Source organism: Kocuria sp. CPCC 205260 (genome assembly GCF_040981045.1).
Lineage (GTDB): Bacteria > Actinomycetota > Actinomycetes > Actinomycetales > Micrococcaceae > Kocuria > Kocuria palustris.
In genome coordinates, this window is sequence record NZ_JAVKPT010000003.1 from 55888 (window position 1) to 112952 (window position 57065).

Below are 57065 nucleotides of genomic sequence, written 5' to 3' on the forward strand. Positions count from 1 at the left end.
CGCCCTCCAGCAGGCGGCGCACCTCGGCCCGATCCGGCTTGCCGGTGACGAGCATGGGCATCTGCGCCGCGATGAGCCAGCGCTTGGGAACGGCCGCAGCGCCCAGTGCTGAGCGGATCTCGGCGGACAGCCGCTCCCGCAGCGCGGTCTCCTCCCGCTGATGGGCGCTCGAGCGCGGGACGACGAGCGCGGCCACGGCCTGTCCCCACTGCGGATCCGGCACCCCGAGCACGACGGCCTGCTCGATCTCGGGATCGCGCAGCAGCTGCTGGGCCACCACGCCGGCCGAGACCTTGAGCCCGCCGGTGACCACGACGTCGTCGGCGCGACCGGCGATCTCCAGCAGCCGCCCGTCCCAGGTGCCGAGGTCATCGGTGCGGTACCAGCGCCGGCCGTCGATCAGGCGGACATGGCGGGCGGTCTGGGCATCGTCGTCGAGGTAGCCGGTCGTGACCGCGGCCCCGCCGAGCCAGATCCGCCCGGATCCCTCGGGCGCCAGCGGGGCGCGGCCCTGCGCAGGAGCCGGTGACGAGGACCCCTCCGAAGCCTCGATCCGGACCTCGATGCCGTCGAGCGGTCGGCCGTCGTACACGCAGCCGCCGCAGGTTTCCGACATCCCGTAGGTGGTGGCCACGCGGGCCCCGAGGGCGCGGGCGCGCTCGAGCAGCACGGGCGAGGCCGCCGAGCCTCCGAGCAGCACCGAGTCGAAGGATGCCAGCGCCCGGCGCACCGCGCGCCCGCCTGCCGGATCATCTGCGACCTCGACCAGTCGGGAGAGCTGGGTCGGCACGAGCGAGACGTGCCGGACCTCGTCCGTCATCCTCTCGGCGGCGCCCGCGAAGGCCTCGGCGCGGAAGGGTCCGTCGTCCATGATCACCGGCTCGGTCCCTGCAAGTGCCGATCGGGCCAGGACCTGGACACCGGCCACGTAGTGCGCGGGCAGGCACAGCAGCCACTGGCCGTGCCCGCCGGTGCGCACGGCTGTGGCCTCACCGGAGGCGCGCAGCGACTGCGCCTCGAGCACCGTGGCCTTGGGGCGCCCGGTCGAGCCCGAGGTGGAGACGACGACGGCCGGACCGGGCCGCGACAGCGCATCCCGGAGCCGCTCGAGCAGACCGGCCGCACCGCCGAGCCCGGGCAGGGCATGAGGGCCGTCGAGGACAACGGCGTCCGAAGGCAGGTCCGCGGTGCGCGGCGCCGGCATCGCCCGACCGGGCAGCTTCTGCTCCGCAGAGGAGGTGTCCGCCACGGGGATCAGAAGTAGTACGGGTAGGACGACCAGTCGGGATCGCGCTTGCCCAGGAAGGCATCGCGGCCCTCGACGGCCTCGTCGGTCATGTAGGCCAGGCGCGTGGCCTCACCGGCGAAGACCTGCTGTCCGACCATGCCGTCGTCCGGGAGGTTGAAGGCGTACTTGAGCATGCGGATCGCCTGCGGGGACTGCGCGCAGATCATCCGGCACCACTCGATGGCTGTGGCCTCGAGCTCGGAGTGCTCCACGACCTCGTTGACCGCGCCCATGCGGTGCATGTCCTGGGCGGAGTACTCGCGGGCCAGGAAGAAGATCTCGCGGGCGTGCTTCTGACCCACCTGGCGGGCCAGCAGGGCGGAGCCGTAACCGGCGTCGAAGGAGCCGACGGTGGCGTCGGTCTGCTTGAACCTCCCGTGCTCTGCCGAGGCCAGCGTGAGGTCGCAGACCACGTGCAGGGAGTGCCCGCCGCCTGCTGCCCAGCCGGAGACCGCGGCGATCACGGGCTTGGGCATGGTGCGGATCAGACGCTGGACCTCCAGGATGTGCAGGCGCCCCGCGCGGGCCGGATCCACCGACTCGGCGGTCTCGCCCTCGGCGTAGCGGTAGCCGTCGCGGCCGCGGATGCGCTGATCGCCGCCCGAGCAGAAGGCCCAGCCGCCGTCCTTGGCCGACGGGCCGTTGCCGGTGAGGATCACGGCGCCCACGTCCGAGCTCATGCGGGCGTGATCGAGCACGCGGTAGAGCTCGTCCACCGTCCCCGGGCGGAAGGCATTGCGGACCTCGGGGCGGTCGAAGGCCACCCGGACCCAGGGCAGGTCGCGCTCGAGGGCGCCGTCGGGTCCGCGCTGGACGCCGCGGTGGTAGGTGATGTCCGTCAGGTCCTCGAACCCCTCGACCGTGCGCCACTGCACGGGATCGAAGATCTCGGAGACCTGGCGGGAGAGCTGGGATGCGCTGGAGTCGTTCACAGCGGCCAGTCTACGAGCGCTCGCCGACGCCGGAACGGGCCCGCTGGGGCCGTCGACGCCCGCGGAGCTGCTGCCGCATGGCAGATGGGAGACTGGCCGGATGATGGATCTGGATCTCGAGCGCCTCGGCGCGGACCTGCCCTTCGCGCAGGCCGTCCCGCGGCTGCGGGCGGCGCTGGCCGGCCACGGAGTCGCCGTCGTGGAGGCGCCTCCGGGCACCGGCAAGACCACGCTCGCCCCGCCGGCGGCGGCCCTCGAGCTCGGGGCGGATGCGCGCAGCAGGGTCGTCGTCGTGCAGCCGCGGCGGGTGGCCGCGCGGGCCGCGGCCCAGCGGCTGGCCCAGCTGAGCGGAACGAGGCTCGGCGAGCTGTCCGGGCTCACCGTGCGCGGGCAGCGCGAGGTCGGCTCGGGGACTGCCATCGAGTTCGTGACCCCGGGCGTGCTGATCGGGCGCCTGCTGGCGGACCCGGAGCTGAGCGGGACCCGAGCGATCGTGCTCGACGAGGTCCACGAGCGCGGCCTGGAGATCGACCTGCTGCTGGGCATGGTCCTGGAGCTGCGCCAGCTGCGCGAGGACCTGGCCCTGATCGTCATGTCCGCCACCCTCGACGCCGGATCCTTCCGCGACCTGATCGGGCAGGCGCTCGGGCTGGACGAGGTACCGCTCGTGGACAGCCGGGCGGTCGAGCACCCCCTCGAGGTCCGCTGGGCTCCGGGGACGGGGCCGCGGCTCGACGAGCACGGCGTGCGGCGGGAGTTCCTGGACCACGTGGCCCGCACGGCGCATCGGGAGCACGAGCGCGGCCTGGCCCAGGACCCTGGCCTCGACGCCCTCGTCTTCCTGCCCGGAGCCGGGGAGGTCTCCCACGTGGCTGCTCGGCTCCGGGAGCTCTCGGAGGCCGAGGTGCTCGAGCTGCATGGGCGCATCCCCGCGCACGAGCAGAACCTCGCGGTGGCCGGGCGCGAGCCGGACGGCCGCCCCCGGATCGTTGTCTCCACGGCCCTGGCCGAGTCCTCGCTGACGGTGCCCGGAGTGCGCCTGGTGATCGATGCCGGTCTCTCGCGCGAGCCGCGCAGGGACGCGGTGCGCCGCATGTCCGGGCTCGTCACGGTCTCGGCCTCTCGGGCCTCGGAACGGCAGCGGGCGGGCCGTGCCGCGCGCACCGGTCCCGGAGCGGTCGTGCGCTGCTACGACGAGTCGGCGTGGGCGGCCATGCCCGAGCGCGCCGTCCCGGAGATCCGCACGGCCGATCTGACCTCCGCAGCACTCGTGCTGTCCTGCTGGGGAGCCCCGGGAGGCAAGGGCATGGCCCTGCTGGATCCGCCTGCGCCCCGGGCCCTCGCCGATGCTCACCGCACGCTGCGCTCGCTGGAGGCCCTCGACGAGGACCTGCGTCCCACTGCCGTCGGCCGCCGCCTGGCGGGGCTGCCGCTGGATCCGCGCTGGGGCCGCGCTCTGCTCGTCGGCGCACAGTCGGTGGAGGAGTCCACGGCCGCCGAGATCGTGGCGGCCGTCGCCGACGACCACCGGGCCCCCGACGGCGACCTCGCCGGTCTGCTGCGCGAGCTGCGCCGCGGGCAGCATCCGGGCTCCCGGCGCTGGCAGGCCGAGGCTCGACGGCTGCGCTCGCTGATCGCGGGAACGGCTGTGGAGCCGTCGGGCGAGTCGCCTGGCCCCGAGCCGCAGCAGCGACGAGCCGATCCCGAGGCGAGCCGAGAGCCCGCCGCTCACGCCCCTGCCGATGCCCAGGAGGTCCTCGGGCTGGTGGTGGGCCTGGCCTTCCCCGAGCGGATCGCCCGGCGGATGGATGAGCGCGGCGAGCAGTGGCTGCTGGCCTCGGGGACCCGCGCCGGCCTGCCTCGCGAGTCCCCGCTGGTCCACGAGCAGTGGCTGGCCGTCGCCGATGTCACGCGCTCGCAGGCCTCGGCCGCCGCGGGCACCGGGGCCCTGATCCGCGCTGCCGCCGGGCTGGAGCGGGCCACGGCCGAGCGCGCCGCGGGTCGACTGCACCGGCGCGAGCTGTCCGTGCGCTTCGTCGACGGGCGGGCCAGGGCTCGCGACGTCGAGTCGCTGGGGGCCATCGAGCTCGCGGCCACCCCGGCGCGCCCGGACCCCGAGCAGGCCGCCGAGGCGATCGGCCGTGCGCTCGAGGAGCAGGGCCCGGCGCTGCTGGAGATGTCCGAGCAGGCGCTGCAGCTGCGCGCTCGGATGGCGGCCTGCCACCGGCACCTGGGCGAGCCCTGGCCGGCCATGGACGACGACTCCCTGGGAGCCCAGGCGCAGGTCTGGCTCGGCCCGGAGCTCGCGGCGCTGGCACGAGGGGCCTCGGTGCGCTCGATCGACACCGTCTCGGCTCTGCGACGGCTGCTGCCCTGGCCGGAGGCCTCGCGCTTCGAGGAGCTGGCCCCGCAGCGGCTGGCCGTGCCGTCGGGCGCCTCGCACCGGATCCTGTGGCCGCAGCAGTGGGAGTCCGAGGAGGTCGCGCTCACCGACCAGGAGGAGCAGGCCGGCAGCGGGCGCGGGCAGGTCCCGCAGCCGATCGTGCGGGTCAAGCTCCAGGAGTGCTTCGGCCTGGCGGAGTCGCCCCGGCTGCTCGACGGTCGTCTGCCGGTGCTCTTCCACCTGCTCTCCCCGGCCGGGCGGGAGCTGGCGATCACGGCCGATCTGGCCTCGTTCTGGGACGGGCCGTACCGCCAGGTCCGCGCCGAGATGCGCGGGCGCTATCCCAAGCACCCGTGGCCGGAGGACCCGTGGGCCGCCCAGGCCACCGCCAGGACCCGTCGGCGCGGCTGAAGCCGGCAGCGGCGCGGGAGGCTCTGCCGGGACCTGGCCCGGAGTCGGACAGGGGGCCCGGGACGATGCTCATCGTCCCGGGCCCCCTGAGGCTTCAGCGCAGCTGGATCGCTCAGCCGTTGTGCGCCCACGGCGCGGGCGGGGTGCCGCCCTCGGCGGCGCCGGTGGCCCGAGCGGAGCCGTCCGCGTCCTGCGCAGAGCTCGCACCGGCCTGGCCCGGCGCCGAGGCCGCACCTGCGGCACGGGGAGCTTCGAGCTCGGAGTGGCCCTCCGGCAGGCCCTCGCGGGAGCGGGCGACGGCGGCGTCGAAGTGGTCGTCGATGCCCGGCTCGTTGCTGTAGGTGGCCAGGGAGACCAGCACGGCCACGATGAGCGCGGCGGCGAAGCCAGGGATGATCTCGTACAGATCCGCCCACGGGGTCGAGGGCCAGATCAGCACGACGGCCGCGCCGACCACCATGGAGGCGGTGGCGCCGTAGCCGGTGAGCTTCTTCCAGTACAGCGACAGCAGCACGATCGGGCCGAAGGCCGCGCCGAAGCCGGCCCAGGCGAAGCCGACCAGGGCCAGGATCGATTCGGACGGGTTCAGGGCCATGAGCGCGGCGACGACCGCCACGACGAACACGGCGGCGCGGGAGACCCACAGCGACGAGCGACCGGTCAGAGGGCGGCGGCGCAGCAGCAGCATGAGGTCCTCCACGAACGCGGAGGCGGTGACCACGAGCTGCGAGGACAGCGTGGACATGATCGCGGCGAGCACGGCGGCCAGCACGAGCCCGGCCACGAACGCCGGGAACAGGCCGATCGCGGAGTCCAGGAACACGGTCTCGGCAGTCTCGGAGTTGGTGAGGCTCACGCGTCCGCGCTCCACCAGCGGGATCGCGAACAGGGCGGTGAGGATCGCGCCGATCGCGCACAGGGCCATCCACACGATGTTCCAGCGGCGCCCGGAGACGGCCTCGTGGTGGCTGCGCAGGGCCATGAAGCGCACCAGGATGTGCGGCTGGCCGAAGTAGCCGAGGAACCAGGCGAACAGCGAGATCGCGCCGATGGCGCCGCCGGCCGCGCTCCAGTCGAAGAGGTTCCAGGCGCCGGGGTGGACCTCGTCCACGCGCTGGACGATGGTCGCCGGGCCGCCGGCGATGATCATGGTCACGACGGGCACCGCCAGCAGGGCCAGGAACATCAGGGTGCCCTGCACGAAGTCGGTGAAGCTGGCGCCCAGGAATCCGCCGATCAGCGTGTAGAGGATCGTGACCGCGGCGATGACCAGCATGCCGATCAGGTAGGTCTCGCTGTTGGACCAGCCGAAGCTCTGCTCGAGGGCACCGCCGAACGAGGCCGCCGCGAAGTTGCCGCCGGCGACCATGCCGGAGGAGATGTAGAACGTGAAGAAGATGAGGATGACCAGTCCCGAGACCACCCGCAGCATCCGGCCGCCGCGCACCAGGCGGTTGCCGAAGTAGGAGGGGAGGGTGATGGCATTGCCGTACTGCTCGGTGAACAGGCGCAGTCGCGGGGCCACGACCTTCCAGTTGACCCAGGCTCCCAACGTCAGGCCGATGGCGATCCAGGACTGTGCCATGCCGCCGAGGTAGAGCGCTCCGGGCAGGCCCATGAGCAGCCAGCCGGACATGTCGGAGGCGCCGGCGGACAGCGCGGCGACCGGGGCGGGCAGATCACGCCCGCCGATCATGTAGTCGTCCTTGTCATTGGTGCGCGTGGACGCCCAGAGGCCGATGCCGACCATCGCCAGGAAGTACAGGGCGATGGCGGCCATCATCCACCAGAAGCCGGATCCTGCTTCGATCATGGGTTCCTCTCCGCCTCGGTGCGGATGGGGCGCGCAGCGGCGTCCATCGATCGTCCGGGCGTGTTCTCCGAATCGGGAAGTGCGGGGGTTGCGGGCAGCGGGGCCGCTCAAGCGGGTCGCGCGAGATCGTGCGGTCCTGCGGGTCGGGCTGCGGAAGGGCAGCAGCCCGGACCGCGGTGGGCGAGTGCGAGGCAGCGCCCAAGCGCGGACAAAACGACTGAAAGGATACGGGAAGGTCGCTCATCGCCCCCCCGATATGACGCAGATATGCCGCTCTGACCTGGGGCGATGAAAAGCTTGACAGGTTGTGTCCAGGTGGTGTCTGGGCGTCGCTCAGCCGGTCTCGGCGGCCCGGCGCGGGGGGTCCAGGATCCAGGGGCCCTGGTCCAGGCGCACCTCGTCGAAGCGCTCGAGCACATCGGAAGCCGTGCGGATGCCGTCGCCGAGCCCCAGGGAGGCTCCGATCCAGCCCATCGCCTCACCCGGCCCCACCCCCAGGCCGCGCAGGTCTGCCAGGCTCACGGCGCCGTCGCGCTTGGCCAGGCGGTCGCCGTCGGGATTGAGCACGAGGGGGACGTGGATCCACTGCGGCTCGGGCAGCCCGAGCAGCTGCGCCAGATGGGCCTGCCTGGGCGCGGAGGACAGCAGGTCGTCGCCGCGCACCACCTGATCGACGCCCTGATGGGCGTCGTCGACGACGACCGCGAGGTTGTACGCGGGGCGGCCGTCGTTGCGCACGAGAACGAAGTCGTCGACGGCAGCGGTGTGCTCGCCCAGCAGGCGGTCGCGGACGGTCGCGGAATCCGTCTGGGCGCGCAGTCGCAGCGCGGCCGGGCGCTCGGCGCGGCGGGCATCGCGCTGGGCGGGCGTCAGATCGCGGCAGGTGCCCGGATAGGCCCCCGGCGCCCCGTGCGGCGCGCCGCCTGAGGCCTCGATCTCCTCGCGGATCTCGCGGCGCGTGCAGAAGCACTCGTAGACCAGATCGCGCTCGCGCAGCCTGTCGACGGCCTGGAGGTGCGCCGGGATCCGCTGCGACTGCACGAGCACGGGCTCCTGCCAGTCCAGGCCTATAGCGGCCAGGTCCTCGAGCTGGCGCTCGGCCGCGCCCTCCTTGACGCGGTCGAGGTCCTCGAAGCGCAGCGCGAACCCGCGGCCGTCGGCGCGGGCGATCGCCCAGGCCAGCACGGCGGTGCGCAGGTTGCCCAGGTGGAGGTCCCCGGAGGGGGAGGGCGCGTAGCGCCCGGATCCGCGGCTCAGCATGGCCACCACCGTAGGCCACGCGCGGTGCGGCACCGTACGCTGGATGGGTGAGCTCCCTCAGCGAAGTCGGCGACGACATCCATGTCATCACCACGGAGAACTGGCGCCTGAACTCGGGCCTGGTCGTGGGGTCCTCGCGCGCGCTCGTGATCGACACCGGCGCCGGGCCGCGGCAGGGACGCGAGATCCTCGAGGCCGTGCGCACGGTGACCCAGCTGCCGCTCGTGGTGCTGAACACCCACGCCCACTACGACCACTACATGGGCAACGCGGTCTTCGAGCGGGCCGGAGTCACCGAGTTCTGGTCGCACCGCGACGCCGCCGCGGCCATCGGCACCCACGGCGACTTCCAGCGCTCCTTCGTGGGAGTCCTGGAGCCGGAGATGGGGGAGGGCAAGGGTCTGGGGACGCGGATCGTGGTGCCGCAGCGGCACCTGCCCGGCACCGGTCTGCGCCCCGCGCTGAGCCGGATCGACCTGGGCGGTCGGCACGTGGTCGTGTTCTCGGTGGGACGGGCGCACACGGACAACGACATCTTCGCGGGCGTGGACGAGGTCCTGTTCGCCGGCGACGTGGTGGAGCAGGGCGCGGATCCGGCCTTCGAGGACGCCTATCCGCGCGAATGGGTGCGGGCCCTGGAGCAGATCGCGGATCTGGAGCGCTACTCGGTGGTCGTGCCGGGCCACGGCTCCCCGGTATCGCGCGGCGCGGTGCGGGACATGGCCGAGAACATGGCCGCGGCGATCGAGCGCCTGGATGCGCCTGCGGCCCCGGTGCAGGACGCCGCCGGTCCGGTGACCGCCGCGCTGTACCAGCTGCCCTACGGGGCGGCGGCCTCCAGGATCCTGCTGGACCGGCTGGCCGTCATCGCCGGCGCGGGCGCATAGCCCGCACCATCTGCTGGGCCGAGAGCAGGGAGGCGCTCAGCACGCCCAGGGCGCCGAAGGCCAGTGCCAGGCCCGGTGCCGGGATCGTCTGCTGAGCCGTCAAGGCCAGGATCGTGAGCCCGGCCCCCAGCACGAACAGGACCAGCAGCGTGAGGCCGCGCTGCGGGACCCAGGGCTCGGCCGGGATCAGCGCGCGCAGCACCAGGGATCCGAGCACGAACCAGCCGGCGACCAGCAGCACGGACACGGCGGCATCGGCGGGCCGGTGCCAGCCGTTGATGACCGTCCCCACCCCGGCCACAGTGACTGCCGCAGCGCCCAGCAGCGCCCACGCCTTGCGCTGGCGCGCGGGAGCGACCATGACGACGACCGCCACGGCTGCCGCTGCTGCGGCGGTGTGCCCGGAGGGCAGGGAGTTCTGGGCCGACTCCTGGATCCCGTAGGCGGTCTTGTCCAGCAGGCTGTGCTTGAGCAGCTGGACGGAGGCCAGGGCCGGCACCGCGGTGAGCACGGCGATCACCAGCGGGATCCAGCGGCGGTTCGAGGCGGCCAGGATCAGTGAGATCACAGCGGAGGCCGCGCAGGTGATGAGGGTGGCCGAGGCGAGCAGGCCGGTCACCGTGGAGGGGAGGCGTTCGTTGACCGCAGAGGCCTGGCGCAGGGCGACCTCATCCACCCACTGCCCGTTCACCGTGCGCAGCGCGGCCCAGGCGATCAGCCCGGCCAGGGCGAAGAGCACGCCTGCGCGCACCAGCTGGCCCACTGCGGAGCCGACCGTGAGATCGCGCCGCGGCTGCGGGCGGTGCTCGCCGCCGTACTGGTAGGCGGCCTGGCCCGGGTAGTCGGGGCGATCGTCGATGCGCTGCGGGGCCCAGACCTGCTGCCGCTGCAGCGGAGCCGTCGGCGCAGGGACCCCGGCGACGAGCCGGGTCTCCTGCGCCGTGTCGGGCCTCATCCGGTGGTGCTCGACCCCGAGATGCTCGCCCTGCGGGTGCCGATCCTGCGCCGCGGAGTGGCGGTCGCCCCGCTGTCCTCGCTGCGGATCGGTCTCAGCCGGAATGTAGGTCACGCTCGTCGTCCCCTGATCGACACTGCCTGATCGCCCAGGCTTGGGAAGGGCCCCAGTGTGGCATCGGAGCCTTCGCGGATCCTGGGACCGAGCCTCGGATTCCCGAGGACTCGGGCGCAGCCCCTGCGCGGCCCGGCCCTAGGCTGGATCCATGTCCCGAACCGAGCCCCTGGCCTTCAGCCCCCTGCCGCAGCCGCTGCCCTCCCTCGAGGAGGTGCTTGAGGACGCCGCGGTCGTGGACCTGCCGATGACCTCGCGCTTCCGCGGTCTGCAGCGCCGCGAATCCATGCTGGTGCGCGGTCCGCAGGGCTGGGCCGAGTTCGCCGCCTTCCACGAGTACGACGATGCCGAGGCTCTGGCCTGGTGGCGCTGCGCCCTCGAGGTCGCCTGGCTCGGGCTGCCGCGGCCGCGGCGCACGACCGTCTCGGTCAATGCCACCGTCCCGGCGGTGCCCGCCGCGGAGGTCCCCCGCGTGCTGGCCCGCTACGGGGAGGGCATCGCCGCGGTGAAGGTCAAGGTGGCCGAGCACGGCCAGTCGCTGGCCGACGACGACGCCCGCGTGGCCGCCGTGCGCGCGGTCCTGCCGGAGGCCGCGCTGCGCGTGGATGCCAACGCCGGGTGGGGCCCCGAGGAGGCGGTCGAGGCGCTGATCCGGCTGGCCCGCCACGGGCTCGAGTACGCCGAGCAGCCCAGCCCCGGGATCGAGGGCCTGGCCCGCGTGCGCAGCGAGCTGCGCGGCCGCGGGGAGCCCCTGCCGATCGCCGCGGACGAGTCCGTGCGCAAGGCCGAGGATCCGCTCGCGGTGGCCCGAGCCGAGGCCGCCGATCTGATCGTCATCAAGGCCGCCCCGCTGGGCGGGGCGCGACGGGCGCTCGCGGTCGTCGAGCAGGCCGGGCTGCCGGCCGTGGTGAGCTCCGCCCTCGAGACGAGCGTGGGCCTCAGCGCGGGTCTCGCCCTGGCCGCAGCGCTGCCCGAGCTGCCGTACGCGTGCGGGCTCGGCACGGCAGCGCTGCTGGCCGAGGACGTGACGGGCAGCCCGCTGCTGCCGAGCGGCGGCGTCCTGCCGGTGGGCCCCGTCGCCGCCGATCCGGAGCTGCTGGCCCGGCACCGGGCCTCGCCGCAGCGCGAGCAGTGGTGGCGAGACCGCGCTCGCCGGGTGCACGGCCTGCTCGAGCGGACCGAAGCGCAGCATCGCGCCTGATCGGAGCCCCCTCGAGGTTCCCTCGACATGCGGATTCATCGGGGATACGGCATGGCTTCCTGTCCTTTTTCTGCCGTCGTCGTCCTGTTCACTGCGCGTTCTCCCGGCGACCAACAGGCCCTCACGCACGACGGGTTAGGTGGTCTGCGACGAAGGAGCCGACGCCCGCCGCTCGTCCGACGGGCCGATGAGAGGGAACCCATGCGCCACCAGCTCCTGCCCATGCTCGGCCACACGAACGGCAAGCGCTCGCCGCTGACGTGCGCCCTGAAGTGCGACTCCGCCTGCGCCAAGCCGGACTGCAACCAGTCCGACAACGCCACCTTCCACGAGGTCGCCTCCACGGCGCTCTCGCGCCGCTCGGCCCTGGGCCTGGGTGCGGCCGCCGCGGTCTCCGTGGGCGTCGTGGCCACCGGGACCCGCGCCGAGGCGACCTTCGCCTACTGGGGCGAGCGCGGCGGCAGGATGGACTTCACGCCGATCGATCCCGTGGATGCCGCGGTCGACGACCTCAACGTCCCGGAGGGCTTCGACTGGTCGCCGATCATCCGCTGGGGCGACCCGCTGTTCGCCGACTCCCCGGCCTTCGACCCGCAGAACCAGACCTACGAGTCGCAGAAGGCGCAGTTCGGCTTCAACAACGACTACCTCGACATCATCCCGGACCGCGGCGGCCGCACCGGCGTGCTCGTGTGCAACCACGAGTACACGAACGAGAACACCATGTTCCCGGCCGATCAGCTCGAGAACGATCTCGAGCGCACGGCCGCCGTCGGGATCGCAGCCCACGGCATGGCGGTCGTGGAGATCGAGCGCTCGGCCCCCGGCCAGCCCTGGACCTATGTGGTGGGCGGTCGGCGCAACCGGCGCATCACCGCCGACACCCCCTTCTCCGTCGACGGCCCCGCCGCCGGCTCGGACATGCTCAAGACCGTGGCCGATCCCACCGGCAGGCTCGTGCTGGGCACCCAGAACAACTGCTCGGGCGGCGTGACCCCGTGGGGCACGGTCCTGTCCGGCGAGGAGAACATCAACAACGTCCTCACCGCCAAGGCCTCCCCGGAGGCCACCCGCTACGGCATCGGCACCAAGCCGACCTCGCGCCGCTGGGATCTCGTGGACCCCCGCTGGGACGGCAACAACGAGGGCTACGAGAACGAGATCAATCGCTTCGGCTGGGTCGTGGAGATCGACCCGCAGGATCCGTCGTCGACCCCGGTCAAGCACACCTCCATGGGCCGCTTCAAGCACGAGGGCGCCAACGTCTACGTGGCCGCGGACGGCACCGTGGTCGCCTACTCGGGCGATGACCAGCGCTTCGACTACCTGTACAAGTTCGTCTCGGCCAAGAAACACAAGCAGGGCGACCGCCGCCACAACATGACGCTGCTGTCCGAGGGCGATCTCTACGTCGCCAAGTTCACCGGCGACTCCGAGAAGGAGATCGACGGCTCCGGGCGCCTGCCCTCCGACGGCGCGTTCGACGGCAAGGGACAGTGGCTGCCCCTGGTCGTCGGCGGCAAGTCGAAGGTCCAGGGCATGTCCGTCGAGGACGTGCTCGTGCACACCCGCCTGGCGGGCGACAAGGTCGGCGCCACCAAGATGGACCGCCCCGAGGACGTCGAGCCCAACCCGCACACCGGCAAGGTCTATGTGGCCTGCACGAACAACACCGAGCGGGGCACCCCGGGCAAGGCGGCGGCGGACGAGGCCAACCCGCGCAGCAGCAACCGCGACGGGCACATCATCGAGCTCACCGAGGACGCGGCGAACTCCGGCGGCACGACCTTCCACTGGTCGATCCTGCTGGTCTGCGGCGACCCGGCCGCCAACTCGTCGACCTACTTCGCGGGCTTCCCGGCGGATCGGGTCTCGCCGATCTCCTGCCCGGACAACGTCGCCTTCGACGCCGAGGGCCACCTCTGGATCTCGACCGACGGGGCTCCCGGCACGATCGGCTACAACGACGGGCTGTTCCGGGTGGGCCTCGAGGGGCGCGAGCGCGGTCTGGTCGAGCAGTTCCTCTCCGTCCCGCAGGACGCCGAGACCTGCGGCCCGGTCATCCACGACAAGGAGCAGATGGCCTACGTGGCCGTCCAGCACCCGGGCGAGGACGGCACCTTCGAGGATCCGCGCTCGTACTTCCCGGACTACGTGCTCAAGACCCGCCAGGGCGACGGCAAGTTCTCTCTGCCCCGCCCCTCGGTCGTGCAGGTCTACTCGACCGGCAAGGGCCGCGGGCAGTTCGGCCGCGGCAAGGAGCTCGCCCGTGAGCGCAAGTCGGCGCGCGGTCTGGAGATGGAGGGCTACAAGGGCCGTTCGACCAAGGCCATCCGCGACAAGGCGCGTCGCGCTCGACGGTCCTACACGGACTGAGGCCCCTCCGACGGCAGCCGGCGGTCAGTAGGGTGAGCGGATGACCTCCGACGCCCTGCTGACCGCCGCCGCCGTCCTGGACGGGCTCACCGACTCCGGGCTGCGCGAGCTGTTCGTGTGCCCCGGCTCCCGCTCGGCCCCGTTCGCCTACGAGGCCGCCCGTCGCGACGGACGCGACCTGTCGGTGCACGTGCGCCTCGACGAGCGCTCGGCGGCCTTCCACGCCCTGGGCGCGGCTCGGGCCACGGGGCGTCCCGCGGCCGTCGTGACGACATCGGGCACCGCCGCCGGGAACCTGCTGCCGGCGGTCATGGAGGCCCATCATGCAGGGGTCCCGCTCGTGGCGATCACCGCCGACCGACCGCCGGAGCTGCGCGGCACCGGGGCGAACCAGACCACCGTGCAGCCCGGGATCTTCGCGGGCTTCGTGCGCGTCGAGCTCGATGTGGTGCTCGAGGACTCGGCGCACGATCCGCAGGCGCTGCGCGGGCTGGTGCTGGAGACCCTGGCCCCCGCGCTCGCCGCGCTCCGATCGGAAGGGCACGAGGCTCCGGCGGGGCCCGTGCACCTGAACGTCGCGCTGCGCGATCCGCTGCAGCCGCAGCCGCCGACCGAGGACGCTGCGGACGATGAAGGTCCCGGCACGACCGCGGCGACCCCGGGGCAACCGCGTGCGGACGACGCCGCCGATGCCCCCGCCGGCGCTGCGGATCAGGCAGAAGAGCCCGCCGATCGGCTGCGCCTGTCCGTGGAGATCCCGCCGCTGGATCCTGCCGAGATCAGGCTCCCGGAGGAGCCGGACGGCCTGCGGCGCAGCGTGCTGGTCGCCGGCGATGGTGCAGGAGCGGGCGCCGCTCAGCTGGCCGAGGCGCTCGGGACTCCGCTGCTGGCCGAGCCGTCCTCTCAGGCCCGTCGCGGCTCCACGGCCATCGGCCCCTACCGTGCCCTGCTGGACACCGCACTCGGCGAGGGCATCGAGCGCGTCCTGCTGGTCGGGCGCCCCACGCTCTCGCGCCCGGTGGCCGCGCTGCTGCAGCGTCGCGGGGTGGAGGTCGCGGCATGGCGGCCCCGGCCGGTCCCGTGGTTCGACGACGGCCGCAGGTCTGAGCGCGAGCTCACGACGGCGGCTGAGGCGGCCGCATTCCTCGGGCGGGCTCCGCGGGAGTGGACCGAGGCCTGGAGCAGAGCCGGGGCCGAGGGCCAGCGTCGTGCGCTCGAGGTCCTGCAGCGGGCGGCTTCCGTCAGCGACGGGGTCCCCGGTCCGCTGACCGCACGGGCCGTCTGGGAAGCATGCCGCGCCGACGGCCGACTGCTGGTGATGGGCTCGTCGAATCCGATCCGGGATCTGGACCTGCTGGGCCAGCCTGATCCCCGCGCCGACGAGGGTGTGGAGGTCCTGGCGAACCGGGGACTGGCCGGGATCGACGGACTGGTCGCCACGGCTGCCGGGGCTGCGCTGTCCTCCGGGCGTCCGGTCCGGGTCCTGCTCGGCGATCTCACCCTGCTGCACGATGCCGGTTCGCTGCTGAGCCTGCGCGGCGAACGGGCCCCGCAGCTGCAGATCGTCGTGCTCGACGACGGCGGCGGGGGCATCTTCGCCACGCTCGAGCACGGCGCGCTGGGGGAGCACCGGGCCTACGGGCAGATCGTCGAGCGCTTCTTCGGCACGCCGCCCAGCGCACGGGTGGCCGAGGTCTGCGCCGGCTACGGGATCCCCGTGCATCAGGCGGGCACCGTCCAGGAGCTGGAGGAGCAGCTGCACGACCCGGCTCCGGGGGTGAGCGCGGTCGTGGTGCGTGCCCAGCGCGTCGGTCTTCGGCAGATGAGCCAGGAGCTCACCCGCGCCGTGCGCGGATGAGCTCCTGGGAGGACTGCTGAAGCGCCTGCCGGCCGCGCGGCTGCTCAGGCTCCGGTGCGGGGTCCCTGGGCGGGGACGAAGGCGCCGTCCTCGACGAGCGGGGACTCGGCGGCCGCCTCGCGAGCGGCCCGGACCTCCTCCGGCTTCGCGTCGCCGTCGATCAGCAGGCGGCGCTCGATCAGGTAGGTGTTGTGCTTGCGGGGCACCAGCACCGTGACGATGGCGCCGAGCAGCGCGACCACCGCGAACACGTAGAACTGCTGCGAGGCGCACATGGCCGCGCCTGCGGCACGGGCGTTCGAGGTGCAGTAGTTGGCCTGGAAGCCGTAGACCAGCACCTGGGTGCCCAGGTTGCCCACGCCGGCCACCGCGATGAAGAGGACCAGCAGCGGCAGCGGGAAGTGGAAGGTCACGAGCACCAGCGTGATCGCGGCCAGGGCGAAGGTCGTGGCGATGACGTTCTGCGGCTTGCCCAGGCGTTCGGAGGCGGTCGCGGCGCGGGAGACCATGAGCTCCTCCTGCAGCGGCACGCCGGTGCGGTTGGCGACCTCGATCGCGCGCTGGTCGTGCCCGCGGGTCAGCAGCCAGCGCGGGGACTCCGGCAGCTTCAGGGCAGCCAGGGGGAAGAGGAAGAGGATCGGCGTGGCGGCGATGAGGAGCAGGCCGCGCCAGCCGATGGCCTCGCCCAGGAAGATGCCGCACAGCGAGGCGAACATGCCGCCGGCCGGGACGCCCGAGCAGACGATGGCGTTGAAGACGCCTCGGCGGTCCTTGGGGGCGAACTCGGCCATGATCGGACCGGCCGTGGCGATGACCAGGCCCAGGCCCAGGCCGGTGAGGAAGCGCAGCAGGCCGAAGGTGAAGACGGTCCCGGTCAGGGCGGTGATGGCCATGCCGCTGGAGAACCAGGCGATGCCGCTCATGAGCATGCGCTTGCGGCCGAGGATGTCTCCGATGAATCCGGAGGCGAACGATCCGAGCAGCACGCCGATCAGAGCGAGCGATCCGACGGTTCCGACGATGGACGGATCCAGCGGGCCGATCTGCGAGGGGTCGTTCATTAGGGTCGGCATCACGGTGCCGAACACCACGAGGTCATAGCCGTCGAAGATCAGCGCGGTCGAGGCGATGGCGGCCACCCAGATGGCCGTCTTCATCACGAGCGAGCGGTTCTCCTTCGCGAGGGTCTGGGTCGTGGACAGGGGTCCCCGATCTCTCCGTCGTGTCTGGGCGCGGCGGCAGATTCGCCGAGCGGGCTCGAGGAGGCGGACCTCTTCGAGTGCCACGATGCTCGCAGGAGTGTGATCCAGTTCATATGACGGGAATCCCTGGGATATCACCAGGTCCTCCTAAGGGTGTCTGGGGTATCAATAAGCCCTGATCATGCCGGATCGATGGAATGATCCGGCACATGGGCCTCACTCGGCTCCCAGGGCCCCCAGCACGGGACGCAGCTTGGCGCGCGTCTCGGCGAGTTCCTCCGCGGGGTCGGAGGCGCCCACGATGCCGCAGCCGGCATAGACGCCGGCGGTCGCTGCGTCCTCCAGGATCCCGCCGCGCAGGGCGATGCCGAAGTCGCCGTTGTGCCGGGCATCGACCCAGCCGACGGGGCCTGCGTAGAGGCCTCGATCCATCCCCTCGAGCCGGGCGATGGAACCGGCCGCGGCAGCGGTCGGCGTGCCGCACACGGCGGCAGTGGGGTGCACGGCCTCCACCAGCTCGAGGGCGGAGGCCACGGTGCCGTCGGGGCCGCGGCGCAGATCGCAGGTCACGTCCGAGGCCAGGTGCCACACGTTGGGCAGCTCGAGCAGGTACGGCTCGGTCGAGGAGCGCACCGCGTCCGTGTAGGCGGCGATCCCCTCCAGGAACGAGGCGATCGCGAACTCGTGCTCCGAGCGCTGCTTGGCGTCCTCCATGAGCCGCTCGTGTGCCCAGGCCCGCTCGGCGGCGCTCGCGGGACCCGACGACGTCCGCGCGACGGTGCCGGCCAGCACCCGGGCGTGCACGGCGCCGTCGAGCACGCGCACCAGTCGCTCGGGCGTGGCTCCGAAGGCCCGACCGCCGTCCGGGCTCGGCCGGCCGAGGATGTCCACGGTGTAGGTCCAGCAGCGGTCGTAGTCGGCGGCCAGGCGGCTCAGCGCCCTCGGCATGTCCAGCTGCGAGCCCTCGGCCGCGCGCACCGGGACGCGCCGTGCCAGCACGATCTTCTCGAGGCTCCCGGAGCGGATCTCCTCGATCCCGGAGGCCACCCCGTCCAGCCACGCTGCCTGGGCAGAAGGATCCTCGAGGGCGCGCGGCGCCGCGGTCTCGGGGGCGGGCCCGTCCGGGAGCTGGATCAGGCGGCGGACGGCCTCAGCGATGTCGTCGGGCCCCAGGGGATCGGGGGAGGAGGAGACCAGGGTCGCCCAGGCGCCGTCGCCGTCGCGGCCCAGCACCAGCTCGGGGACCACCAGCCCGGAGCGGCGCTGGGAGGAGCGCGCGAAGGCGAATGCGCCGAAGGCCACGGGCCCGGTGGCCGAGCGCTGCAGCGGATCCTCGATCCGCAGCCCGTCCACGACGTCGTCCCACCATGCCCGGGCGCCCGTGAACCGGTCCTCGCCGGTGATCGCGAACGAGGCCGCCCGACCGAAGCCGATCAGCCCCAGGCCGCCGATCGTCCAGCAGGCCTCGGGTCCTGCGGGCAGCATGGCGCGCAGATCTGCGTCTTCGTGCAGGACCGTGGGCAGTGCGTCGCGCAGCTGCTCGAGGGGCATGGTGAGGCTGCGGCGCAGGGCCGACGGGGCGGGTGAGCAGTGGCTGACGGGCATAGCGGCTCAGTGTAGGCCGCGGCCGCGGGGCATGTCGGTTCGGGCTGTCGGGCGGCGGTGTCACAATGGAGCCCGTGAATCGTGCAGACCTGTCCAAGCGCACCGACGCCGTCGCCTCCATGTTCGATCAGGTGGCCCCGCGGTACGACCTCGCCAACGACATCCTCGCCCTGGGCCAGACCAGGGGCTGGCGTCGTGCTGTCACCAGCGCTGTGGGCGCGGTCCCCGGCGAGCGCGTGCTCGACGTCGCCGCCGGCACGGGGACCTCCTCGGAGCCGTTCGTGGATGCCGGCGCGGAGGTCGTCGCCGTGGACCTCTCCGAGGGCATGCTGCGCGTCGGGCGCGATCGCCGCCCGGACATCGACTTCATCCAGGCGGACGCCACGCAACTGCCGTTCGCCGACGAGACCTTCGACGCCGTGACGATCTCGTTCGGCCTGCGCAACATCGCCGAGCACCGCCAGGCTCTGTTCGAGATGCTGCGCGTGACCAAGCCGGGCGGGCGCCTGGTGATCTGCGAGTTCTCCACGCCGGTCTTCAAGCCCTTCCGCACGCTCTACAGCGAGTACCTGGTCCGCGCGATCCCGGGCATCGCGCAGAAGGTGAGCTCCAACCCGGAGGCCTACGAGTACCTGGCCGAGTCCATCCGCGACTGGCCGGACCAGGAGACGCTGTCCGAGCACCTGAGCGAGGTCGGGTGGCAGGAGGTGCGCTATCGCAATCTCACCGGCGGCATCGTGGCCCTGCATCACGCGGTGAAGTCGCTCGAGCACACCTACGGCGCGCCCACCATCGATCTGGCGTGAAGGTCGTGATCGCCGGCGGCGGTCCTGCGGGATCCACCGCCGCCTACTGGCTCGCCGCCCACGGCCATGAGGTCGTGGTCCTGGAGAAGACGGCGCATCCGCGCGAGAAGGTCTGCGGCGACGGCCTCACTCCGCGCGCCGTGCACGAGATGCAGCTCATGGACCTGCCGCACGGCGCGCAGGACGGCTATCGCGCCAATCGCGGGCTGAGGCTGTGCGCCCGCGACCGCGCGATCGAGGTCCCCTGGCCCGAGCTGACCGACTTCCCGTCCTACGGGCTGGTGCGGCCCCGTTCGGGCTTCGACCAGCACCTGGCCCGCCACGCCGAGGCGGCCGGTGCCCGGCTGATCGAGCACCGCTCCGTGACCTCCGTGGTCCGCGACGACGACGGCCGCGTGATCGGCGCCGACGCCTCGGTGCTCGGCGCGGACGGTCGGCGCACCGGCGAGACCGAGCGCCATCTCGGTGATCTGGTCCTGGCCGCCGATGGCGTCTCCTCGCGCACGGCCGTCAGCTCGGGCCTGCATCGCGATCCGGACCGGTTGATGGGCGTGGCCGTGCGCGGCTACTACGAGTCCCCGCGCACGGACATCGAGTGGATGGAGGGCTGGCTCGAGCTGCGCGACGGCACGGACCCCTCGGGCTCCCTGCTGCCCGGCTACGGCTGGGTCTTCGGCGCCGGCGACGGCACCGCCAACGTGGGCCTGGGCATGCTCAGCACCTCCAAGGCCTTCCGCGGCACGGACTACCGACGCGTGCTGCAGGACTGGGCGGCCTCCATGCCCAGCCAGTGGACGTTCGATTCCGAGCATCAGCGCGGCCGCATCCTCTCGGCTGCGCTGCCCATGGCTTTCTCCCGCACGCCGCACTGGGTGCCCGGGATGATGCTGCTCGGCGACTCCGCGGGGCTGGTCTCGGCGTTCAACGGCGAGGGCATCTCGAATGCCATGCAGTCGGCGCGCCTGGCCGCCGAGCAGATCCACGAGGCCGCCGGGGCCAACGGCCCGGCTCAGCGCGACGTGGTCCTGGCGCGCTATCCGCAGCTGCTGCAGGATGAATGGGGAGCCCACTTCACCCAGGGGCGCGCGCTGGCGCAGCTGATCGGGCGGCCGCGGATCATGAAGGCCGCCGTCGCCACCGGCATGTCCTTGCCCGCGCTGATGCGCTTCGTGGTGCAGGTCATGACCGAGCTCAGCGACCGCCCGGCGCACACCTGGGAGGACCGGGCCATCGCGCTGCTGGACGCCCTCACCCCGGCCACCTCCAACCGGAGGCGCTCGTCCGGGATCCCGGACGAGCGCCTCCAGAAGCCGTCCCCGACGAAGTAGAGTGTCCGATCGTGACTGACTCCTCCCAGGCCCCCGCGCGCCCCGACGACTCGCTGTCGGGCATCCTGCCCCCGAGCTTCGCCGCCGTCGCTCAGGACGAGGTGCTGGGACCGCAGCTGCTCGAAGGCCTCTCGGCGATCGAGGACCGACTGGCCGAGTGCGTGCGCAGCACGGATCCGCTGATCCAGGTGACGTCCTCGCACCTGCTGCAGGCAGGCGGCAAGCGGGTGCGCCCGCTGCTGACGCTGCTCAGCGCCCAGGTGGGCGGGGGCATCAACGATGACGTCGTCGACGCCGCTGTGGTCGTCGAGCTGACCCACCTGGCCTCGCTGTACCACGACGACGTCATGGACTCCGCCCCCGTCCGCCGCGGAGTCGAGGCCGCGCACACGGTGTGGGGCAACTCGGTCGCGATCCTGACCGGCGATCTCATCTTCGCCCGCGCCTCGTCCCTGGTGGCCGAGCTGCCCGGGGACTCCTTCAAGGTTCAGGCCAACGCCTTCGCCCGGCTGGTCGAGGGCCAGCTCAAGGAGACCTCCGGCGTCCCGGAGGGCACGGATGCCCTCGAGCACTACCTCGAGGTGCTGGCGGGCAAGACCGGCTCGCTGATCGCCGCGTGCGGGATCTACGGCGCAGGCCTCTCCGGTGCGGACGAGCACGTGCGCGCCGCCATGGAGACCTATGGCGAGCGCATCGGCGTGGCCTTCCAGCTGGCCGACGACATCATCGACATCACCTCGCCCTCGGAGGTCACCGGCAAGACCACCGGGACGGACCTGCGCGAGGGCGTGCTCACCCTGCCGGTGCTCATGCTGCGGCGCATGGCAGAGGACGGCGATGCCTCCGCGGCGCGCGTCCTCGAGCTCGTGGACGCCGATCTGACCAGCGACGACGCCCTGGCCGCCGCCGTCGAGGCGATCTGCGCGCACGAGGCCGTCGAGCGGTCGTGGGCCGTCGCGCAGGAGTGGGTCGACGACGCCCTGCGGGCCCTGGAGCCGCTGCCCACCTCGGCCGCTCGCTCGGCGCTGGAGGCCTTCGGGCGTGACATGGTTCACCGCCGTTCCTGAGAATGCGGTATAAATGCACCGCTGAAATGATCCCGATTCCCGGGGCATGACCTCGATGACCGAGGCGGCGGGACGCACACGCGCCGTCGAGCCCTGATTTCTCGAGGTGGAACGTGTCCTCACCCAACGCTTCCGCGACCACGGAGGTCCGCTCCTCGCACGAGCGCGAAGCCTTCTCCAGCCGCACCGTCTTCATCCTGGCCGCCATGGGCTCCGCCATCGGCCTGGGCAACATCTGGCGCTTCCCGTACATCGCCTACGACAACGGCGGCGGCGCCTTCATGATCCCGTACCTGGTCGCGCTGCTCTCGGCCGGCCTGCCGCTGCTCATGCTGGACTACGCCGTGGGACACCGCTTCCGCGCCTCCGCCCCGCTGGCCTTCCGCCGCCTGCACCCCAAGGCGGAGGTCCTGGGCTGGTGGCAGCTGGCCATCTGCTGCGTCATCGCCGTGTACTACGCCGCGATCCTGGCCTGGGCCGGGTCCTACACGATCTTCTCCTTCACCAAGGCCTGGGGCGATGACCCCGAGGGCTTCCTGATGGGCCAGTACCTCCAGGTCGCCGAGACCGTCGCCCCGAGCTTCGACTTCGTGCCCCAGGTGCTCATCGGCATGATCCTCGTGTGGGGCGTGCTGATCGTCGTGATGTCGCTGGGCGTGCAGAAGGGCATCGGCCGCTTCAACGTGATCTTCCTGCCGCTGCTGATCGTCATGTTCGTCGTCATGGTGGTCATCTCGCTGACCCTGGACGGGGCGGGCATGGGCCTGGACGCCCTGTTCACCCCGGACTGGTCGGCGCTGTCCAACCCGTCGGTGTGGATGGCCGCCTACGGCCAGATCTTCTTCTCGCTGTCCGTGGGCTTCGGGATCATGGTCACCTACGCCTCCTACCTCAAGCCCAAGACCGATCTCACCAGCTCCGCGCTGGTGGTCGGCTTCGCGAACTCGAGCTTCGAGATCCTCGCGGGCATCGGCGTCTTCGCCGCCCTGGGCTTCATGGCCAGCGCGTCCGGAGTCGCCGTCGGCGATGTCGCGACCAACGGCATCGGCCTGGCCTTCATCGCCTTCCCCACGATCATCTCGGAGGCGCCCGCCGGCACCCTGATCGGCGTCCTGTTCTTCGGGGCCCTGACCTTCGCCGGGTTCACCTCGCTGATCTCGATCGTGGAGGTCATCATCGCGGGCTTCCAGGACAAGCTGGGCCTGACCCGCGTGCCGGCCGTCCTGGTGGTCACCGTCCCGCTGGCGATCGTCTCCCTTGCGCTGTTGCCCACGACCACGGGCCTGAGCCTGCTGGACGTCGCCGACGCCTTCGTGAACAACTACGGCATCATGCTCGTGGCCCTGGTGGCGGTCGTGCTGCTCACTTCCGGGCTGACGGCACTACCGGTGCTTCGCGATCACCTCAACTCGGTGTCCACCTTCAAGCTCGGGCGCACCTGGATGCTGCTGGTCGGCGGCCTGGGCGTCGTCGTGCTGGGCTACTCCCTGATCGGCCAGCTGTCCGTGACCCTGTCCGAGGGCTACGGGGGATACCCGAGCTGGTATGTGGGCGTGTTCGGCTGGGGCATGGCGCTGGCGCTGCCGGTGCTGTCCTGGCTGATGACCCGCATCCCCTGGTCCGAGCGCTCGCGCGCCTCCCAGCAGTCCCCGGCCCCGGCCATCCTGGACTCCGTGCTGGATCGGCGCCTGCTCGGGACCTCCGGGCACTCACCGCTGCAGGACGGCCCCCGCAGCCCCTGGGCACAGGGCTCCGAGCCCGGCGCCCGCACCGAGATTCCCGCTGAGAACGAGGAGAACGTCCGATGAGCACCACCGCCGTGGTCATGATGATCGTCGCCATGGTGACGGTCTGGGGCGGCCTGCTCGCCTCGCTGCTGCACCTGCGCAACTCCCCGGAGGAGCAGGACGACTGAGACCGGCAACCGCTCCGTGCGGGCTCCGGTGAACCGCAGAGGCCCCTGCCTCCGCTGCCTGACGGGCAGCCGGAGGCAGGGGCCTCTTGCTCGGGGCGACTCGTCGTCTCTGTCCCGGGGCCGTGCTCCGCGCGGTGGCCGGCTCAGCCGAGGGGGCGAGCCTCGACGGGCTCGGCTGCGCGGTCGCGGCGGCGGCGACGCCCGGCGAGGACCGCGTCGGCGATCATCAACACGACGGCGGCCCAGACGACGAAGAACCCGGCCCAGCGCTCCGGCGGCATGGCCTCGTGCAGGATGACCACCGCCACGATGAACTGCAGGATCGGGGCGATGTACTGCAGCATGCCCACTGTGGACAGCGGGAGGTTGGAGGCCGCGAGCCCGAACAGCAGCAGCGGGCCCACGGTGATCACGCCCGTGCCGATCATGAGGGCCGTGTTGGCCGGGCCGGCGGTGCCGAAGACCAGCGCATCGCGGCTGATCAGCAGCCCCACGATGATCGAGGACGGGATCAGCAGGACGAGCGTCTCGACCGACAGGGTCACCAGGGCGGGCCAGCTGCTGCCGACCATGGACTTCACGAGCCCGTAGAAGCCGAAGGTGAAGGCCAGCCCGAGCGACATCCAGGGGACCTGGCCGTAGAAGACCGACATGACCAGCACAGCGGTCGCCCCCAGGATCAGGGCGCCCCACTGGAGGGTCCGCAGCCGCTCACGCAGCACCAGGACGCCCAGCAGGATCGAGACCAGAGGATTGATGAAGTACCCCAGCGAAGCCTCGAGCGTGTGCCCGGAGGTCGTGGCGATCGTGTAGAGCGTCCAGTTCATCCCCACGAGCACGGCGGCCAGCGCGAGGAGGCCGAGCACTCGCGGCTGGGACAGCGCCGCCGCGAAGCGGCCGAACTGCCGGAAGACCCCGAGCATGATCATGCACAGCACCAGCGCGAACCCGATGCGCATGGAGACGATCTCCCAGGGGCCGGCAGGCGCCAGCGCCACGAAGTACAGCGGGAGCACGCCCCAGAAGGTGTAGGCGGCGATGCCCTGTGCCAGCCCCGCGCGGGGGCTGCGCACATGGCGGACGTCGACGACCTCCGGGGCCGGACCGGAGGTCGGGGCCGGGTCCGGCGTCAGACTCACCGTCCGAAGAAGCGGCTCAGGAAGCCCCTCTTGCGCGGCTGGTCGTCCTCGGCCGGGCGGGTCCGCTCGGCGGCCTGGTCGTCGACGGCTACGTCCTGCGGGTCCTCGACCGGGGCGACGGTGCGCTCGGAGTCCTGGCGGCGCAGGTCCTCGGCATCGATGCGCTCGACGGTCTCGGCCTCCCGAGCCTCCGGGCGGTCCTGCTCGGCAGGGGCCGCCGCAGCCTCCTCGGAAGAGCGCTCGTCGTCGTGGGAGTCCTCGTCCGAGGTCTCCGCCACGTCCGGGGTCTCGGCCACGGGCACCGTGGAGGTCGTGACCTCGCCGGGAGCCACGTCGCGGCGCGGATCCTGGTCGTAGGGGAGGTCGTCCTCGGCGGCAGCACCGCCGTAGGTGACGGTCGGCTCGTCCTCGCGCGGCTGCTCCGGCTCGTCGTGGGAGATCTCGTAGGCGGGCTCGTCGTCCTGGATCTCGGGCTGCTCGGAGGCCGGCACGGGGGCCTCGAGCTCCTCGCGGGAGAGCTGGTCGGGAAGCGGGGTCTGCTCGGCATCGGCGGCGGGAGCCGCCGGCTCCTGCTCGGCGCGCTCCTGGGCTGCGGTGGCCTCCCGGCGAGCCTGCTCGTCGGCCTGGCGGGCGGCGCGATCGCGCTCGGCCTCCGCAGCGGCCAGACGCAGCGCATCGTCGCGATCGGCGCGCAGGGCCTCGCGGCGGGAGACGGCCTCCTCCTCGAGGACGCTGAGCTCCTGCTCCCCGACCAGGGGATCGGCGGACTCGGCGGCGTCGATCTTCCGGTCCTCGAACCACAGCCGCTGGGCGCCGGAGCGGGTCGTGATGACGCAGGTGGTCTCGCCGTCCCAGTCGATGTGGGCGCCGCGCAGGCGGATGTAGGAGTCCACTGCGCGGCAGTGGTCCTCGGCGGTGCCGGTCTGCAGCGCCTCGGCGATCACGCGCATCATCGTCTCGACGTCCAGCGCGGGCAGCTCGAGCTCGGGGCCCTCGAGCAGCAGCCACGCGGTGACCTGGCCGCCCACGCCGGCGGGGTAGTGGGCCCAGATCCCCGTGACGGACTTCGCGGCCAGGGCAAGGCGACGAGCCAGCCCGTCCTCGCGGGGGATCTCATCGGCGATCAGCTCCTCGACATCGCTGCGCGAGCCGGCCTGGCGGGCCTGCACCGAGGCGGCGACGACCTCCGGAGGGAAGTGCCCGAGCTCCTGCCAGGCCCAGATCCACGAGCCGCGGCTGGTGGAGTCGGTGCCCAGCAGGTGGGGCCGCAGCGTGACCGGCGGGTCGGACTGCAGGGTGAACGAGGCTGCCGAGAAGTCGACGTCCCACTCGACGCCCTGGCTCAGTTCGGCCAGGCGGGCCTGGTGCTCGGTCGAGATGAAGACCGAATCGTCGATCAGCTGCTGCAGTGATGTCGTCATGGGCCCCAGGCTAGCAAGGCAGAGCGCGCCCGGGCGGTGGCAGGACCTGGATAGGGTTGAGCCATGACGCAGGATCCCGCCCCCGCCCCCGTTCCCGAGCCCTCCGGCCGTCGCCGTCCGGGCAGCCACGGCGCCGAGCAGCGCACCGACGCCCAGACCGCCGAGCTGCTGCAGCAGCAGCTGCGCACGATCGGGCAGTGGGTGCTCAGCGTCGTGAACGCCCGGCCCGGCTGGCAGCGGATGATCCTCGATCTCAAGCCGCAGGACGGCCGCGTGTGGCTGCGGATCTCGGAGGAGCGCGATGGCCGGGTCCAGCCCGGCACCGTGGGCCCCCTCAATGCGGCGAGCCCCGTGCTGCGCAGCATCGAGCGGCTGCAGTCGCTGAGCTACCGTCCCGGACGCGGCACCTGGTTCGCGACCAGCGTGATCGTGATCGCCGAGGGCTGGCCGGAGCCCGAGCACCGCTTCACGGCCCACCACGTCTACGACGAGCGCCCGGAGGTCCTCGGGGAGGAGGGCCCGTACGGGCTCGAGGACGCCCTCGCGCACCTCGAGCGCTTCCCGCGCACGGAGGACCGGGTCCCGTCGTGGCTGGCCGAGATGGCCGCGCAGGCGGACGTGAGCATCCCCGTGCTGGCCCCGGAGGACGTCGCCTCCGCGGTGGACGGGTCCACCGTCAATCCGCTGCTGCGCGAAGCCGTGCTCGGCTTCGCCGCCGCCCCTTCGGAGGAGGCGATGATCGAGGTCCTCCGCCAGGCCATGCAGGGGACCGTGGTGCTCGATGCCAGCGGCTCCGACCTGGTGCCCGATGCGGAGGGAGCCCAGCCCGGTCCCGAGTCGACGATCCGGCTGCAGAGCCTGCGCGATCAGGACGGCGCGGTGGGCCTGGCAGTGTTCACCTCGGAGGAGGAGGCCCGGGAGGCCTTCCGGCGGTTCTCGGGCCAGGAGGCCGGCGAGCCCACGCTGCTGCGCCAGCCGACGCTCGTGCCGCTGCAGATCCTGATGCAGGACGAGCAGTACGACCACCTGGTGGTCGATCCGGGGAAGGCCTCCTGCCGCATCCCGCGTCGGCAGATCCAGTGGGCCCTGTCCTCGCCGCACAACGACGTCGTCAAGGGCGGTCTGGTCTCCGGCAGCATCCCGCAGATCCTCGGCGGCATGGTCGGGCGGGAGTCCAGGCTGCTCGTGGCCACCGAGCCCCCGCAGGACGGCTCCGTCCCGCCGCCGGTCTTCGCCTCGAACGACGACGGCACCGCGGACACGCTCTACGTCTTCACCTCCGTGGCCGAGGTCGCGGCCCTGGACCGCAGCCTCGAGTCCCGTGCGGCCTCCGGACGCGATGTCCTGCGCATGGCCCTGGACTCGGGGGCGCGGCGCATCCGGCTCAACGCCAGGGCGCCCATGGCCGTGTTCGAGATGGACGAGATCTTCCGCCTGCTGGCCTCGCTCGAGGAGTCCGAGGACCAGCAGCGCCGCGCGGCGGAGGCGGACGACGAGGACTTCGAAGCCGAGTCGGAGGACCCGGGCGCGATACCGGGCAGCCAGCCGTTCTCGCCTGACATCCGCTGAGGGCGCGCCCGGTCGGCGCCTCCGCGCGGAATCCGTCCTGCTGCGCTGGAGCTCGTGGCCGCAGGGCAGCGGGATGGAAGCAGGCCCCCTCGACCGGATGGTCGAGGGGGCCTGTCGCTCGTCGGCCGCGCAGCGGCCGGGGGGCGGATCAGCGGATCACACGTACTTGGCGTCGGCGCCGCGGTTGGCGGCCTCCGCCTCGCGCACGCGCTTGCCCAGCTCGGGGTGCACGTTCTCCCAGTACTGGAAGGCGCGCTCCTTGATCGTCTCGTCCTGGACGTCGCCCACGTGCCCGGCGATGTTGTCCACCAGGATCTGCTGCTCCTCGGCGTCCATGACCTCCGAGTACAGCTTGCCGGGCTGCGAGAAGTCGTCGTCCTCGGCGCGCAGGGTCGCGGCGGCGCGCACCATCTCGCCGTCCGTCTCCCAGCGCATCTCGTCGGCCGGCTTGACGCCCTGGCCGGCGACGGGGCCGCCGACGGTGTTGGGCGCGTAGACCGGCTGGGTCGGGGCCTTGAAGGTGTAGCGCATGGGGCCGTCGTGCGAGTACGAGTTGTTCTCGGCGTAGTGCGGGTAGTTCACCGGCAGATCCGCGAAGTTCGCCCCGATGCGGTGACGGTGCGTGTCCGGGTAGGAGAACACGCGGGTCATGAGCATCTTGTCCGGGGAGATCTCGTGGCCGGGCACGGTGTTGCCCGGGGAGAAGGCCGCCTGCTCGATCTGGGCGAAGTAGTTCAGCGGGTTCTGGTTCAGCACGAACCGGCCGATCTTCTTCCGCGGGTAGTCCTTGTGCGAGATCGTCTTGGTGACGTCGAACGGGTTGACCTTGTAGGTCTTGCCGTCCTCGTAGGGCATGATCTGCACCTCGACCGACCAGGCCGGGAAGTCGCCCTTCTCGATGGAGTCGTAGAGGTCGCGGCGGTGGGCGTCGGCGTCCTGGCCGGCGATGTGCGCGGCCTCCTCGCCGGTGAGCCCCTCGACGCCCTGCTCGGAGATGAAGTGGTACTTCACCCAGAAGCGCTCGCCGGCCTCATTGACCCACTGGTAGGTGTGCGAGCCGTAGCCGTTCATGTGGCGCCAGTTCTTGGGGATGCCGCGCGAGCCCATGAGGTAGGTGACCTGGTGGGCCGACTCCGGGGACTGGGTCCAGAAGTCCCACTGCATGGTGTTGTCGCGCAGGCCCGAGCCGGGGAGGCGCTTCTGCGAGTGGATGAAGTCCGGGAACTTGATGCCGTCGCGGATGAAGAAGATCGGGGTGTTGTTGCCCACGATGTCGAGGTTGCCCTCGGTGGTGTAGAACTTCAGCGCGAAGCCGCGGGGATCGCGCCAGGTATCGGGCGAGCCCTGCTCGCCGGCGACCGTGGAGAAGCGGGCCAGCATGGGCGTCTTGGTGCCCTTCTGGAAGACCGCCGCACGGGTGTACTCCGAGACGTCCTCGGTGATCTCGAGCTCGCCGAAGGCGCCGCCGCCCTTGGCGTGCACCACGCGCTCGGGGACGCGCTCGCGGTCGAAGGCCGCCAGCTTCTCCACGACGTAGGTGTCGTGCAGGGCGATGACGCCGTCGGGGCCGCCGCTCGTCAGCGAGTGGGCGTCCGACTGGACGGGCTTGCCCAGCTGATCGGTCGTGAACTCGCCGGTGGGGCGCAGTCCGTCTTCGTAGATGTTCTTCTCGGCCACGGTGTTCCTCCTGTGAGGTGATCTTGCGATGGTCGTCGATCCGGGCGCCGCGCTTGACGCGCCGCCCCTGCGACGGCCCGGGTCAGCCAGCAGCAGCGACCGCTCCGGGGGTCTGTGGGGCGGCTTCCGCTGCTGCGGCGGCCTCGGCCGCACGACAGCTGCGGCAGATGCCGCGGTAGAGGACGTCGGCGGAGAGCAGCTGCATGCCGAGGTCATCCGAGGGGCTCAGGCACGGCGCGGCGCCGACCGCGCAGTCGACGTCCTCCACCTGCCCGCAGCGCACGCAGTAGGCGTGATGGTGGTTGTCGCCGGTGCGGGTCTCGTAGAGGGCGGGTCTGCCCGGGGGCTCGAACTTGCGCAGCATCTCCAGGCTCGTCAGGTCCGTCAGCACGACGTACACCGACTGAGTGCTGATGCTGGGCAGCTGCTCCCGCACGAGCTCGGCGATCTGCTCGGCCGAGCTGTGGGGGTGGTCCTGGACTGCGGCCAGGACGGCCAGGCGCTGACGGGTGACCCGGCGCCCCTGGGCTCGCAGCTGTGCGCTCCAGTCCTCGCTGGTCACGACGCGGCCCTCGTGCGGCGGGTACCCGTGGGTCTCCGTCTCGAGTGCTGATGTCCTCATGGTCCCGAGTGTAGCGATAATTCTGAGAAACTCACAAGAACGGCATGTCCTGCATCACTCGTCTCGGGGAGGCGACGACGCTGATCTGCGGTGATGCGAACGCATATGTCTCTTGCGGCGCGGTCATCCGACTGGCCCCGCGCGTCGGCCTTGCCTATCCTCAGGTGCAGATCGCCGCGTCCCCTCAGGGAGGGTCTGCTGCGGTTCGGCGGCCTTGACGCGAGCGCCCGCACACGGGGGCGGACTGCGCCTCCTGGCGGATGCATCCGTTTGACGAACAGGGCTGAAGAAGCCGCCTCCCACGCCCGAGCACCGAATGCGCCCCATGAACCCCCATCACGAGAATCCTGCGGACAGCGAGCCGGAGGCGACGAGCCACGAGCCCGCCTCCGGGCACGAGCCGCGCCCTCAGGACGGGGCGGAGGCCGGCCCGGGCCCGCAGACGCCGTGGTCTGCTGCCGATGATGCCGGTGCGGCCGCCGCACCGATCGCCCCCGCAGACCTCGAGTCCCCGCAGGAGGAGTCCGCGGCCCCCGAGGACGAGGCGATCGCCGATGAGGCGCTGCTGGATTCGGCTCGCGCCGGCGACGAGAGCTCGTACGCCGCGCTCTACGAGCGGCACCGCTCGACCGCGCTGAACGTCGCGCGCATGCACACCCGCAATGTGCATGACGCCGAGGACCTGGTCTCCGAGGCCTTCGCCCGCATCCTCAGCGTCCTGCGCCGCGGCGGCGGCCCCCGCAAGTACATGCGCAGCTACCTGGTCACCACCATCGGCCGTCTGGCGGTCGACCACGGCATGGCGGCCGGCCGCGTGCGCCCCTCGGAGGACGAGGCCGAGCTGGATCGACCCGAGGAGTTCGACGACGTCGTCGTGCGACAGTGCGAGGCCGCCGGGGTGGCCACGGCCTACGGCTCGCTGCCCGAGCGCTGGCAGGCCGTGCTGTGGCACACCGAGGTCGAGGGCATGAAGCCCGCGGCGGTGGCCGAGGAGCTGCAGATCAGCCCCAACGCCGTCTCCGCCCTGGCCAAGCGGGCCCGGGAGGGGCTGCAGAGCGCCTACCTGCAGGCGCAGGTCTCGGCCGAGGCCACCGAGGCCTGCCCGGAGTACGCCGGCGAGCTGGGCGCGTTCGCCGCAGGGACCCTGGCCTCCCGGCGCCGCGCCAAGCTGCAGCAGCACCTCGACGCCTGCCCGCGCTGCACCGCCGAGTACCTCCAGCTCGAGGACGTCGGCGTGGGCATGCGCGTCTGGATCCTCCCGGTGCTGGCGGCGCTGCCGCTGTGGGGCACCGAGTCCAAGGTGCTCACCGCGATCCTCGCCTCCGGCACGGGCAGTGCGCCCGCCGCAGGGGCTGGCGCGAGCTCCGCCGGGGGATCTGCGGAGGTATCGGGCGGTTCCGGCCAGGCCCCCGCAGACCCTTCAGCGCTGACTCCGGCACCCGCCGACGGCGCAGTCGCCGCAGGCTCCGCGACAGCCGCAGGCTCAGCGGGCGGCGGCTCCGCCGGTGGGGCCGGCTCGGCGAGCGCGGGCGGCAAGCTCGGCTTGGGTGCGGCCGTGGCCGGCGGCACCGGGTTGAAGGTCGCGGTCGGCGTGGTCGCTGCGGCGGCTGCGGTTTCGCTCGTCGGCCTGGGCGTGTCCACGCTCGTCCGCCATGACGACGGCGGCGCCAGCGCCATCGGGGGACTGCCCTTCCCCGCGGGCGAGGGCGAGGTCGACAGCAGCGACGAGCAGAGCGGCGACGGCGAGGGTGACGGCGACGGCCGTGGCGGTGATGACGGCGCGGACTCGGGCGGCTCCCTGTTCGGGGACGCTGCCGGCGCTGACTCGGCGCCCGGCGGCGGAACCTCCTCGGCGGATCCGGCCGATGCGTCGGACAGCGCCGACCGGCTCGCGGCCTTCGGCCCGGCCGACCAGGCCGATGACCAGAGGGCTGGCAACGGCGCGGACTCCGGCAGCGAGGCCTCGGCCGAGGACAGTCGGGCAGGAAACGGGGCGGACTCCGGCGCCGCCGGCGACGCCGCTGTCGGCGGCGCTGACGACGGAGCCGATCGGCCCGCGAGCGGCGGCGGCTCCGGCAGCGGTGCCTCCGGCAGCGATGGCGGGGCGTCGGGCGGCACGGGGGGCGAAGGCGCCCCCGGCGCCTCGAGCAGCGGCGAGGCCTCCGGCAGCGGCAGCTCCAGCGGCGATCCCGGTTCGAGCGGCACGACCGATCCGGCTCCGCAGCCCGAGCCCACCCCCGAGCCGACCCCTGAGCCGGAGCCCACCACCGAGCAGACCCCGGATCCCACCGAGTCGGGGGACGAGGAGAGCCCTCCGACCACCGACGACTCGACCGATACCACCGACCAGTCGGACACGGACGGCACGACTCCGGGCAGCGGCAGCTCCAGCGGCGAGCCCGGTTCGAGCGGCACGACCGATCCGGCTACGCAGCCCGCTACCACCGACGAGCCCGCACCGGAGCAGGAGTCCACCACCGAGCAGACCCCGGATCCCACCGAGTCGGGGGACGAGGAGAGCCCTCCGACCACCGATGACTCGACCGATCAGGCCACGGATACGGGCGGCACGACTCCGGGCAGCGGCAGCACCGATCCGAACCAGCCTCCGGCCGAGGTGGAGGGCACCACCTGGGTGTGGGTGCCTCGTGAGCAGTGGCCGTGGCTGTGGCAGACCCTGTGGCCCTGGGCGAGCGGATACTGGGAACTGTCTGCAGACACGGCCGAATAGGGAACACCCGTCTGAGGCTGCCGGTTCCTCCCTGATGAGGGCTCGCGCGCACCCGGGGCTGCCTGGGAAGACGGCGGAGCGCCGCTTCTGGGTCTCCGGCGCGACCAGACGGCCCCATTGAACGAGAGGAACGGATCCGGCATGCACCGACACTTCAACGGGCTGAAGACCGCAGCGCTGCTCGGGGGGATGTGGGGCCTGCTCGTGCTGATCGGGTACGGCATCTCGCTGAGCACGGGCAGCTCGATCTTCATCCTCCTCTTCGCGCTGATCGGGCTGGCTTCCACGGCTTACAGCTACTGGAACAGCGACAAGCTCGCGCTGCGCTCCATGCACGCCGTCGAGGTCAGCGAGCAGCAGGCGCCCTGGCTGTACGCCACGGTGCGCGAGCTCTCCGATCGCGCCGGACAGCCCATGCCCCGGCTCTACGTCTCGCCCACCTCGAGTCCCAATGCCTTCGCCACCGGCCGCGACCCCAAGAACTCCGCGGTGTGCGTCACGGAGGGGATCCTGCAGCTGCTCAGCGAGCGCGAGCTGCGCGGCGTGCTGGGCCACGAGCTTCAGCACGTCTACAACCGGGACATCCTCACCTCGTCCGTGGCTGCGGCGATCGCGGGCATCATCACCTCGATCGCGCAGTTCCTGCAGTTCACCGCGATCTTCGGCGGGCGCGGGGGCGACGAGAGGGGCAACCCGCTGGCGGCCCTGGCCGTCGCCTTCCTGGCCCCGGTGGCCGCCTCGGTCATCCAGATGGCGATCTCGCGCACCCGCGAGTTCGACGCCGACGAGGACGGCGCCCGGCTGACGGGGGATCCGCTGGCCCTGGCCAATGCGCTGAACAAGATCGAGAACGGGGTCAACGCCAGGCCGCTGCCGGCCGATGACCAGAGGGTCGTCAACACGTCGTCCATGATGATCGCGAACCCGTTCCGCGGCGGCGGACTCTCCCGGATGTTCAGCACGCACCCGCCCACGGCCCAGCGCATCGAGCGCCTGCAGGCCATGCTCCACGAGGGCTGAGCCGACACGTCGAAGGGGCGCCGTCGCAGCCGAGATGCTGCGACGGCGCCCCTTCGTCGTCCGCCAGGGCGCGGCGGCGCGGGACTGTCAGCGGAAGTTGATGAACTGCAGGTCGACGTCCAGGTCCTTGCCCTTGAGCAGCGCGATGGTCTCCTGGAGGTCGTCGCGGGACTTGGACGAGACGCGCAGCTCGTCGCCCTGGATCGTGGCCTTGACGCCCTTGGGGCCCTCATCGCGCACGATCTTGGTGATCTTCTTGGCGTCGTCCTGGGCGATGCCCTCCTTGATGGTGGACTCGATCCGGTACTCCTTGCCCGAGGCGAAGGGCTCGCCGGAGTCCAAGGACTTCAGGGAGATGCCGCGCTTGGCCAGCTTGGACTGGAAGACGTCCAGCACGGCCTTGGCCCGCTCCTCGGAGTTGGCCTTGATGAGGATCTTCTCGCCGGAGAAGTCGATCTCTGCGCCCACGCCGCGGAAGTCGTAGCGCTGGGCGACCTCCTTCTGCGCCTGGTTCATCGCGTTGGAGACCTCCTGCTTGTCGACCTTGCTCACGACATCGAAGGTGGAATCGCTGGCCATGGTGCTCCTCCTGGGGCTCTTCAGGGTCATCGACGGGGTCGTCGGACGCATTGCACGGCAACAAGCCGCAGCAGTTGCCTGGGGATTCCGGCCGACGACGGGGCCGTCGCCCGCGTGATCACGGGCCTCTGGGCTCCAGTCTAGGGAGTCGTGATGAATCCGTGATGCTCTCCACCGGGTTCGCACAGGTGAACGGCCGAGCATGGAGGCATGAATCTGATCGACAGCCCCTCGAGTCGCAGCGCCGCGATCGCGAGCTCCCGCCTCGGCGGAAGCACCGCCGGCTCCGACCCCCGCCTGGAAGGGGTGGCGGAGGAGCTGGCTCAGGCCGTCTCGCGCGGAGACGTCTCCCGCGAGCAGGCCGATGCCTTTCTCGGCCGCCTGTCCGCCCGCGTCTCAGCGCCCTAGGCCGTGTTGATCAAGAGGTTTCGACCCCGGCTGGGTGAGCCTTGAACGGTGACGCGACAGGAGATCTCTGACGGGTTGTGGGCCGTGATAGAGCCGTTGATGCCGTCGACCACTGGCCGCTCGCGGCCGTGGACGGATCATCGGCTCGCTGTTGAGGGGATCGCGTGGAAATACCGGACTGGGGCGCCGTGGCGGGATGTGCCGGAGCGGTTCGGGAAGTGGAATTCGATCTACAAGAGGTTCAACCGGTGGGCTGAAGATGGCACGTGGGAGATGCTGCTGGCCGAGGTGCAGAAGCAGGCGGACGCTGCTGGGAAGATCGACTGGGTCGTCTCGATCGACTCGACCATCGCGCGTGTTCATCAGCACGGCGCGACCCTGAAGCGGGACACAGGGGGCTCTGCGGAATCACAAGAATCCGCGGTTCGAGCCGCCTGATCACGGGATCGGCCGCTCCCGGGGAGGGCTGACGACCAAGCTGCACCTGGTCTGCGACGGCCGTGGCCGGCCACTAGGCATGATGATCACCAGCGGGAACATCAACGACACCGCGATGATGACCGCCGTGCTCGAGAATGTCCGCGTTCCGCGCGCCGGGAAGGGCCGGCCTCGCACCCGTCCCGACCGCGTCCTGGCGGACAAGGGGTATCCATCGAAGACGAACCGGGCCTGGCTGCGCGATCGGAGGATCGCGGCAACGATCCCGGAACGTAACGATCAGATCGCGCACCGCCGCAAGAAGCCGGGCCGACCGATCGACTTCGGCGATCAGCAGCAGGGGCGATACAAGGGCCGCAACGTCGTGGAGCGTTGCTTCAACCGACTCAAGCAGTGGCGCGGAATCGCGATGCGCTCCGACAAGCTCGCCCGCAACTATCGGGCCGCCGTCAGCCTCGCCGCGACGCTGATCTGGATCAAGACGGACCTGCCTCCTCCGGCCTGAGCACGGACCGGTGTCCGCGATGCTGACGGTGCCGTGATCAACTGTCAGATCGACACCACCCTGCACAGCGCGACCTGATGCGCCGGTGATTGCCAGCCGACATAGCAGGAGCGGGGCCCCGTCCTGCTTGCAGCCGTCCTCGAATCACAAGCATTGTTGATTGATTCCGTTTTTCGTTATATAACAGATCTGTGAATCATTTCGGTGCCCTGGGGGACGCCACTCGTCTGCGGATGGTGGAGCAGCTTGCCGAGGGTGATCGTACGGCCGGCGAGCTGAGCGCCGTAGTTCGTGAAGAGTTCGGAGTGAGTCAGCCCGCAGCGTCTCGGCATCTTCGCGTGCTGCGTGAGGTCGGCCTCGTACGTTCGCGCGTCGAGGGATCGCGTCGCATCTACAGCCTGGACCGCGACGGTGTCGAGGCCATCGGCGAGTGGGCGGACCGGCTGCGGCAGCTGTGGGGCGGTTCGCTCTCGGCGCTGGGCACCGAGATCGCGCGCGGTCAGCGTGACCGTCGCTATGAGTCGAAAGGAAGCCAGCAGTGAACATCGCCAGTCAGATCAACGAGGTTCTACGTCACGTCGAGTTCGACGACGAGCGGAACGTGATCACCCTGACCCAGACCTTCCCGACGACCCCTGACGACCTGTGGGACGCGTGCACGAATCCCGACCGCCTGGCGCGCTGGTTCGAGCCCCTGACCGGAGACCTGCGCCGGGGTGGTCGGTATCGCCTTTTGGACAGTGGCACGGTCGGCACGATCGAGACGTGCGAGGCGCCGCGCGCGTTGACGATAACGTGGGAGTACGAGGGCGAGGTCTCTCGCGTCACCGCGTCGATCGGAGGACATGGCACCGGGGCAGCCGCGCTCACCGTGCGTCACTTTGGAGAGAGCAACGACCACTGGCGCGAGTACGGTCCTGCTGCCGGCGGTGGCGGGTGGGACGCGGGGCTCCTGGGGCTCGCGCTTCATCTCGACGATCCGCGTGCTGACCTCGATGCCGTCAGCCGCATCATGGGGTCAGAAGAAGGTGCCGAGTTCGCTAGACGCGGGTCTGAAGAGTGGTCGCGGGCGCACCAGGAAGCGGGCGCTCCGAAGAGCGAAGCCGACGCTGCCGCTCGCGCTGCGCTGGCGCTCGATCGCGCCCAGTGGGAACCCGCCGACTGATCGGGTCTTGACGGATGGGATTCCTGGCCGTATCCGGTCTCAGACTCTTGATCAACACGGCCTAGGCCGGCGAGCTCTGACGGAGCGGGCGAGCACTGGCCTCGTGCCGGGATTTGGCCGCAGGCCGGTGCTTCGCTAAAGTAGCGGTGCTCCCGCACAGGGAGCATCTCCGGCATCGGGTCGTCCGGTGCGGTCGCGGCAGATTACCCGAGCGGCCAAAGGGGGCTGACTGTAAATCAGCTGGCACTGCCTACGGGGGTTCGAATCCCTCATCTGCCACACGCGTCCTGCTGTGCAGGACCAGGAAGGCGCCCCGGACCACACGGTCCGGGGCGCCTTCTCGCATCCGCGGCCCCGGGCGCCCCGGCAGGTCCCTCGTCGGCCCTCGCGGGAAGGGGATGTGTCCACCGACGGCGAACCGCAGCTGACGCGCGAGGCCGCGGTCCGTAGGGTGGCGGCCATGGCTACCGTTGAGATCACGCAGGAGAACCTGCAGGAGACCCTCACCCAGAACGACATCGTCCTGCTGGACTGGTGGGCGGACTGGTGCGGGCCCTGCAAGCAGTTCGCACCCACCTTCGAGGCGTCCTCGGAGAAGCACCAGGACGTCGTGCACGGCAAGATCGACACCGAGGACCAGCAGATGCTGGCCGCCTCCGCCCAGATCAGCTCGATCCCCACCCTGATGGCCTTCCGCGAGGGCGTGCTCGTCTTCTCGCAGGCCGGCGTGCTGCCCGAGTCCGGGCTGGACCAGGTCGTCGAGGCCGTGAAGGGCCTGGACATGGAGGAGGTCCACAAGCAGGTCGCCGAGCAGCAGGCCGCTGCGGAGTCCGGCGACGACCAGCAGAGCTGAGTCCACCCGCCAGGCACCGACACCCCAGCGCAAGGGCGTCTCCCCCGAAGGGAGGCGCCCTTCGCCGTGTCCAGGCCGGGTGGCCTCGACCGGCGCGCAGGCAGCTCCGGAGACCGCCCTGCAGCGCCTGGAGTCAGTGCTCGCGGTGGTCCTCGGGGGACAGCCGCGGCCCCATGCGCTGGGCCCGCCACTGCGAGGCGTGCAGCAGCCGCACGACGCGCTGACGGTGCCCGCGCCAGGGTTCGAGCAGCTCGAGCATGCGGGCGTCGTCGCCCCGGCAGCCGTCGAAGAACTCGGTGACGTGATGCGCCAGGTGGTAGTCGGCCACGCTGACGCGATCGGGATCGCCATGCGTGACCTGAAGGGTCTCGGCGACGGTCCACGGGCCCACGCCGGGCAGGGATCTCAGCGCGCGCTCAAGATCCTCATCCAGCGGGCGGCGGTTCCAGCGGGCCAGCGCACCGGCCCGGGCGGCGATGAGAGCCATGGTCCGCGAGCGGGCGGGATCGACCCCTGCTCGATGCCAGGCCCAGGACGGGATCGCCCGCACCTGCTGCGGGGTCGGTGCGACCGCCATGCCGCGGGGTGCGGGGCCCGGGGCTGCGTCCCCATGGGCGCGGGCCAGCCAGCGCTGCTCGCGGATGGCCTCGTGCCCGGTGACGCGCTGCTCGAGCACCGCGGCGCACAGAGCCTCGAAGAGCCGACCGGTGGAGATCAGGCGCATCCCCGGGCTGTGATGTCGGGCCTGACGCAGGGAGCTCGGCAGGGCGTCCCAGGCGGGGGAGTCCTCGAACGCGGACCAGTCGTCGCGGGCCCCGCACCACAGGGGAGCCTCGTCCAGGAAGCCCCGGGCTCCGGGGCCCCAGGCATCGACGAGGATGTCCCGGCGCAGGAGGTCGCCGTCCCCGGCGCGGGTGAAGCGCGCGGTGAGCGGGGCGCCGTCGACCCGGGCGGTGATCCAGGCCTGCTGCGGGGAGGGGACCTGCGCGGTCGTGTGCCGCGCCCCGCGCGACAGCGCCCCCAGCGACTGCGCCAGGTCCACCGGCCCCGGCGGGCTCCAGCGCCGACGATGTTCGCCGGCCTGCGCTGTCCCGTCCTGGACCGCGCCGCGAGGGCGAGCGGGGGTGCTGCGTGTGCGACCGGCGGACATGGCGCTGATCGTGGCACAGCGGGGCGACAGCACAGCCGCGGCGGTGCAGCCGCCCGAGTGTCTCTGCTCACGATGGCCTGCATCCCCGGTCGAGCAGCGGAGGCGTGGGTTAGGGTGGACCGACCCTTCCGGTCACATCCCTGGATCTGTCTGTCGTGCACCGACGTCTTCTCGTCGGTGATCGGCGGCCGCCTCAGGCCGCTGGAATCCCGTCGCCTCCACCGTCGAGCCTCGGCTCGCACCGCGCTTCGAACCGCGCGGAACCAGCGACGCAGGACGCCTTCTGCACTCGGGGAGCACCGGAGCCATGTGCAGCCACTTCAGACGACCGCTCCTCCAGCGGCGCCTCGTCGTGCGCTCGATCCCGTGAGGAGCTCGGATGAGCGAGAACGCCCCCGACCAGAACACCCAGGACACCACCCCCACCTTCGCCGAGCTCGGCATCGACGCCCGCGTGCTCGCAGCGCTCGAGGCCATCGGCTACGAGAAGCCCTCGCCCATCCAGGAGGCGACCATCCCGGTCCTGCTGGAGGGCCGCGACGTCGTCGGCATGGCGCAGACGGGCACCGGCAAGACCGCGGCCTTCGCGGTCCCGGCCCTGTCGCGCCTGGCCGAGCTGGCCGATCTCAACGGCCCGTCGACCTCCACGCAGGTCCTGGTGCTGGCCCCCACCCGCGAACTGGCGCTGCAGGTCGGCGAGGCCTTCGCCTCCTACGCCGTCCAGCTCGAGGACTTCACCGTCCTGCCGGTCTACGGCGGCTCCTCCTACGGTCCGCAGCTGGCCGGGCTGCGCCGCGGCGCCCAGGTGGTCGTCGGCACGCCGGGCCGCGTGATCGATCACCTCAAGCGCGGCTCCCTGAAGCTCGACGACCTCCAGTACCTCGTGCTCGACGAGGCCGACGAGATGCTGCGCATGGGCTTCGCCGAGGACGTCGAGACGATCCTGTCGCAGACCCCCGAGGACAAGCAGGTCGCCCTGTTCTCCGCGACCATGCCCCCGGCGATCCGCAAGATCGCCCAGCGCTACCTGCGCAACCCGGAGGAGATCTCGGTCAAGGCCAAGACCTCCACCGCCACGAACATCCGCCAGCGCTACCTGCAGGTCATGGGCGCCCACAAGCTCGAGGCCATGACGCGCCTGCTCGAGGTCGAGGAGCACGACGGCATCATCGTCTTCGTGCGTACCAAGGCTGCGACCGAGGAGGTCGCCGAGAAGCTGCGCGCCCGCGGCCATGCCGCCACCGCGATCAACGGCGACATCCCGCAGCAGGCCCGCGAGAAGTCCGTGGAGCAGCTGCGCAGCGGCAAGATCGACATCCTGGTCGCCACCGACGTCGCCGCCCGCGGACTGGACGTGGAGCGCATCTCCCTGGTCGTGAACTACGACATCCCGCACGACACCGAGTCCTACGTCCACCGCATCGGCCGCACCGGCCGCGCGGGCCGCTCGGGCGATGCGATCCTGTTCATGACCCCGCGCGAGAAGTACCTGCTGCGCGCGATCGAGAAGACCACGCGCCAGCCGGTCGAGCAGATGCCCATGCCCTCGGTCGAGGACGTGAACCGCACTCGCGTCGATCAGTTCGGGCAGTCGATCACGGACACGATCGAGACCCAGGATCTCTCGGCCTTCCGCGAGATGGTCACCGCCTACGTCGAGGACCACGACGTCGACCCGCTCGAGGTCGCCGCGGCCCTGGCCGTGATCTCGCAGGGCGACCAGCCCTTCTTCGCCCAGGAGCTGCCCGAGCCCAAGCGCAAGGAGCGCGATCGCGGCGAGCGCTCGGAGCGCGGCGGACGCACCCCGCGCTCCGAGGAGGGCAAGGCGACGTACTGGATGGCCGTGGGCCACAAGCACCGTGCGCTTCCGGGCTCGATCGTCGGCGCCCTGACCAACGAGGGCGGGCTCAAGGGCTCGGACATCGGCGCGATCGAGATCAAGCCGTCGTTCACCCTGATCGGGCTGCCGGACGATCTCTCCCGCGCAGACCTGGACCGCCTGGGCGCCATCGAGATCAACGGCCAGCGCCTGGACATCCGCCAGGACCGCGGCCCCAAGTCCAGCGGCGCGCGCAGCGACCGCGGCGGCTACCGCGGCGACGACCGCCGCGGAGGCCGCTCGGCCCGTCCCGAGCACAGCGGCGGCCACAAGAAGTTCACGGGCGGCCGGAAGGGCTCGCAGCGCCACGGATCGCGCTGATCGTAGAAGGCGGGCCTGCGTATCGTGTGAGTCATGACCGCAGAGCCCGCCGCCGCCGCCCGGGGCGGCGCTGTGCTCCGGCAGCTGACGTCGGTGCGTGGACGGGCCCTCGTGGTGGTCGTGACCATCACCGCTCTGACGGTGCTGGCGATCGGCGCGGCCACGCACTGGGTCCGCTACGGCCAGCTCGAGGCCTCGGTGGCCCAGGGCACCGAGCAGGAGGCCGGGGAGCTGCAGCGGCTGCTCGATCGCGGCCCCGCCTCGGCGGAGGCCGATGCCATGGCCGGCCCGCCTGCCGAGACGGCACCGGAGGACGCCTTCGACAGCCGGTTCGACAGCGTCGAGCACCTGCTGTGGACGTTCATGTCCACCTCCGTGCCGGCCCCTGACGAGGTCATCGTGGGGCTGGTCGACGGCGAGGTCCGCTACACCTACGACGGCCCGGCCGGCGAGGGCCTGAGCCACGACGTGATCGAGGAGGTCGTGCGCGAGCACGGCCAGTCGGACCGCACGGTCCACACCATCGGACAGCACGACGGCCGCGACATCGGCTTCGGGCTGATCCACGTGGACATCGACGGCGATGCGTCCGAGGGCTACCTGGTCGTGGCCACGGACATCACGCAGGGCCGCCAGGAGATCCTGGACTCATGGTGGCGCTACGTCATGATCTCCCTGCTGTTCCTGGTCGCCGCCTCAGCGGTGGCCTACTACCTGATCGGGCGCGTCACCGCACCGATCTCGAGGCTGCGCGAGGCCACCGAGTCGATCTCGGTGAACGATCTCTCCGGCCGCGTGGAGGTGCCCAGCCAGGATTCGGACGTGGCTCACCTGGCGGAGAACTTCAACGGGATGCTCGATCGCCTCCAGGAGGGCTTCGAGGAGCAGCGCCAGTTCCTGGACGACGCCGCCCACGAGCTGCGCACGCCGCTGACCATCCTGCACGGCAACCTCGAGCTGATGGACGAGCACGATCCGCACGACGCCGCCGAGACCCGCGATCTGATGCTCGACGAGATCTCGCGGATGAACCGCCTGGTCGATGACCTCCTGATGCTGGCCCGGTCGCGGCGCCCGGACTTCGTGCGCCCGGCCTCCTTCGAGGTCTCCGCCTTCCTGGACGACGCCTTCGCGCGGCTCTCGGCCCTTTCCGGGCAGCGCCGCTGGCGGGTCGACTCCCGCTGCGAGGGCCTGCTGGTGGCCGACCGCGAACGGCTCATGCAGGCCGTCATCCAGCTGGCCGCCAACGCCGTGAAGTTCAGCGCCGAGGACGACACCATCGCGATCGGCGCCTCCTGGGGCGAGCTCGACGACGGCGGCAGGCGGCTGCAGCTGTGGGTGCGCGACACCGGCGCCGGCATCGATGTGAAGGACCAGGCCCGGATCTTCGAGCGCTTCGGCCGGGCCTCGGCGGGGCGCACGGTCGAGGGCTCCGGGCTGGGCCTGGCCATCGTCGAGGCCATCGCGCGCGGGCACGGCGGGCGGGTCGCGCTGCGCTCATCGCTCGGCGCGGGCTCTCAGTTCACCCTGATGCTGCCGGAGGGCGGGCCCTCGCCGGAGCCCGCCGAGACGCCGGTCGAATCTCTCTCCTGATCCCCTCATCTTCCTGTGCGAGCCTGCCCCGAGCGGGAGAGCCCCGCGGCAGTCACGACACCAGGAAGGGACCGGGAGATGGCCAACATCCTGATCGCGGAGGACGAGGAGCGGATCTCCCGCTTCATCCAGAAAGGGCTGCGCGCCTCCGGCTACGAGACCGCGGTCGTCGAGGACGGCGTCGAGGCCCTGGATCTGGCCAGCACCGGCGTCTACGACCTCCTCGTGCTCGACGTCGGACTGCCCGGGCTCGACGGCTTCCAGGTGCTCGCCGAGCTGCGCGCCGGCGGCTCCGGAATGCCCGTGATCATGTGCACGGCTCGGGACTCGGTGGAGGACACCGTGCAGGGCCTGGACTCCGGGGCCGATGACTACCTGGCCAAGCCCTTCCGCTTCGCCGAGCTTCTGGCGCGGGTGAAGGCGCGCCTGCGTCAGACGGGCTCCGCCGGAGACGACGGCAGGCTCACCGCCGGGAGCCTGACGCTGGACATCTCGCGGCGCTGCGCGTTCGTCCACGACCAGGAGATCGCCCTGTCGGCCCGCGAGTTCTCGATGGCCCAGGTGCTCCTCGAGAACACGGGCCAGGTGCTCACCCGCGACCTGCTGCTGGACAAGGTCTGGGGCTACGACTTCGAGGGCTCCTCGAACGTGGTGGACGTCTACGTGCGCTACCTGCGCAACAAGCTCGGGCCCGAGCGGATCATCACGGTGCGCGGAGCCGGCTACAGGCTCGCGGAGATCTGAGCCGATCGGCGCCGAGCGAGGCGGTCCTCATGCTCGTCTCACGTGCGGAGGCCATGGTGGGGACATGCGCATCCTCTGGTCCGCCCTCGCCCTGATCGTCGCCTCGATCCTCGCCGTCGCCCTGTGGGTCTCTGCGGGCCCTGCGACCCCGGAGACCGAGGTCCTGCGCGACGGCGTCGGCAGCAGCGAGGATCCCGAGGACGGCGCCACGAGCGAGCCGGCCGAGGACGACTCCTCGTACGCTGCCTCGCAGGATCCTTCTGCGGGCCCGTCGCAGGAGGCCTCGGCGCAGCCGTCGTCGGAGCCGTCACGGGAGGAGGCCGCCTCGCAGCCGACCCGGGAAGGGCAGCAGCCGGCCGCGACGCCTGCTCCGGCTCCGGCCCCGGCGCAGGAGCCCGTCCCCGTTCCCGTCCCGCTCGAGCAGTCCCAGGGCTACGACGACGACTGGGACGACGATGCGGACGGCGACTACGACGGCGACTGGGATGATGACTGAGCCGGCTCCGATTTCATGTCTCAGCCAGGTGTGCTGTACAGTATTCCGCGTTGCCCCGATAGCTCAGTGGTAGAGCGCCATCTTGGTAAGATGGAGGTCCCGGGATCGATTCCCGGTCGGGGCTCTCGAGATGAGGGCCCGCATCCGCGTCATGACGGGGATGCGGGCGTCATCGTCTCTCCTGGCGGTGTAGCTCAGCTGGTTAGAGCGCACGACTCATAATCGTGAGGTCGACGGATCGAGCCCGTCCACCGCTACGGAAGATGAAGCCCGTGATCCCCACTCGGATCGCGGGCTTCTCCTATTGCAGGGGCAGCGGTGGGGCGCCTTCCCGGTGCAGCCTCCGGGGCCCCGTCCCCGAGAATCCGTCAGCGGCCGCAGGATCGGGCCCGCGCACCCACGGGAGGTTGCACCGCCATGGCCATCAGCCCCGAGCTCGTCGGTCGGACGTATCCGGCCATCGAGCCCTACACCGTCTCGCGGGAGGCCGTGCGCGCGTTCGCCGCGGCCGTCTTCGCGCAGGACCCGGCCCACACGGACCCGGAGGCAGCTCGTGCTCTGGGCCATGCGGACCTCCTCGCCCCGCCGACCTTCGCGATCATCGTCGCCCAGCGCGCGGAGGCCGCCGTGGTGGCGGACCCGGAGGCCGGGATCGACTTCTCCCGAGTCGTGCACGCCGATCAGCGCTTCACCCACGCCCGCCCCATCGTCGTCGGCGACGAGCTCGTCGCGGCCACGACCGTCGATGCCGTGCGCGCCGTCGGCACCGGGGCCATGGTGACGTTCCGCACCGAGATCACCGACCGCCAGGGCCAGCCGGTCTCCACCGCGCGCTCGTCCCTGCTGGTGAGAGGAGACGACCAGTGACCGCTGCAGACACCGCTCCGGTGCTCGCCGAGCTCGAGAAGGGCCAGGAGGTCGCTCGCCGCGACCTCCAGCTCTCCCGCGCCGATCTCGTGCGCTACGCCGCCGCCTCCGGGGACTTCAACCCCATCCACTGGAACCAGGAGTTCGCCGTCTCCGTGGGCCTGCCGGACGTCATCGCCCACGGCATGCTGACCATGGGTGCCGCCATGCAGCTCGTGGCCGACTGGGCGGGGGATCCGGGGCGCGTCGTCGACGTCCAGACCCGCTTCACCAAGCCGGTCGTGGTGCCGAACGGCGTCCGCGAGGGCGCCGCCGAGATCCAGCCGTCCACCACGCTGAGCATCGTCGGCGTCGTGGGCGCCCTGGACGAGCAGGCCGGCACCGCCCGCATCGACCTGACCGTCACGGCCCCCGATCTCTCGGACCCGCAGGCCGATCCCGCTGAGGCGGCCTCGCAGAAGGTCCTGGTCAAGGCGCAGGCGATGGTGGTCTGCCGTTGACCCGGGGGCGCACGAAGCCTGAGCCGTCCAGCCTGCGCCCGTGGCGCATCAGCGTCTTCGCGATCTACTTCGCCTCGGGCATCGGCATCTCCGCGTGGCTCACCCGCATCCCCGCGATCTCCGAGCGGCTCGAGCTGGGCCCGGCGGCCATGGGGGCGCTGCTGCTCACGCAGACCATCGCGGCCTTCGCCTCGGTGTCCACCTCGGGCATGACCGTGATGCGGCTGGGGGCCAAGCGCAGCATCGCCGTCACCGCATCCATGGTCGTGATGGGCATGATCCTGATCGGCGTGGGCGTCAGCGTCATCGGCTCGGTCCTGGTGACCGCCGTGGGCATGCTGCTCTTCGGCCTGGGTTCCGCCACCTGGAACGTGGCCTCCAACGTCGAGGGAACCGCGCTGGAGACGGCCATGGGCCGCAGCATCATGCCGCTGATGCACGCGTTCTTCTCGATCGGCACGGTGACCGGTGCCGTCGTGGGCTCGATCGCGACCGCCGGCGGGGTGGCCGTGGTGTGGCATGTGGGTGCCATGGCCCTGGTCATGGGTCTGCTGGTGGCCCTGGCGCTGCCGCGCTTCCAGGGCGACCGGCGGGCCGCCGCCGAGCTCAACCCCGTCTCCTCGCAGATGCCCATCATCACCGGCACCATGCAGCAGATCGACCTGGCCTCCGACGGCCGCGGACGCGACTCCGGCGCTGCGACCGCGCAGGACGAGACCTATGGGGTCGGCGATGCCTGGAGAGACAAGCGCACCGTCCTGGTGGGGGTCTTCGTGCTCGGCATGGCGCTGACGGAGGGCGCGGCCAACGACTGGGTGGCCCTGGCCATCACCGACGGCTACGAGGCCCCGGCGCACCTGGGCGCGATCGGCTACGGCATCTTCGTGGCTGCCATGACCACCGGCCGGCTCAGCGGCACCCGGCTGATCGACCGGTTCGGCCGCCTCGCGGTGCTGCGCACCGCCTGCGCGCTCGCCTTGGTCGGACTGGGCGTCTTCGTGTTCTCACCCTCCCTTGCCGCCGGCATGATCGCGCTGTTCCTGTGGGGCATCGGCGCCTCCCTCGGCTTCCCCGTGGGCATGTCCGCCGCCGCCGACGATCCCCGTCGGGCCGCCGCCAATGTCTCCGTGGTCTCGACCATCGGCTACGGCGCGTTCCTGGGCGGTCCGCCGCTGCTGGGGCTGCTCGGCGAGGCCGTGGGCGTGCGAGGCGCCCTGGGCTTCGTGATGATCTTCGTGATCGTCTCGATGCTGCTGGTCTCGAATCTGCGGCCGCCGGCCTCGGCCGGAGCTCGAGCGGGCACCGCGGCCTGAGGTCGATAGGATCGGGGGCATGACTTCCCCCGAGCTCTCCACGCTGACCACCACCCGCATCGGCGGCCCCGCCGGGTCCCTGATCCGCGCCGGCAGCCAGCAGGAGATCATCGACGCCGTCCGCGCCGCCGACGAGCAGGGCAGGCCCGTGCTGCTCGTCGGCGGCGGATCCAACCTGCTGGTCGGAGATGACGGCTTCGACGGCGTGGTGGTGCACCTGGCCTCGCAGGGCCTCGAGGTCTCGGACCCGTCGGACGACGGCTCCGTGATCGTGACCGTGCAGGCGGGGCATGCCTGGGACGACGTCGTCGAGCAGACCGTCTCCCGCGGGCTGGTGGGCCTCGAGGCCCTGTCCGGCATCCCGGGCACCGCAGGGGCCACCCCGGTGCAGAACGTCGGGGCCTACGGCGCGGAGGTCTCCCGCACGATCGTGCGTGTCAGCACCTGGGATCGGCGCGCGCGGGAGGTCCGCGAGTTCGAGGCCGCCGAGCTCGACTTCGCCTACCGCGACTCCCTGCTCAAGCGCACCACCGAGGCGGGCTCTCCGCGCTACGTGGTCCTCGAGGTCGGCTTCCGGCTGGCACAGGGCACGGACTCCGCGCCGATCCAGTACGGCCAGCTGGCCGACGCCCTGGCCGTGGAGGTCGGCGGCAGCGCGGATCCGGTCCAGGTGCGTCGCACCGTCCTGGAGCTGCGAGCCTCCAAGGGCATGGTCCTGGACCCGCAGGACCCCGATACCTTCTCCACCGGCTCGTTCTTCACCAACCCCATCGTCGAGGCCCAGGAGGCCGAGCGGCTGCTGCCGGCCGATGCCCCGCGCTATCCGGTGCTCGACGGCACCGGCTCGCCGGTCGAGGGCCGGCTGAAGCTCTCGGCGGCCTGGCTGATCGATCGCTCGGGGTTCGGCAAGGGCTTCGGGCTGCCCGGCACGCGCAACGAGCGCCTCGGGCTCGAGGGCCCGGATGTGGCCCAGGGCCGAGCCGCCGTGTCGACCAAGCACACCCTGGCCATGACCAATCGCGGCTCGGCCAGCGCCTCGGACGTGGAGGCCCTGGCCCGCACCGTGCGCGACGGAGTCCAGGAGGCCTTCGGCGTGCAGCTGGTGCCCGAGCCGGTGATGGTGGGCTTCCGCCTGTGACCCCGCAGGAGCCTCTCGCCGAGGTTCCGCCGCAGGGCGAGGACCTGGCCGACGAGATCCGCCGCGGTCAGAGCCACAGCCACCCGATCCGGCGGCGGATGCGCGCGTTCCAGGACTGGTCGCACCGAGGATCCCGCCTGCGGCGCACGCTGGTGGTCGGGCTGATCTCCGTGGCGGGATTCGTCCTGCTGATGGCCGGGGTGATCATGTGGTTCATCCCGGGGCCGGGCTGGCTGTTCGTGTTCCTCGGCATCGGCGTGTGGTCGCTCGAGTTCGCCTGGGCCGAGCGGCTCAACCACTGGGCGCTGCACCAGGTGACCCGCCTGTGGACCTGGTGGAAGGGCACGCGTGCGGCGGGCTGGTGGCGCTGGTGCCTCTCCGGAGCCGCGGAGCGCTCCCGTCGAGCTGAGGAGGCGGCCCAGGCGCAGCGAGAGGGCCGCCGCGTGCGCGGCGGCCCTCATAATGCAGCCCCGGGTGCCTGACGAGGGGCTGCTCGAGCCGCTCGTGGTCGGCGCGCAGGGCGGCGCATCCGCGGCCCCGAGGGGCCGCACCGGGACGAGCGGCGGTGCTCAGCGCCGCGTGCGCCTCACAGCGCTCCGATGGCGATGCGCAGCATGCGGCGCAGCGGCTCGGCCGCGCCCCACAGCAGCTGGTCGCCCACCGTGAAGGCCGAGAGGTACTGCGGGCCCATGGACATCTTGCGCAGGCGCCCCACCGGGATCTGCAGGGACCCTGAGGCCGAGACGGGGGTCAGTCCGTTCATGGAGGCCTCCTTCTCGTTCGCGACCACGGTGGCCCACTCGTTGTCGGCATCGAGGATCCGCTCGATCTCCTCGACGGGGACGTCCTCGGTGAGCTTGATCGTCAGCGCCTGCGAGTGCGAGCGCATGGCGGCGATGCGCACGCACAGCCCGTCGATCGCGATCTGGTCGTCGCCGGACAGGCCCAGGATCTTGTTGGTCTCCTTCTCGGCCTTCCACTCCTCGCGGGACTGGCCGTTGCCCAGATCGGCGTCGATCCAGGGGATGAGGGAGCCGGCCAGCGGCACGCCGAACTGCTCGACGTCGAGCTGCCCGGAGCGCTGGGTATCCAGGACCCTGCGATCGATCTCCAGGATGGCCGAGGCCGGATCGGCGAGCTCGTCGGACACGGCCGAGGAGAGGTCGCCGAACTGGCGCAGGACCTCGCGCATGTGACGGGCGCCGCCGCCGGAGGCCGCCTGATACGTCATGGAGGTGGCCCATTCGACGAGCCCGCTGCGGAACAGCCCGCCCAGGCCCATGAGCATGCAGGACACGGTGCAGTTGCCGCCCACGAAGTCCTTGGTGCCGCCGGCCAGCGCTGCGTCGATGACGTCGCGGTTCACGGGGTCCAGCACGATGACCGAGCTGTCCTCCATGCGCAGGGTCGAGGCGGCGTCGATCCACAGGCCGTCCCATCCGGTCTCGCGAAGCTTCCGGTGGACCTCGGAGGTGTAGCCGCCGCCCTGGGCGGTCACGATGATCGGCAGGCGCCGAAGAGCCTCGATGTCGTTCGCGTCCTGGAGGACCCCGGTGTCGCCGAGGCCCTCGATATGCGGAGCGGGGGCCCCGGGGGAGGAGGTCGAGAAGAAGACGGGCTGGATGTCGGCGAAGTCGCCCTCGGCGCGCATGCGGTCCATGAGGACGGAGCCGACCATCCCGCGCCATCCGACGAAGCCGACGGCGGGTGCGGAGCTGTGATCGATGGTCATCATCCCAGTCTAGGCGGCGTCAAGGGACCCTTGCGATTCCTCGTCCGGGCTCCGAGACCCGAGAGGGCTCAGTCCGCGACGGCTGAGCGGTACTGCGGGAAGCGCTCCAGGTAGTCCTGGACGTAGGTGCAGGTGGGACGCACCAGCACGCCGGCCGCCTGGCAGGCCTCCAGCAGGAGCGTCACGAGCGTGCGGGCGTAGCCCTGGCGGCCGTGGCGCTCGTCGATGATCGTGTGCTGCAGCTCGAGCGTGCCGTCCGGGTGCTTCTCGACGCCCTCGAACCCGATGAAGGTCTGGTCGAGCCACAGCTCCACGCGCCCGCTGGTGGTGTTGTCGACCAGGCGCAGACCCGGCTCGTCGTGGATCTCCGGCTCGGGGCGCTGCGCATCGCCCGGGACGTCCTGCTGGGTGCTCACGAGGGCCTCCTGCCCGGCCGCTGCCGGTCCCCCCCGCCATCGACGGGGCCCCGGGTCGGCCATGGATATGGTGCGCACCACTCTACCGGCCGCGACGACGGCGCGGCGGATCAGCGCCGCCAGTGCTCCACGTGCCAGCGCAGCCCTGTGCGCGAGAGGCGGTCCTCGTCGCGGCGCTCCAGCCGCCACGGGGTCTCCAGACGGGGTGCGCGGGTGTCTCCGGGCTCGTCGATCTCGATCACCGTCACGACCGCGTGCTCGAGCTCGGGCATGGCGTCCTCGAGCAGGCGCGCCCCGCCGAGGACCCAGAGGTGCTCGCCGCCCGGCGCCTCGGCGCCGGCGCGCACGGCCTCGCGCCACGAGCTCACCGCGATGACCGCGGTGCCGTCCTCGCGCGGGTCTGCCTGCAGCCCCGGGTCCTCGGGGCGGGAGGTCACGACCACGTTGGTCCGGCCCGGCAGGGGGCGGAAGCGCTCGGGGAAGGACTCCCAGGTGCGCCGGCCCATGAGCACGGGATGGCCCTGCGTGGTGGCCTTGAAATGAGCCAGGTCCTCGGGCAGGTGCCACGGCATGCCTCCGTCGCGGCCCATCACCCCGTCGGGGGTCTGGGCCCAGATCGCGGACAGGCGCGGGGCGGGCATCAGACCGCCACCGGGGCCTTGATCCCGGGGTGGTGCTCATAGCCCTCGAGGACGAAGTCCTCGAAGTCGTAGCTGAAGAGGTCCTCCGGCCTGCGCGCCAAGCGCAGCCGCGGATAGGGGTACGGCTCGCGGGCGAGCTGGCGCTGCACCTGCTCCACGTGGTTGTCGTAGACGTGGACGTCGCCGCCGGTCCACACGAAGTCCCCGGGCACCAGATCGGTCTGCTGGGCGATCATGTGCGTCAGCAGCGCGTAGGAGGCGATGTTGAAGGGGACCCCCAGGAACATGTCCGCCGAGCGCTGGTAGAGCTGGCACGACAGCCGTCCCGGACCGTCCTGCTGCGGCTGCACGTGGAACTGGAAGAGCGCGTGGCACGGGGGCAGGGCCATCTGATCGACCTCCGCCGGGTTCCAGGCGCTGACGATGTGGCGGCGCGAGTAGGGGTTCGTGCGGATCGAGTCCACCACCCGGGCGATCTGGTCGATGCCGCTGCCGTCGGGAGCCGGCCACGAGCGCCACTGGACTCCGTAGACGGGGCCGAGCTCGCCGTCGGCGTCGGCCCACTCGTCCCAGATGCTCACGCCGCGCTCCTGCAGCCAGCGCACGTTCGAGGACCCGCGCAGGAACCACAGCAGCTCCAGGGCCACCGAGCGGAAGTGCACGCGCTTGGTCGTCAGCAGCGGGAAGCCCTGCGAGAGGTCGTAGCGGATCTGGCGCCCGAACACGGAGCGGGTGCCCGTGCCGGTGCGATCGGAGGTGTGCACGCCATCGGCCATGACCTCGCGCAGGAGGTCCTCGTAGGGGGTCGGGATGGCCGTGGACGGGTTCGGGCTCACGTGGGGTCGCCTCCAGGTGCGGGGTCTTGTGCGTGTCGGCTGCGGTGTCGTCAGCGCTGCCGAGGGAGCGGTTCTTCCGCGCGGCGCTCAGGCGGCGAGGCGGCGGGGCCGGCCGCCCCGGACGGAAGAGGGTGCGGCCTTCGGGTCAGTCGTCGAACGGCTTGACGATCTCGACCGTCACCACGCGGCGGCGGTGCTTGCGCGAGACCTGCAGCACGATCATCTCGCCGGGGGCCAGGTAGGGATCCTCCTCAGGCAGGATCGAGCGCAGCTGCGGATCGAGCCGGCCGCGCAGCACGCGCAGGACGGTGGGCAGCACGGGCCGGTGGGTGCACAGCGCCGCCGAGGGCTCCTTGTCGAACAGGGACTCCACCACGGCCCCTGCCTTCGCCGGACGCCGCTTGTGAGCGGCCTCGGTGAGCTGCGGCTTCTCCTTGAGCTTGAGCCCGGCCGCGCGCGCGTACGGGGTCACGGTGGACAGGCAGCGCAGCCACGGCGAGCTGACCACGCGCTTCGGGGACCAGACCTCGAGCAGGCGCGTGACCGCCATGGCCTGGCGCTTGCCCGTGGCGGCCAGGGGACGGTCGCCCTCCGGGCGCGACCACGACGAGCGCGGCTTGGCCTTCGCGTGGCGCACGATGATCACGGGCCGCACCGAGAGATCGCCGGCGGCGTGCAGCTCGACGAGCCGCTCCAGCGGCTCCAGGTCGCTCCGGTTGCTCAGCAGCTCGCGGGCTCGCTCGGGGGAGACCCACTCCAGCCGGTCGACCTCGTGGCCGTCGGCCTCCGGGCGATCCTGGGGGCCGATCTCGGCGCTCCAGTAGTGGACGTGCTTCTCCGCGCTCTTGGCCCTGTAGCGGATCGCGGGCAGCGGGACGCCCAGCCTGACGTCGAGCCCGACCTCCTCGAGCACCTCGCGGTGCGCCGTCTCGGGCAGCGTCTCCTGGTCCTCCTGCTTGCCCTTGGGCCAGGACCAGTCGTCGTAGCGGGGCCGGTGGATGATCAGCAGCTCCAGGCCTGATCTGCCGTCGGAGCGCCAGCACAGGCAGCCGGCGGCGCGCACCGAGGGATCGGTATCGGGCGACGGCTCCGTCATGCGGTACGCCAGCCGGTCCGGGTTCTTGGCCATATCGGCTTTCGGGTCCTCTCGTGGTGGGATGCGATCGCCGTGCGGGGCGTGCGTCAGGGCCTCCGGTCGGAAGCCCTGACGCTCTGGCTCCGACGGCGGCGCGCAGTCATGCTAACCGGCCCGCGGCCGCGACTCAGGACCCGATCGCAGCGCGCACCGCTGATCAGGGCCGGCGCTCTCAGCGCCGCGAGAACATCACATCCACGTGCCAGCGCTCGAAGCCCAGGGACTCGTAGAGCCGGAAGGCGGCCGTGTTCTCGGCATCGACGTAGAGCAGGATCTCGTCGAGCCCCTGCTCGGCCAGATGCCGCATCCCCGCGACGGTCAGCGCCCGGCCCAGGCGACGCCCCTGCTGATCGGGGGCGATGCCCACCACGTAGACCTCGCCGCGGGCCGGCTCCTGGCCGGAGCCCGGGTGCCGCTTGGTCCAGTGGAAGCCGAGCACGCGATCAGGATCGTCCTGCTCGACGGCCAGCAGCAGCCCTGCGGGGTCGAACCAGGACTCCGCCTGTCGCTGGCGCAGGTCCTCGAGGCTCATCTGGCCCTGCTCGGGGTGATCGGCGAAGGCCGCGGCGTTGACCCGCAGCAGCTCCTGCTCGTCCCGGCCGGGCTCGAACGAGCGGATGACCACGCCGTCTGGCAGCTTGACCTCCGGAAGCCGCTCCGGGCGCGCATCGGTGCGCAGCAGCCGGTGCAGCTCGCGCACCGGCTCGAAGCCCAGCGTCTGCGCCAGATGCCGGGCGGCGGGGTGGTCGCCGTGGGACCAGGCGTCAACCGGGCCGTGATGGCCCTCGAGGATCGTCTCGATGAGGCGGCGCCCCAGCCCCCGGCCACGCTCCTGGGAGTCCACGACGCCCTCGAGCAGCGCCGGTGCGCCCTGGGCGCGGGAGCGCACGAGCACGGCGACCGCCAGCGCCCGGCCGTCCGCCGAGGCCTCCGCCAGGTCCGCGCGTTGGGGCTCCGTGCGGAGGTCGACCAGGGTCTGATCGGACAGCGGGGGGTCGCCGTCGTCGTCCTCGGCGGCCCGGGCCAGGGCCAGGACGGCCTCCAGATCGGCCTGCTCGGGGCTCAGACGCTGGATGGGGTGCGTGCTGCGGTCCATAGGAACCTCCTGGGTTGCCTCGGGTCTCCTGCGGTGCTCGTCGAGCGCTGGTCTCAGCGTCCCTCGGGAGCGCGTCGGGCGGTCAGGCTGTACCCGACGTTGCGCACGGTCGTGACCATCTTCTCGTGATCCGGCCCCAGCTTCGCCCGCAGGCGCCGGATATGGACGTCGACGGTGCGCGTGCCGCCGAAGTAGTCGTAGCCCCACACCTCGGAGAGCAGCTGGCTGCGGGTGAAGACCCGGCCCTCGTTGTGGGCGAGGAACTTCAGCAGCTCGAACTCCTTGAACGTGAGATTCAGGCTCTCGCCGGCCACGTGAGCAGAGTAGGCGGCCTCGTCGATCATGATCGAGCCGGCCGTGATCAGCTCGCCGCCCGCCGATTCGTCGGCCTGGCTGCGCGCCGAGGCCAGGCGGATGCGGGCATCGAGCTCGGCGGGTCCGGCGCCTGCCAGGACGATGTCGTCCACGAGCCAGGTGGCGGCCACGGCGGCCAGCCCGCCCTCGGTCAGCACCATGATCACGGCCTTGTCCGGGGCGATCCCGCGCAGCAGCTGGGCCAGGTTGCGCGCCGCGACCAGTCCCGAGCGGCCGTCGATCAGCAGCAGGTCCGCCTGCTGCAGCTCCGGCACGGACCCGCCGACGGCGCCGCGATCCAGGGTCGAGACGGGGTGGGGGAGCAGATCCAGGGCGGGGAGCACCGCAGACGGCGCCTGGCCGGGATCGGCCAGCATGATGATCCGGGTCATCCGGGCTCCACTTCCATCGTCGTGCAATGCCTTCCGGGGCGGACGCCGCGACAGTGTGGTCGATGGCGGCGCCGGCGCCCGACCAGCTTACGCGGGGCGAGTCGTGGGCCGTCCCGGCGGCTCCACGCGGCGTCACGGTCGGCCTGTCGGCTCGGGGCAACTATCGTGGTCTTCCATGACAGCGCTCAGGACAGAGGCGGGAACCGCGCCCCGACCGGGCATGAAGGTGGCCACGATCGGCGTGTGCGCGACCCTCGTGCTGGGTCTCGCGCTGGCCGCGGCCGTGGCGGGAGGCATCGCGCCCTACCTGCTGGCCGCCGCCATGAGCCTGGTGCTCGGCTTGGGATGGGCCTCGGCGGTGGGCATCCGCGCCCGGTACCGGCACAGCATCATCATCCTGCTCAGCGGCGCCCTGGCCGCCGCGGTCTCTGCTCTGCCGGCAGGCGATCGCCTGACCTGGATCCCGGCCATCGTGGCGGTCGCACTGATCGCGATCTTCGTGGCCGAGCTCGTGCGCGGCGAGGGCGCCGAGCACCGCCTGGAGTCCACGATCTCCTCGACCGCCGGGGTGCTCGCCGCCGTCTCCTCCTCGGGCTGGATCGCCCTGTCGCGGCACCTGCACGATCTGGGCGACACCCCCGTCGCCATGGTCGTGATCCCCGGAGTGCTCACGGGACTGATCATCGGCGTGGTGGGCCTGCGCCTGCTGCTCTCGGCGCCCGAGCGCGGACCCAAGCGCGGCCTGCTGGCGCTGAGCGTCCTGCCGGTCGCTCTGCTGGGCCCGACCGCCCTCTTCGCGGCCCGCATCGTGGCGCTCATGGTATTTTGAGCCCATGCTCCTTGCTATCGAGATCTTCTTCCTGGTCCTGCTCGCCCTCGCGGTCGTGACGATCGGCCTCATCAGCGTGGTCGTCGTCAAGAACCTCTACAAGGGGCAGATGTAAGCCGTGCCTGTCGAGATCCCCACCGATCTCCCTGCTGAGCTCGTCCCCTTCGCCTGGCTGCTGGGCGAGTGGCAGGGCGACGGCTTCGTCGGCTACGGCGAGTCCGAGCAGCGCCCCTTCCGCCAGCACGTCCAGTTCGCGCACAGCGGCCTGCCCTTCCTGGAGTACCGCTCCGAGTCCCACCTGGTGGACCAGGACGGCAAGCCGGAGCGCCTGATCACGGTCGAGCACGGCTTCTGGCAGCTGGCGCGCCCGCAGCGCAGCGGCGACTCCGGACCCGGCCTGATGCCCGGGGCGCCGGAGCCGGAGATCACCACCGCCGATCAGGTCGAGGCCCTGCGCCTGCCCGGAGGCGGATTCCCCCTCGTGGCCACGTTCAGCCGCCCCGGCGGCGTGAGCGAGCTCTACGTCGGAGAGATCGACGGTCCCCGCATCCAGATGGGCACGGACGCCGTCGTCCGCGCCGAGGGAGCCAAGGAGCACACCGCCTCGACCCGCATGTTCGGCCTGGTCAACGGAGACCTCTTCTGGGCCTGGGACATGGCGGCCGAAGGCCGATCGCTGAGCACGCACGCCTCGGCTGAGCTGAAGAGGATATGACTGACACTTCGCATGACCCCGCCTCCATCGCCGCATCCGAGCCCCAGGCCCAGGTGCGGCGATCCGCGCTTCTGGACGTCGTCGACGGAGCCGTCGAGGCCTCCGGCCAGGATGCCGGGACGGCCGCCCACTACGGTGACCCGGTCAGGGAGCAGCGGGCGCTGGCCCGCGGCAGCGCGATCGTGGACCTGTCGCACAAGGGCGTCGTCTGCGTCAGCGGACCCGATCGGCTGTCCTGGCTGAGCACCCTGAGCTCCCAGATCCTCACCGGGCTGGGGCCGGGGCAGTCCTCGGAGACGCTGTTCCTGTCCGTGCAGGGACGTGTGGAGTTCGCACCCCATGTGATCGAGGACGGGCGCACCGCCTGGCTGATCACGGAGCCGCAGGAGACCGAGCCGCTGCGCCAGTGGCTCGAGTCCATGCGCTTCGCGCTGCGGGTCGAGATCGAGGACCGCACTCGGGAGGTGGCCGTGCTCGGCGCCGCGGAGGTTCCGGAGCACCTGCGCCTGCTGGCGGCCGAGCCGGCCGAGGGGCGCTGCGAGCTGGTCTGGACGGATCCGTGGCCCGGGGTCGCCGAGGGTGGATGGGCCTACGGCGAGCAGCAGGATCATCCGGGCGAGCAGCGGCGCTGGCACGAGATCCTCGTGCCGCGCAAGCGCCTCGTGCAGGCCGTGACCGGCCCCCAGGCCGACGGGCTGAGCCTGGCCGGCTCGTGGGCGGGGGAGGCCCTGCGCATCGAGGCGTGGCGGCCCCGCCTGGGCCCGGACACCGATGACCGCACCGTGCCGCACGAGCTCGACTGGCTGCGCACGGCGGTCCATCTGGCCAAGGGCTGCTACAAGGGCCAGGAGACGGTCGCGCGGGTCCACAACCTGGGCCATCCTCCGCGGCGCCTGGTCTTCCTGGACATCGATGGCTCTGAGCACACCCTGCCCTCCGCAGGAGCCGAGGTGATCGCCGGGCAGCGCACGGTCGGCCGGGTGACCTCCGTTCAGCTGCACCACGAGGCCGGGCCCATCGCGCTGGCGGTCGTCAAGCGCTCGGTGGACACCCAGGCCGAGCTGCGGGTGCGCGAGCCGCTGCGAGACCCGGATGCCGGCGGCGGGAACGCGGACGAGCAGGCTCCCGAGCAGTGGGCCGCCGCCCAGATCGTCGTGGTGCCGCCGGATGCCGGTCAGGTGGTCCAGCGCGAATCCGGCTTCCTGCGCCGCCCTCGCGGCTGAGCGCACCGGGGCCGCTGGAGGCGCGCGGGCAGGCAGCGCGCCCGATCGATGCGGCGCGCGGCACGGACGGGCGCAGACGCCAGGACCGCGCAGGCGCAGATCGGGGCCCCGCGATCACGACGATCGCGGGGCCCCGGTCTTTGCGGGTCGGGGAGCGCTCAGCGCCC

At 71.8% G+C, this 57065-nt stretch carries 52 protein-coding genes and 3 tRNA genes (2 of these 55 only partly in view); 34 read left to right on the forward strand and 21 right to left on the reverse strand.

Translation table 11 applies throughout. The features are described 5' to 3' along the window. Positions 1-1249 carry the 5' portion of an AMP-binding protein gene (locus RF645_RS07430; RefSeq protein WP_368818876.1) on the reverse strand. It extends 11 nt beyond the left edge of the window, so the window shows 1249 of its 1260 coding nt (coding positions 1-1249); the start codon lies at positions 1247-1249; the stop codon falls past the left edge of the window. Positions 1250-1254: 5 nt separating this feature from the next. Beyond that, complete coding sequence (locus RF645_RS07435) at positions 1255-2220, reverse strand: 1,4-dihydroxy-2-naphthoyl-CoA synthase (protein WP_368818877.1); 966 nt, start codon at positions 2218-2220, stop codon at positions 1255-1257. Positions 2221-2320: 100 nt separating this feature from the next. Here RF645_RS07435 and hrpB point away from each other — a divergent pair, with 100 nt between their 5' ends. Further along, the gene (gene hrpB, locus RF645_RS07440; protein ID WP_368818878.1) at positions 2321-5014 is read left to right on the forward strand and encodes an ATP-dependent helicase HrpB; all 2694 of its coding nucleotides are present in this window, start codon (positions 2321-2323) and stop codon (positions 5012-5014) included. Positions 5015-5126: 112 nt separating this feature from the next. Here hrpB and putP read toward each other — a convergent pair whose 3' ends face one another. Next, on the reverse strand, positions 5127-6827 hold the full coding sequence (gene putP / locus RF645_RS07445) for a sodium/proline symporter PutP (protein ID WP_053448322.1): 1701 nt from the start codon (positions 6825-6827) through the stop codon (positions 5127-5129). Positions 6828-7160: 333 nt separating this feature from the next. Then, positions 7161-8087 carry a tRNA glutamyl-Q(34) synthetase GluQRS gene (gluQRS, locus tag RF645_RS07450; protein WP_368818879.1) on the reverse strand — a complete coding sequence of 309 codons (927 nt, stop codon included), beginning with the start codon at positions 8085-8087 and terminating at the stop codon, positions 7161-7163. 47 nt (positions 8088-8134) lie between these two features. Between gluQRS and RF645_RS07455 the strand changes: the two genes are divergently transcribed. Next, a complete protein-coding gene (locus tag RF645_RS07455; protein ID WP_024289878.1) occupies positions 8135-8974 on the forward strand; it encodes an MBL fold metallo-hydrolase in 840 nt (279 codons plus the stop codon). Here the strand turns inward: RF645_RS07455 and RF645_RS07460 are convergent. After that, a complete protein-coding gene (locus tag RF645_RS07460; protein WP_144421669.1) occupies positions 8952-9929 on the reverse strand; it encodes a phosphatase PAP2 family protein in 978 nt (325 codons plus the stop codon). The genes RF645_RS07455 and RF645_RS07460 overlap by 23 nt on opposite strands. Before the next feature lie 3 nt (positions 9930-9932). On the opposite strand from RF645_RS07460, the gene RF645_RS07465 reads away from it, so the two are divergent. From RF645_RS07465 to menD, 4 genes are all read left to right on the forward strand, one after another. Next, positions 9933-10073 (forward strand): hypothetical protein, encoded by a 141-nt coding sequence (locus RF645_RS07465; protein ID WP_206392227.1) that lies wholly within the window; start codon positions 9933-9935, stop codon positions 10071-10073. A 121-nt stretch (positions 10074-10194) separates the two neighbouring features. Beyond that, positions 10195-11244, forward strand: a complete 1050-nt coding sequence (locus tag RF645_RS07470; RefSeq protein ID WP_200904741.1) for an o-succinylbenzoate synthase — start codon at positions 10195-10197, stop codon at positions 11242-11244. 201 nt (positions 11245-11445) lie between these two features. After that, positions 11446-13620: a PhoX family phosphatase gene (locus tag RF645_RS07475; RefSeq protein WP_053447854.1), complete on the forward strand. Its 2175-nt coding sequence runs from the start codon at positions 11446-11448 to the stop codon at positions 13618-13620. A gap of 40 nt (positions 13621-13660) precedes the next feature. Then, on the forward strand, positions 13661-15478 hold the full coding sequence (gene menD / locus RF645_RS07480) for a 2-succinyl-5-enolpyruvyl-6-hydroxy-3-cyclohexene-1-carboxylic-acid synthase (protein WP_285728446.1): 1818 nt from the start codon (positions 13661-13663) through the stop codon (positions 15476-15478). Between the two features lie 44 nt (positions 15479-15522). Here the strand turns inward: menD and RF645_RS07485 are convergent, their stop codons facing one another. Next, the gene (locus tag RF645_RS07485) at positions 15523-16635 is read right to left on the reverse strand and encodes an MFS transporter (protein ID WP_285728876.1); all 1113 of its coding nucleotides are present in this window, start codon (positions 16633-16635) and stop codon (positions 15523-15525) included. Positions 16636-16896: 261 nt separating this feature from the next. Next, positions 16897-18285: an isochorismate synthase MenF gene (locus RF645_RS07490; protein WP_368818880.1), complete on the reverse strand. Its 1389-nt coding sequence runs from the start codon at positions 18283-18285 to the stop codon at positions 16897-16899. Positions 18286-18359: 74 nt separating this feature from the next. Between RF645_RS07490 and RF645_RS07495 the strand changes: the two genes are divergently transcribed. From RF645_RS07495 to RF645_RS07515, 5 genes are all read left to right on the forward strand, one after another. Continuing rightward, positions 18360-19091: a demethylmenaquinone methyltransferase gene (locus tag RF645_RS07495; protein WP_368818881.1), complete on the forward strand. Its 732-nt coding sequence runs from the start codon at positions 18360-18362 to the stop codon at positions 19089-19091. Beyond that, positions 19088-20419: a geranylgeranyl reductase family protein gene (locus RF645_RS07500; protein ID WP_285728448.1), complete on the forward strand. Its 1332-nt coding sequence runs from the start codon at positions 19088-19090 to the stop codon at positions 20417-20419. Before RF645_RS07495 ends, RF645_RS07500 begins: the two co-directional genes overlap by 4 nt. An 11-nt stretch (positions 20420-20430) precedes the next feature. Next, positions 20431-21486 (forward strand): polyprenyl synthetase family protein, encoded by a 1056-nt coding sequence (locus RF645_RS07505; protein ID WP_278858135.1) that lies wholly within the window; start codon positions 20431-20433, stop codon positions 21484-21486. A gap of 113 nt (positions 21487-21599) precedes the next feature. Continuing rightward, positions 21600-23294 carry a sodium-dependent transporter gene (locus tag RF645_RS07510; RefSeq protein ID WP_278858137.1) on the forward strand — a complete coding sequence of 565 codons (1695 nt, stop codon included), beginning with the start codon at positions 21600-21602 and terminating at the stop codon, positions 23292-23294. Further along, positions 23291-23401, forward strand: a complete 111-nt coding sequence (locus RF645_RS07515; RefSeq protein ID WP_081609431.1) for a methionine/alanine import family NSS transporter small subunit — start codon at positions 23291-23293, stop codon at positions 23399-23401. Before RF645_RS07510 ends, RF645_RS07515 begins: the two co-directional genes overlap by 4 nt. Positions 23402-23544: 143 nt before the next feature. On the opposite strand, the gene rarD is transcribed toward RF645_RS07515, so the two are convergent. Together rarD and RF645_RS07525 are read right to left on the reverse strand one after the other, a co-directional pair. Then, positions 23545-24540 (reverse strand): EamA family transporter RarD, encoded by a 996-nt coding sequence (gene rarD / locus RF645_RS07520; RefSeq protein ID WP_278858139.1) that lies wholly within the window; start codon positions 24538-24540, stop codon positions 23545-23547. Next, positions 24537-25961 carry a DUF6882 domain-containing protein gene (locus RF645_RS07525; RefSeq protein ID WP_285728450.1) on the reverse strand — a complete coding sequence of 475 codons (1425 nt, stop codon included), beginning with the start codon at positions 25959-25961 and terminating at the stop codon, positions 24537-24539. The genes rarD and RF645_RS07525 overlap by 4 nt, the downstream gene beginning before the upstream one ends. 63 nt (positions 25962-26024) lie before the next feature. On the opposite strand from RF645_RS07525, the gene RF645_RS07530 reads away from it, so the two are divergent. Beyond that, a complete protein-coding gene (locus tag RF645_RS07530) occupies positions 26025-27530 on the forward strand; it encodes an SseB family protein (protein ID WP_271403384.1) in 1506 nt (501 codons plus the stop codon). 156 nt (positions 27531-27686) lie between these two features. Here the strand turns inward: RF645_RS07530 and RF645_RS07535 are convergent, their stop codons facing one another. Both RF645_RS07535 and RF645_RS07540 read right to left on the reverse strand, forming a co-directional pair. After that, positions 27687-29207, reverse strand: coding sequence for a catalase (locus RF645_RS07535; RefSeq protein ID WP_368818882.1), 1521 nt, complete (start codon positions 29205-29207; stop codon positions 27687-27689). 82 nt (positions 29208-29289) lie between these two features. After that, positions 29290-29829, reverse strand: coding sequence for a Fur family transcriptional regulator (locus RF645_RS07540; RefSeq protein ID WP_081609574.1), 540 nt, complete (start codon positions 29827-29829; stop codon positions 29290-29292). A 325-nt stretch (positions 29830-30154) separates the two neighbouring features. Here RF645_RS07540 and RF645_RS07545 point away from each other — a divergent pair, with 325 nt between their 5' ends. Continuing rightward, complete coding sequence (locus RF645_RS07545) at positions 30155-32560, forward strand: sigma-70 family RNA polymerase sigma factor (RefSeq protein ID WP_368818883.1); 2406 nt, start codon at positions 30155-30157, stop codon at positions 32558-32560. 141 nt (positions 32561-32701) lie between these two features. Next, entirely contained in the window at positions 32702-33580 is an 879-nt protein-coding gene (gene htpX, locus RF645_RS07550; RefSeq protein ID WP_024289893.1) for a zinc metalloprotease HtpX, read from the forward strand. 87 nt (positions 33581-33667) lie between these two features. Here htpX and RF645_RS07555 read toward each other — a convergent pair whose 3' ends face one another. Beyond that, positions 33668-34159, reverse strand: coding sequence for a YajQ family cyclic di-GMP-binding protein (locus RF645_RS07555; RefSeq protein ID WP_006215871.1), 492 nt, complete (start codon positions 34157-34159; stop codon positions 33668-33670). 210 nt (positions 34160-34369) lie between these two features. Between RF645_RS07555 and RF645_RS07560 the strand changes: the two genes are divergently transcribed. The 6 genes from RF645_RS07560 to trxA all read left to right on the forward strand — a co-directional run bounded on the left by RF645_RS07560 (position 34370) and on the right by trxA (position 37528). Further along, positions 34370-34567, forward strand: coding sequence for a hypothetical protein (locus RF645_RS07560; protein ID WP_006215872.1), 198 nt, complete (start codon positions 34370-34372; stop codon positions 34565-34567). A 48-nt stretch (positions 34568-34615) separates the two neighbouring features. After that, a protein-coding gene (locus tag RF645_RS07565) for an IS5 family transposase (RefSeq protein WP_368818884.1) occupies positions 34616-35510 on the forward strand; the annotation gives its coding sequence in 2 pieces (ribosomal slippage) (positions 34616-34972 and positions 34974-35510; 894 coding nt in all). A gap of 191 nt (positions 35511-35701) precedes the next feature. Then, positions 35702-36052 carry a helix-turn-helix transcriptional regulator gene (locus RF645_RS07570; RefSeq protein ID WP_024290610.1) on the forward strand — a complete coding sequence of 117 codons (351 nt, stop codon included), beginning with the start codon at positions 35702-35704 and terminating at the stop codon, positions 36050-36052. Beyond that, positions 36049-36675 carry an SRPBCC domain-containing protein gene (locus tag RF645_RS07575; protein WP_368818885.1) on the forward strand — a complete coding sequence of 209 codons (627 nt, stop codon included), beginning with the start codon at positions 36049-36051 and terminating at the stop codon, positions 36673-36675. Before RF645_RS07570 ends, RF645_RS07575 begins: the two co-directional genes overlap by 4 nt. A 197-nt stretch (positions 36676-36872) precedes the next feature. Beyond that, positions 36873-36954: transfer RNA gene (locus RF645_RS07580), tRNA-Tyr, on the forward strand. A gap of 181 nt (positions 36955-37135) precedes the next feature. Continuing rightward, positions 37136-37528, forward strand: a complete 393-nt coding sequence (gene trxA, locus RF645_RS07585) for a thioredoxin (RefSeq protein WP_040560385.1) — start codon at positions 37136-37138, stop codon at positions 37526-37528. Positions 37529-37661: 133 nt separating this feature from the next. Here trxA and RF645_RS07590 read toward each other — a convergent pair whose 3' ends face one another. Further along, positions 37662-38678 (reverse strand): DNA-3-methyladenine glycosylase, encoded by a 1017-nt coding sequence (locus RF645_RS07590; RefSeq protein ID WP_368818886.1) that lies wholly within the window; start codon positions 38676-38678, stop codon positions 37662-37664. A 379-nt stretch (positions 38679-39057) separates the two neighbouring features. Between RF645_RS07590 and RF645_RS07595 the strand changes: the two genes are divergently transcribed. The 11 genes from RF645_RS07595 to RF645_RS07645 all read left to right on the forward strand — a co-directional run bounded on the left by RF645_RS07595 (position 39058) and on the right by RF645_RS07645 (position 48011). Beyond that, positions 39058-40878, forward strand: coding sequence for a DEAD/DEAH box helicase (locus RF645_RS07595; protein WP_006213562.1), 1821 nt, complete (start codon positions 39058-39060; stop codon positions 40876-40878). A 33-nt stretch (positions 40879-40911) separates the two neighbouring features. Further along, complete coding sequence (locus RF645_RS07600) at positions 40912-42471, forward strand: ATP-binding protein (RefSeq protein WP_368818887.1); 1560 nt, start codon at positions 40912-40914, stop codon at positions 42469-42471. A gap of 78 nt (positions 42472-42549) precedes the next feature. Then, positions 42550-43215: a response regulator transcription factor gene (locus RF645_RS07605; protein WP_053447840.1), complete on the forward strand. Its 666-nt coding sequence runs from the start codon at positions 42550-42552 to the stop codon at positions 43213-43215. Between the two features lie 64 nt (positions 43216-43279). Beyond that, positions 43280-43711: a hypothetical protein gene (locus RF645_RS07610; protein WP_368818888.1), complete on the forward strand. Its 432-nt coding sequence runs from the start codon at positions 43280-43282 to the stop codon at positions 43709-43711. 52 nt (positions 43712-43763) lie between these two features. Further along, positions 43764-43835: transfer RNA gene (locus RF645_RS07615), tRNA-Thr, on the forward strand. A gap of 59 nt (positions 43836-43894) precedes the next feature. Then, positions 43895-43968 (forward strand) — tRNA-Met (locus RF645_RS07620). 160 nt (positions 43969-44128) lie between these two features. Continuing rightward, positions 44129-44578: a MaoC family dehydratase N-terminal domain-containing protein gene (locus RF645_RS07625; RefSeq protein WP_053447838.1), complete on the forward strand. Its 450-nt coding sequence runs from the start codon at positions 44129-44131 to the stop codon at positions 44576-44578. Continuing rightward, complete coding sequence (locus RF645_RS07630) at positions 44575-45078, forward strand: MaoC/PaaZ C-terminal domain-containing protein (protein ID WP_006213556.1); 504 nt, start codon at positions 44575-44577, stop codon at positions 45076-45078. The genes RF645_RS07625 and RF645_RS07630 overlap by 4 nt, the downstream gene beginning before the upstream one ends. Further along, positions 45075-46391: an MFS transporter gene (locus RF645_RS07635; RefSeq protein ID WP_251714560.1), complete on the forward strand. Its 1317-nt coding sequence runs from the start codon at positions 45075-45077 to the stop codon at positions 46389-46391. The genes RF645_RS07630 and RF645_RS07635 overlap by 4 nt, the downstream gene beginning before the upstream one ends. Before the next feature lie 19 nt (positions 46392-46410). Next, positions 46411-47529 carry a UDP-N-acetylmuramate dehydrogenase gene (locus tag RF645_RS07640; RefSeq protein ID WP_368818889.1) on the forward strand — a complete coding sequence of 373 codons (1119 nt, stop codon included), beginning with the start codon at positions 46411-46413 and terminating at the stop codon, positions 47527-47529. Then, positions 47526-48011 (forward strand): PGPGW domain-containing protein, encoded by a 486-nt coding sequence (locus RF645_RS07645; RefSeq protein ID WP_024289905.1) that lies wholly within the window; start codon positions 47526-47528, stop codon positions 48009-48011. The genes RF645_RS07640 and RF645_RS07645 overlap by 4 nt, the downstream gene beginning before the upstream one ends. A 104-nt stretch (positions 48012-48115) precedes the next feature. Here RF645_RS07645 and asd read toward each other — a convergent pair whose 3' ends face one another. The 7 genes from asd to RF645_RS07680 form a co-directional block, all read right to left on the reverse strand. Beyond that, the gene (gene asd / locus RF645_RS07650) at positions 48116-49264 is read right to left on the reverse strand and encodes an aspartate-semialdehyde dehydrogenase (RefSeq protein ID WP_368818891.1); all 1149 of its coding nucleotides are present in this window, start codon (positions 49262-49264) and stop codon (positions 48116-48118) included. Between the two features lie 65 nt (positions 49265-49329). Further along, entirely contained in the window at positions 49330-49677 is a 348-nt protein-coding gene (locus RF645_RS07655) for a GNAT family N-acetyltransferase (protein WP_006213551.1), read from the reverse strand. 110 nt (positions 49678-49787) lie between these two features. Continuing rightward, entirely contained in the window at positions 49788-50318 is a 531-nt protein-coding gene (locus RF645_RS07660) for a dihydrofolate reductase (protein WP_368818892.1), read from the reverse strand. Further along, on the reverse strand, positions 50318-51154 hold the full coding sequence (locus tag RF645_RS07665; RefSeq protein ID WP_058871827.1) for a thymidylate synthase: 837 nt from the start codon (positions 51152-51154) through the stop codon (positions 50318-50320). Before RF645_RS07665 ends, RF645_RS07660 begins: the two co-directional genes overlap by 1 nt. Before the next feature lie 145 nt (positions 51155-51299). After that, on the reverse strand, positions 51300-52250 hold the full coding sequence (locus RF645_RS07670) for an NUDIX hydrolase (protein ID WP_024289909.1): 951 nt from the start codon (positions 52248-52250) through the stop codon (positions 51300-51302). A gap of 211 nt (positions 52251-52461) precedes the next feature. Continuing rightward, positions 52462-53385 carry a mycothiol synthase gene (gene mshD / locus RF645_RS07675; RefSeq protein ID WP_368818893.1) on the reverse strand — a complete coding sequence of 308 codons (924 nt, stop codon included), beginning with the start codon at positions 53383-53385 and terminating at the stop codon, positions 52462-52464. A gap of 53 nt (positions 53386-53438) precedes the next feature. Next, positions 53439-54131 carry a response regulator transcription factor gene (locus RF645_RS07680; RefSeq protein ID WP_024289911.1) on the reverse strand — a complete coding sequence of 231 codons (693 nt, stop codon included), beginning with the start codon at positions 54129-54131 and terminating at the stop codon, positions 53439-53441. A gap of 175 nt (positions 54132-54306) precedes the next feature. Between RF645_RS07680 and RF645_RS07685 the strand changes: the two genes are divergently transcribed. The 3 genes from RF645_RS07685 to RF645_RS07695 all read left to right on the forward strand — a co-directional run bounded on the left by RF645_RS07685 (position 54307) and on the right by RF645_RS07695 (position 56898). After that, positions 54307-54960: a hypothetical protein gene (locus RF645_RS07685; protein ID WP_368818894.1), complete on the forward strand. Its 654-nt coding sequence runs from the start codon at positions 54307-54309 to the stop codon at positions 54958-54960. Positions 54961-55078: 118 nt separating this feature from the next. Next, positions 55079-55675 (forward strand): FABP family protein, encoded by a 597-nt coding sequence (locus tag RF645_RS07690; protein ID WP_368818895.1) that lies wholly within the window; start codon positions 55079-55081, stop codon positions 55673-55675. Next, positions 55672-56898, forward strand: a complete 1227-nt coding sequence (locus RF645_RS07695) for a folate-binding protein YgfZ (protein ID WP_368818896.1) — start codon at positions 55672-55674, stop codon at positions 56896-56898. The genes RF645_RS07690 and RF645_RS07695 overlap by 4 nt, the downstream gene beginning before the upstream one ends. 158 nt (positions 56899-57056) lie before the next feature. On the opposite strand, the gene RF645_RS07700 is transcribed toward RF645_RS07695, so the two are convergent. Next, positions 57057-57065, reverse strand: partial view of a 6-phosphofructokinase gene (locus tag RF645_RS07700; protein WP_368818897.1) — the end only. Its footprint extends 1023 nt past the window's final position; the window shows 9 of its 1032 coding nt (coding positions 1024-1032); its start codon lies off the right edge, out of view; its stop codon occupies positions 57057-57059.

What these genes read in the sequence shown, in the direction of transcription:
- hrpB (WP_368818878.1), top strand. Translation starts at nt 2,321, where the DNA reads ATGATGGATCTGGATCTCGAGCGCCTCGGCGCGGACCTGCCCTTCGCG.
- putP (WP_053448322.1), bottom strand. Translation starts at nt 6,827, where the DNA reads ATGATCGAAGCAGGATCCGGCTTCTGGTGGATGATGGCCGCCATCGCC.
- gluQRS (WP_368818879.1), bottom strand. Translation starts at nt 8,087, where the DNA reads ATGCTGAGCCGCGGATCCGGGCGCTACGCGCCCTCCCCCTCCGGGGAC.
- RF645_RS07460 (WP_144421669.1), bottom strand. Translation starts at nt 9,929, where the DNA reads ATGAGGCCCGACACGGCGCAGGAGACCCGGCTCGTCGCCGGGGTCCCT.
- RF645_RS07470 (WP_200904741.1), top strand. Translation starts at nt 10,195, where the DNA reads ATGTCCCGAACCGAGCCCCTGGCCTTCAGCCCCCTGCCGCAGCCGCTG.
- RF645_RS07475 (WP_053447854.1), top strand. Translation starts at nt 11,446, where the DNA reads ATGCGCCACCAGCTCCTGCCCATGCTCGGCCACACGAACGGCAAGCGC.
- menD (WP_285728446.1), top strand. Translation starts at nt 13,661, where the DNA reads ATGACCTCCGACGCCCTGCTGACCGCCGCCGCCGTCCTGGACGGGCTC.
- RF645_RS07485 (WP_285728876.1), bottom strand. Translation starts at nt 16,635, where the DNA reads ATGAAGACGGCCATCTGGGTGGCCGCCATCGCCTCGACCGCGCTGATC.
- RF645_RS07490 (WP_368818880.1), bottom strand. Translation starts at nt 18,285, where the DNA reads ATGCCCGTCAGCCACTGCTCACCCGCCCCGTCGGCCCTGCGCCGCAGC.
- RF645_RS07515 (WP_081609431.1), top strand. Translation starts at nt 23,291, where the DNA reads ATGAGCACCACCGCCGTGGTCATGATGATCGTCGCCATGGTGACGGTC.
- RF645_RS07525 (WP_285728450.1), bottom strand. Translation starts at nt 25,961, where the DNA reads ATGACGACATCACTGCAGCAGCTGATCGACGATTCGGTCTTCATCTCG.
- RF645_RS07530 (WP_271403384.1), top strand. Translation starts at nt 26,025, where the DNA reads ATGACGCAGGATCCCGCCCCCGCCCCCGTTCCCGAGCCCTCCGGCCGT.
- RF645_RS07540 (WP_081609574.1), bottom strand. Translation starts at nt 29,829, where the DNA reads ATGAGGACATCAGCACTCGAGACGGAGACCCACGGGTACCCGCCGCAC.
- RF645_RS07545 (WP_368818883.1), top strand. Translation starts at nt 30,155, where the DNA reads ATGAACCCCCATCACGAGAATCCTGCGGACAGCGAGCCGGAGGCGACG.
- htpX (WP_024289893.1), top strand. Translation starts at nt 32,702, where the DNA reads ATGCACCGACACTTCAACGGGCTGAAGACCGCAGCGCTGCTCGGGGGG.
- RF645_RS07555 (WP_006215871.1), bottom strand. Translation starts at nt 34,159, where the DNA reads ATGGCCAGCGATTCCACCTTCGATGTCGTGAGCAAGGTCGACAAGCAG.
- RF645_RS07560 (WP_006215872.1), top strand. Translation starts at nt 34,370, where the DNA reads ATGAATCTGATCGACAGCCCCTCGAGTCGCAGCGCCGCGATCGCGAGC.
- trxA (WP_040560385.1), top strand. Translation starts at nt 37,136, where the DNA reads ATGGCTACCGTTGAGATCACGCAGGAGAACCTGCAGGAGACCCTCACC.
- RF645_RS07590 (WP_368818886.1), bottom strand. Translation starts at nt 38,678, where the DNA reads ATGTCCGCCGGTCGCACACGCAGCACCCCCGCTCGCCCTCGCGGCGCG.
- RF645_RS07595 (WP_006213562.1), top strand. Translation starts at nt 39,058, where the DNA reads ATGAGCGAGAACGCCCCCGACCAGAACACCCAGGACACCACCCCCACC.
- RF645_RS07600 (WP_368818887.1), top strand. Translation starts at nt 40,912, where the DNA reads ATGACCGCAGAGCCCGCCGCCGCCGCCCGGGGCGGCGCTGTGCTCCGG.
- RF645_RS07605 (WP_053447840.1), top strand. Translation starts at nt 42,550, where the DNA reads ATGGCCAACATCCTGATCGCGGAGGACGAGGAGCGGATCTCCCGCTTC.
- RF645_RS07610 (WP_368818888.1), top strand. Translation starts at nt 43,280, where the DNA reads ATGCGCATCCTCTGGTCCGCCCTCGCCCTGATCGTCGCCTCGATCCTC.
- RF645_RS07625 (WP_053447838.1), top strand. Translation starts at nt 44,129, where the DNA reads ATGGCCATCAGCCCCGAGCTCGTCGGTCGGACGTATCCGGCCATCGAG.
- RF645_RS07640 (WP_368818889.1), top strand. Translation starts at nt 46,411, where the DNA reads ATGACTTCCCCCGAGCTCTCCACGCTGACCACCACCCGCATCGGCGGC.
- asd (WP_368818891.1), bottom strand. Translation starts at nt 49,264, where the DNA reads ATGATGACCATCGATCACAGCTCCGCACCCGCCGTCGGCTTCGTCGGA.
- RF645_RS07660 (WP_368818892.1), bottom strand. Translation starts at nt 50,318, where the DNA reads ATGCCCGCCCCGCGCCTGTCCGCGATCTGGGCCCAGACCCCCGACGGG.
- RF645_RS07670 (WP_024289909.1), bottom strand. Translation starts at nt 52,250, where the DNA reads ATGACGGAGCCGTCGCCCGATACCGATCCCTCGGTGCGCGCCGCCGGC.
- mshD (WP_368818893.1), bottom strand. Translation starts at nt 53,385, where the DNA reads ATGGACCGCAGCACGCACCCCATCCAGCGTCTGAGCCCCGAGCAGGCC.
- RF645_RS07680 (WP_024289911.1), bottom strand. Translation starts at nt 54,131, where the DNA reads ATGACCCGGATCATCATGCTGGCCGATCCCGGCCAGGCGCCGTCTGCG.
- RF645_RS07685 (WP_368818894.1), top strand. Translation starts at nt 54,307, where the DNA reads ATGACAGCGCTCAGGACAGAGGCGGGAACCGCGCCCCGACCGGGCATG.
- RF645_RS07695 (WP_368818896.1), top strand. Translation starts at nt 55,672, where the DNA reads ATGACTGACACTTCGCATGACCCCGCCTCCATCGCCGCATCCGAGCCC.